General features: G+C 42.7%; 51 protein-coding genes (2 of these 51 running past the window's edge). 27 read left to right on the top strand and 24 right to left on the bottom strand.

Going from position 1 to position 57,671, the window contains the following annotated elements:
• The 3 genes from TW85_RS04565 to TW85_RS04555 all read left to right on the top strand — a co-directional run.
• Window positions 1-393, top strand: the 3' portion of a protein-coding gene (locus tag TW85_RS04565; RefSeq protein WP_052701852.1) for an alpha/beta hydrolase. It extends 606 nt beyond the left edge of the window; only the last 393 of its 999 coding nucleotides appear in the window; its start codon lies beyond the left edge, outside the window; its stop codon occupies window positions 391-393.
• Window positions 394-549: 156 nt separating this feature from the next.
• Window positions 550-1,668, top strand: a complete 1,119-nt coding sequence (locus tag TW85_RS04560; RefSeq protein WP_071210259.1) for a substrate-binding domain-containing protein — start codon at window positions 550-552, stop codon at window positions 1,666-1,668.
• Window positions 1,669-1,688: 20 nt separating this feature from the next.
• A complete protein-coding gene (locus TW85_RS04555; protein WP_046015848.1) occupies window positions 1,689-3,530 on the top strand; it encodes a LuxQ periplasmic sensor domain-containing protein in 1,842 nt (613 codons plus the stop codon).
• Here TW85_RS04555 and TW85_RS04550 read toward each other — a convergent pair.
• From TW85_RS04550 to TW85_RS04540, 3 genes are all read right to left on the bottom strand, one after another.
• Entirely contained in the window at window positions 3,527-4,360 is an 834-nt protein-coding gene (locus TW85_RS04550; RefSeq protein ID WP_046015847.1) for an SDR family NAD(P)-dependent oxidoreductase, read from the bottom strand. The two genes, TW85_RS04555 and TW85_RS04550, sit on opposite strands and share 4 nt — an antisense overlap.
• A gap of 121 nt (window positions 4,361-4,481) precedes the next feature.
• Window positions 4,482-5,321, bottom strand: a complete 840-nt coding sequence (gene fghA, locus TW85_RS04545) for an S-formylglutathione hydrolase (RefSeq protein ID WP_046015846.1) — start codon at window positions 5,319-5,321, stop codon at window positions 4,482-4,484.
• Window positions 5,322-5,387: 66 nt separating this feature from the next.
• Entirely contained in the window at window positions 5,388-6,503 is a 1,116-nt protein-coding gene (locus tag TW85_RS04540) for an S-(hydroxymethyl)glutathione dehydrogenase/class III alcohol dehydrogenase (protein ID WP_046015845.1), read from the bottom strand.
• Window positions 6,504-6,672: 169 nt separating this feature from the next.
• Between TW85_RS04540 and TW85_RS04535 the strand changes: the two genes are divergently transcribed.
• The gene (locus tag TW85_RS04535; protein WP_046015844.1) at window positions 6,673-7,578 is read left to right on the top strand and encodes a LysR family transcriptional regulator; all 906 of its coding nucleotides are present in this window, start codon (window positions 6,673-6,675) and stop codon (window positions 7,576-7,578) included.
• Window positions 7,579-7,645: 67 nt separating this feature from the next.
• Window positions 7,646-7,906: a DUF3820 family protein gene (locus TW85_RS04530; RefSeq protein WP_046015843.1), complete on the top strand. Its 261-nt coding sequence runs from the start codon at window positions 7,646-7,648 to the stop codon at window positions 7,904-7,906.
• Window positions 7,907-7,919: 13 nt separating this feature from the next.
• Here TW85_RS04530 and TW85_RS04525 read toward each other — a convergent pair whose 3' ends face one another.
• On the bottom strand, window positions 7,920-8,567 hold the full coding sequence (locus tag TW85_RS04525; RefSeq protein ID WP_046015842.1) for a hypothetical protein: 648 nt from the start codon (window positions 8,565-8,567) through the stop codon (window positions 7,920-7,922).
• Between the two features lie 232 nt (window positions 8,568-8,799).
• On the opposite strand from TW85_RS04525, the gene TW85_RS04520 reads away from it, so the two are divergent.
• A complete protein-coding gene (locus TW85_RS04520) occupies window positions 8,800-9,693 on the top strand; it encodes a response regulator (RefSeq protein WP_046015841.1) in 894 nt (297 codons plus the stop codon).
• 26 nt (window positions 9,694-9,719) lie between these two features.
• On the opposite strand, the gene TW85_RS04515 is transcribed toward TW85_RS04520, so the two are convergent.
• Together TW85_RS04515 and TW85_RS04510 are read right to left on the bottom strand one after the other, a co-directional pair.
• Entirely contained in the window at window positions 9,720-10,016 is a 297-nt protein-coding gene (locus TW85_RS04515) for a GNAT family N-acetyltransferase (RefSeq protein ID WP_269447905.1), read from the bottom strand.
• A gap of 193 nt (window positions 10,017-10,209) precedes the next feature.
• Window positions 10,210-10,689 carry a peptidylprolyl isomerase gene (locus TW85_RS04510; protein ID WP_046015839.1) on the bottom strand — a complete coding sequence of 160 codons (480 nt, stop codon included), beginning with the start codon at window positions 10,687-10,689 and terminating at the stop codon, window positions 10,210-10,212.
• A gap of 178 nt (window positions 10,690-10,867) precedes the next feature.
• On the opposite strand from TW85_RS04510, the gene TW85_RS26630 reads away from it, so the two are divergent.
• The gene (locus TW85_RS26630) at window positions 10,868-11,290 is read left to right on the top strand and encodes a YebG family protein (RefSeq protein WP_046015838.1); all 423 of its coding nucleotides are present in this window, start codon (window positions 10,868-10,870) and stop codon (window positions 11,288-11,290) included.
• Window positions 11,291-11,392: 102 nt separating this feature from the next.
• On the opposite strand, the gene TW85_RS04500 is transcribed toward TW85_RS26630, so the two are convergent.
• A complete protein-coding gene (locus tag TW85_RS04500; protein WP_046015837.1) occupies window positions 11,393-12,085 on the bottom strand; it encodes a cytochrome b/b6 domain-containing protein in 693 nt (230 codons plus the stop codon).
• Window positions 12,086-12,277: 192 nt separating this feature from the next.
• On the opposite strand from TW85_RS04500, the gene TW85_RS04495 reads away from it, so the two are divergent.
• The 3 genes from TW85_RS04495 to pepQ all read left to right on the top strand — a co-directional run bounded on the left by TW85_RS04495 (window position 12,278) and on the right by pepQ (window position 15,977).
• Window positions 12,278-13,159 (top strand): DMT family transporter, encoded by an 882-nt coding sequence (locus tag TW85_RS04495; protein WP_046015836.1) that lies wholly within the window; start codon window positions 12,278-12,280, stop codon window positions 13,157-13,159.
• A gap of 375 nt (window positions 13,160-13,534) precedes the next feature.
• Complete coding sequence (locus tag TW85_RS04490) at window positions 13,535-14,524, top strand: SRPBCC family protein (RefSeq protein ID WP_046015835.1); 990 nt, start codon at window positions 13,535-13,537, stop codon at window positions 14,522-14,524.
• A gap of 154 nt (window positions 14,525-14,678) precedes the next feature.
• On the top strand, window positions 14,679-15,977 hold the full coding sequence (gene pepQ / locus TW85_RS04485) for a Xaa-Pro dipeptidase (RefSeq protein ID WP_046015834.1): 1,299 nt from the start codon (window positions 14,679-14,681) through the stop codon (window positions 15,975-15,977).
• Window positions 15,978-16,091: 114 nt separating this feature from the next.
• Here the strand turns inward: pepQ and TW85_RS04480 are convergent, their stop codons facing one another.
• From TW85_RS04480 to TW85_RS04465, 4 genes are all read right to left on the bottom strand, one after another.
• Window positions 16,092-16,994, bottom strand: coding sequence for a LysR substrate-binding domain-containing protein (locus tag TW85_RS04480; RefSeq protein WP_046015932.1), 903 nt, complete (start codon window positions 16,992-16,994; stop codon window positions 16,092-16,094).
• 228 nt (window positions 16,995-17,222) lie between these two features.
• On the bottom strand, window positions 17,223-18,719 hold the full coding sequence (locus TW85_RS04475; protein WP_046015833.1) for a CoA-acylating methylmalonate-semialdehyde dehydrogenase: 1,497 nt from the start codon (window positions 18,717-18,719) through the stop codon (window positions 17,223-17,225).
• 132 nt (window positions 18,720-18,851) lie between these two features.
• Complete coding sequence (locus TW85_RS04470; protein ID WP_046015832.1) at window positions 18,852-20,012, bottom strand: iron-containing alcohol dehydrogenase; 1,161 nt, start codon at window positions 20,010-20,012, stop codon at window positions 18,852-18,854.
• 114 nt (window positions 20,013-20,126) lie between these two features.
• A complete protein-coding gene (locus TW85_RS04465) occupies window positions 20,127-21,710 on the bottom strand; it encodes a BCCT family transporter (protein ID WP_046015831.1) in 1,584 nt (527 codons plus the stop codon).
• A gap of 564 nt (window positions 21,711-22,274) precedes the next feature.
• Here TW85_RS04465 and TW85_RS04460 point away from each other — a divergent pair.
• The 3 genes from TW85_RS04460 to TW85_RS04450 all read left to right on the top strand — a co-directional run bounded on the left by TW85_RS04460 (window position 22,275) and on the right by TW85_RS04450 (window position 30,750).
• Window positions 22,275-24,788 carry a CoA transferase gene (locus TW85_RS04460; RefSeq protein ID WP_046015830.1) on the top strand — a complete coding sequence of 838 codons (2,514 nt, stop codon included), beginning with the start codon at window positions 22,275-22,277 and terminating at the stop codon, window positions 24,786-24,788.
• A 365-nt stretch (window positions 24,789-25,153) separates the two neighbouring features.
• Complete coding sequence (locus TW85_RS04455) at window positions 25,154-27,109, top strand: methyl-accepting chemotaxis protein (protein ID WP_046015829.1); 1,956 nt, start codon at window positions 25,154-25,156, stop codon at window positions 27,107-27,109.
• Window positions 27,110-27,531: 422 nt separating this feature from the next.
• Complete coding sequence (locus tag TW85_RS04450) at window positions 27,532-30,750, top strand: EAL domain-containing protein (protein WP_157196883.1); 3,219 nt, start codon at window positions 27,532-27,534, stop codon at window positions 30,748-30,750.
• A gap of 114 nt (window positions 30,751-30,864) precedes the next feature.
• Here TW85_RS04450 and TW85_RS25315 read toward each other — a convergent pair whose 3' ends face one another.
• Together TW85_RS25315 and TW85_RS04440 are read right to left on the bottom strand one after the other, a co-directional pair.
• Entirely contained in the window at window positions 30,865-31,443 is a 579-nt protein-coding gene (locus TW85_RS25315) for a HutD family protein (RefSeq protein ID WP_052701844.1), read from the bottom strand.
• Window positions 31,444-31,468: 25 nt separating this feature from the next.
• On the bottom strand, window positions 31,469-32,845 hold the full coding sequence (locus tag TW85_RS04440; RefSeq protein WP_046015828.1) for a formimidoylglutamate deiminase: 1,377 nt from the start codon (window positions 32,843-32,845) through the stop codon (window positions 31,469-31,471).
• A gap of 161 nt (window positions 32,846-33,006) precedes the next feature.
• Here TW85_RS04440 and hutC point away from each other — a divergent pair, with 161 nt between their 5' ends.
• From hutC to hutG, 5 genes are all read left to right on the top strand, one after another.
• Window positions 33,007-33,762 (top strand): histidine utilization repressor, encoded by a 756-nt coding sequence (gene hutC, locus TW85_RS04435; RefSeq protein WP_046015827.1) that lies wholly within the window; start codon window positions 33,007-33,009, stop codon window positions 33,760-33,762.
• Between the two features lie 193 nt (window positions 33,763-33,955).
• Window positions 33,956-35,650 (top strand): urocanate hydratase, encoded by a 1,695-nt coding sequence (gene hutU, locus TW85_RS04430; RefSeq protein WP_046015826.1) that lies wholly within the window; start codon window positions 33,956-33,958, stop codon window positions 35,648-35,650.
• 24 nt (window positions 35,651-35,674) lie between these two features.
• Window positions 35,675-37,228, top strand: a complete 1,554-nt coding sequence (gene hutH, locus TW85_RS04425) for a histidine ammonia-lyase (RefSeq protein WP_046015825.1) — start codon at window positions 35,675-35,677, stop codon at window positions 37,226-37,228.
• Between the two features lie 140 nt (window positions 37,229-37,368).
• Window positions 37,369-38,592, top strand: a complete 1,224-nt coding sequence (hutI, locus tag TW85_RS04420) for an imidazolonepropionase (RefSeq protein ID WP_046015824.1) — start codon at window positions 37,369-37,371, stop codon at window positions 38,590-38,592.
• Entirely contained in the window at window positions 38,585-39,394 is an 810-nt protein-coding gene (gene hutG / locus TW85_RS04415; protein WP_046015823.1) for an N-formylglutamate deformylase, read from the top strand. The genes hutI and hutG overlap by 8 nt, the downstream gene beginning before the upstream one ends.
• Before the next feature lie 178 nt (window positions 39,395-39,572).
• On the opposite strand, the gene TW85_RS04410 is transcribed toward hutG, so the two are convergent.
• The 5 genes from TW85_RS04410 to TW85_RS04390 form a co-directional block, all read right to left on the bottom strand.
• The gene (locus tag TW85_RS04410) at window positions 39,573-40,616 is read right to left on the bottom strand and encodes a hypothetical protein (protein ID WP_046015822.1); all 1,044 of its coding nucleotides are present in this window, start codon (window positions 40,614-40,616) and stop codon (window positions 39,573-39,575) included.
• A 90-nt stretch (window positions 40,617-40,706) separates the two neighbouring features.
• On the bottom strand, window positions 40,707-41,342 hold the full coding sequence (locus TW85_RS04405) for a DUF1007 family protein (protein WP_046015821.1): 636 nt from the start codon (window positions 41,340-41,342) through the stop codon (window positions 40,707-40,709).
• A gap of 56 nt (window positions 41,343-41,398) precedes the next feature.
• Window positions 41,399-42,517, bottom strand: coding sequence for a zinc ABC transporter substrate-binding protein (locus tag TW85_RS04400; RefSeq protein WP_046015820.1), 1,119 nt, complete (start codon window positions 42,515-42,517; stop codon window positions 41,399-41,401).
• Entirely contained in the window at window positions 42,514-43,425 is a 912-nt protein-coding gene (locus tag TW85_RS04395; protein WP_046015819.1) for a metal ABC transporter permease, read from the bottom strand. Before TW85_RS04395 ends, TW85_RS04400 begins: the two co-directional genes overlap by 4 nt.
• The gene (locus tag TW85_RS04390) at window positions 43,418-44,161 is read right to left on the bottom strand and encodes an ATP-binding cassette domain-containing protein (RefSeq protein ID WP_046015818.1); all 744 of its coding nucleotides are present in this window, start codon (window positions 44,159-44,161) and stop codon (window positions 43,418-43,420) included. Before TW85_RS04390 ends, TW85_RS04395 begins: the two co-directional genes overlap by 8 nt.
• Window positions 44,162-44,410: 249 nt before the next feature.
• On the opposite strand from TW85_RS04390, the gene folE2 reads away from it, so the two are divergent.
• Both folE2 and TW85_RS04380 read left to right on the top strand, forming a co-directional pair.
• Entirely contained in the window at window positions 44,411-45,361 is a 951-nt protein-coding gene (folE2, locus tag TW85_RS04385) for a GTP cyclohydrolase FolE2 (RefSeq protein WP_046015817.1), read from the top strand.
• A 201-nt stretch (window positions 45,362-45,562) separates the two neighbouring features.
• Entirely contained in the window at window positions 45,563-46,066 is a 504-nt protein-coding gene (locus TW85_RS04380; protein ID WP_238326157.1) for a transcriptional repressor, read from the top strand.
• 131 nt (window positions 46,067-46,197) lie between these two features.
• On the opposite strand, the gene TW85_RS04375 is transcribed toward TW85_RS04380, so the two are convergent.
• The 4 genes from TW85_RS04375 to nagB form a co-directional block, all read right to left on the bottom strand.
• Window positions 46,198-47,415, bottom strand: coding sequence for an MFS transporter (locus tag TW85_RS04375; protein ID WP_046015816.1), 1,218 nt, complete (start codon window positions 47,413-47,415; stop codon window positions 46,198-46,200).
• A gap of 174 nt (window positions 47,416-47,589) precedes the next feature.
• On the bottom strand, window positions 47,590-48,753 hold the full coding sequence (gene nagA / locus TW85_RS04370; protein WP_046015815.1) for an N-acetylglucosamine-6-phosphate deacetylase: 1,164 nt from the start codon (window positions 48,751-48,753) through the stop codon (window positions 47,590-47,592).
• On the bottom strand, window positions 48,750-49,634 hold the full coding sequence (locus tag TW85_RS04365; RefSeq protein ID WP_046015814.1) for a BadF/BadG/BcrA/BcrD ATPase family protein: 885 nt from the start codon (window positions 49,632-49,634) through the stop codon (window positions 48,750-48,752). Before TW85_RS04365 ends, nagA begins: the two co-directional genes overlap by 4 nt.
• Window positions 49,627-50,469 carry a glucosamine-6-phosphate deaminase gene (gene nagB / locus TW85_RS04360; protein WP_046015813.1) on the bottom strand — a complete coding sequence of 281 codons (843 nt, stop codon included), beginning with the start codon at window positions 50,467-50,469 and terminating at the stop codon, window positions 49,627-49,629. The genes TW85_RS04365 and nagB overlap by 8 nt, the downstream gene beginning before the upstream one ends.
• A gap of 192 nt (window positions 50,470-50,661) precedes the next feature.
• On the opposite strand from nagB, the gene TW85_RS04355 reads away from it, so the two are divergent.
• The 5 genes from TW85_RS04355 (at window position 50,662) to TW85_RS04335 (ending at window position 55,808) form a co-directional block, all read left to right on the top strand.
• The gene (locus TW85_RS04355; RefSeq protein WP_046015928.1) at window positions 50,662-51,933 is read left to right on the top strand and encodes an ABC transporter substrate-binding protein; all 1,272 of its coding nucleotides are present in this window, start codon (window positions 50,662-50,664) and stop codon (window positions 51,931-51,933) included.
• A 69-nt stretch (window positions 51,934-52,002) separates the two neighbouring features.
• On the top strand, window positions 52,003-52,956 hold the full coding sequence (locus tag TW85_RS04350; RefSeq protein WP_046015812.1) for a sugar ABC transporter permease: 954 nt from the start codon (window positions 52,003-52,005) through the stop codon (window positions 52,954-52,956).
• A 10-nt stretch (window positions 52,957-52,966) separates the two neighbouring features.
• The gene (locus tag TW85_RS04345) at window positions 52,967-53,824 is read left to right on the top strand and encodes a carbohydrate ABC transporter permease (protein WP_046015811.1); all 858 of its coding nucleotides are present in this window, start codon (window positions 52,967-52,969) and stop codon (window positions 53,822-53,824) included.
• 43 nt (window positions 53,825-53,867) lie between these two features.
• Window positions 53,868-54,971 (top strand): sn-glycerol-3-phosphate ABC transporter ATP-binding protein UgpC, encoded by a 1,104-nt coding sequence (gene ugpC / locus TW85_RS04340; RefSeq protein WP_046015810.1) that lies wholly within the window; start codon window positions 53,868-53,870, stop codon window positions 54,969-54,971.
• Between the two features lie 81 nt (window positions 54,972-55,052).
• Complete coding sequence (locus tag TW85_RS04335; RefSeq protein WP_009833970.1) at window positions 55,053-55,808, top strand: GntR family transcriptional regulator; 756 nt, start codon at window positions 55,053-55,055, stop codon at window positions 55,806-55,808.
• Window positions 55,809-55,931: 123 nt separating this feature from the next.
• Here the strand turns inward: TW85_RS04335 and TW85_RS04330 are convergent, their stop codons facing one another.
• Window positions 55,932-56,168, bottom strand: a complete 237-nt coding sequence (locus TW85_RS04330) for a type II toxin-antitoxin system prevent-host-death family antitoxin (RefSeq protein ID WP_046015809.1) — start codon at window positions 56,166-56,168, stop codon at window positions 55,932-55,934.
• Window positions 56,169-56,345: 177 nt separating this feature from the next.
• Here TW85_RS04330 and TW85_RS04325 point away from each other — a divergent pair, with 177 nt between their 5' ends.
• Window positions 56,346-56,618: a type II toxin-antitoxin system RelB/DinJ family antitoxin gene (locus tag TW85_RS04325; protein WP_046015808.1), complete on the top strand. Its 273-nt coding sequence runs from the start codon at window positions 56,346-56,348 to the stop codon at window positions 56,616-56,618.
• Window positions 56,618-56,890: a type II toxin-antitoxin system YafQ family toxin gene (locus tag TW85_RS04320; RefSeq protein ID WP_046015807.1), complete on the top strand. Its 273-nt coding sequence runs from the start codon at window positions 56,618-56,620 to the stop codon at window positions 56,888-56,890. Before TW85_RS04325 ends, TW85_RS04320 begins: the two co-directional genes overlap by 1 nt.
• Before the next feature lie 129 nt (window positions 56,891-57,019).
• Here the strand turns inward: TW85_RS04320 and TW85_RS04315 are convergent, their stop codons facing one another.
• On the bottom strand, window positions 57,020-57,671 hold the 3' portion of the coding sequence (locus tag TW85_RS04315; RefSeq protein ID WP_046015806.1) for a DUF5677 domain-containing protein. 197 nt of this gene lie beyond the right edge of the window; 652 of the gene's 849 nt are visible here — the last part of the coding sequence; the start codon falls outside the window, past its right edge; the stop codon is at window positions 57,020-57,022.

The raw sequence follows: 57,671 nt of genomic DNA, 5'->3' as shown, positions 1-57,671 counted from the left end.
CAAACCTTACATGAAAGCCTAGCTGGCGAATGGGGCTACAGGTTGGATTGGAAGCCTAGCCAAGGCTCCCCACTATCCTTTAATTGGGTGCAGAAAATCATTCAAGAACAAGCACTTTGCTTACAAACCCAGTGTGATATTCCAACTTTATTGTGCCGCTCTTCAAAAAGCACTTATAAGAGCCCTAATGTGGCAGAAATTAAGCAAGGAGATGGCGTGTTAGATGTTGAGAACATGGAAGCAAAAGCAAAACGTATTTTTACAGAACTAGACATAGCGATTATAGACAAGGGTTTTCATGACATTTATTTATCACCACTTGATGTTCGATTAACTTATTTAGACAAAATTAAACACTGGTTAACTTCCAATTTCATTAATTTTGAAAAATAAGCTGAGTTGTAAATAAACTCAAGCAAGCACCTTTATTTCCAGTTAAACTAAAGTTATCTGATTGTTTTGTATTATTTAATTTATAGGCATAATGGGTTTTACTTTTTTACTCTCTAGCCACTACTAAACATTCATTATTGTTACGGGGACCCTATAATGCATTGCTTAAAGTATTTTTTTACCCTAGCTAGCTTAATGTTATTCAGCCAGCTAAGTATGGCTAATGAGCGAGACTTTTGGCTAGTTGATGAATTTATCGAGATGAACCCTGCACAAGAGCCAATTAGCCAATCCTTCTCTGAATTAGTCCGAAAACCCGCTATTCCTCTGAGTGTTCCCCCACTGAAACCAGTCAAAATTGCCGTGGTTTATCCTGCAAATCAAATATCTGATTACTGGTTGAGAAGCATACGATCTTTCGAAGCTCGCTTAAAAGAGCTCGACATTCCGTATGAAATACAATCTTTCTTAACTCAAACAACCAATAACAACTCCCTTAATGAGCAAGCTAAAGAGATCTTAACCGCCGTAAATTCAGGCGCAGACTACCTAATCCTTACCCTGTATAAGAAGCAGCACAAATCCATCATAGAACGCCTTATCTCTGATAAGAAAACAAAAGTTATTTTACAAAATATCACCACACCCATTAAGGATTGGGACAACCAGCAACCTTTCTTATATGTTGGCTTTGACCATGTAAAGGGCACACAACTTCTTTCTAATTGGTACCAAGATCAAAAGTTAAATAGCAATGAGTATGGCTTACTCCATTTCCCGAAAGGCTATATTAGCCAAGTAAGAGGTGACAGTTTCGAGCAATATACAGGGGTAAATTCTGACTACAAGTTAGTTAGCAGTTACTATACAGATTCTACTAGGAAAAATGCTTACTCTAACGCAATAAACCTACTTGAAGAGCACAACAACCTTGGCTTTATTTATGCGAGCTCTACCGACATCGCTCTAGGTGTCAGTGATGCAATTTCGGAAAAAGGATTACAAAATAAAGTATTGGTGAATGGCTGGGGTGGCGGAAGCGCTGAGTTAGCAGCCATAGAAAAAGGTAAATTAGACGTAACTGTCATGCGTATGAACGACGATAATGGCGTTGCCATGGCAGAAGCCATTAAGCTAGATTTAGGCGGTAATGAAGAAAAGGTGCCTGTGATTTACAGTGGTGATTATGTTGTTGTTACAAAAGAGTCTAGTCCTGCTAAAATTCAATCACTCAAACAACAAGCGTTTCGCTATTCAGGCGTCGATGACAAATAGGCAACATTAGGAAGAAACTAATGAACAAGGTTCGTTCTCTCTACAAGGTACCTTTATTTGTTGCTATTTCAACTATCATGTTGATTTTGTTTATGGCGGCGGCTGCCATTCAAGTTCGTTCTGTTTCTCGTATTGCCGATACGATAATTGATAAGGAAGTTTCAAGCTTCACCCGTCAAACTCACACCAGTTTACAACTCTTCTTCGATAACGTCTTACAGCGTAACCAGCTTTTATTGCAAAGCTCTGCAGTTAACTTTCAGCTATTAAAATCATTAGAAGACAATGATTCATTAGCTATCATGCAAAACCTCAACTCTCTTTATAACTCAGAACCCAATTCCGGTATGGAACTACTGTTTATTATCAGTCCTACCAATCAGGTTCTTTATGATGCCAGCTCCCCTTTCTTTAGTGATGAGCAGAGCCTAAATGAGTTAAGCCAAACACCCACCAACATGTATAAATGGCGACTTGTTCCAATGAACATGGCTAGCAAACAACAGGTCATTTTATTTAAAAAAGAAGCTTTAATTTCGCCTAAGAGTGGAAAAATTTTAGGCTATTTAGCAGGCGGTATCGTATTAAGTGGCCGTATTGCCATGCTTAACCAAGCTAGAAGCTATGTGGATATCGACAGTGTTGCCCTAAGGTACAATAATGAAATTCTTGCAGAGAGCACCAAAGGTAGCTTGATCATCCGTGATCATGTCAATGCCTTATTGACGCCTAAAGCTCAGACAGAAGAAGAGCTTGCAGAATTGAAACCACAACTTAGCAAGTATAAAAATCACTTTGTTGGTCGTTACCCTATTATCATAGCCAACCTAGAATCTGAGTTAGAGTTTATTACCCTTTTATCAAGCTCTTCCTTTGACACCTTAAATACAGAATATAAGTATCAAGCGAGTTTTCTCTTAATCGCCCTCTTCACCTTTGCCATTGTTGCCTCGCTGATTGTGATTGGTATAGCAATCAGGCCTTTAATGCAGATTATTGCCGCCGCTCGACAAGCCATTGATAAAAATGAAGCCATGCAAACACAGACAAGTGTGATTAAAGAATATGATGAGCTAGGAGGCACATTAAGTCAGTTGATTGAATCCTCCAGCACTCAAAAGCACGAACTGAACCACCTAAACAAACAACTAAAACAAAACGTAAAAGAGTTAGAGCAATCTAATAAAGAGTTAGACAATATTACTTATATTGCCTCCCATGACCTCAAGTCACCTCTAAGAGGGATTAGCCTGCTAACCCAATGGTTAAGCCATGAGTTAGGCAATAAATTACGCCCAGAAGCCAGTGATAAGATTCAGCTTTTAAGTCAAAGAGTAAATAGCATGGAAGCCATCTTAGAGCGCATGCTAGGTTATTCTAAAGTAGGTAAAAAAGGCCACGAACTCGCCCCTGTTGATAGCAAAAAACTCTGCCAAAGCGTTTTCTCGAATGCGCAACATGATAAAGAAAACAGTTTAACTTTAAATGGTGACTTCCCTATTTTCACCACCTACCGTACGCCATTTGAGCAAGTTATGCGCCACTTGATTGATAATGCGCTCAAGCATAACCCTTCACCTAAGGCACAGGTCAGTATCGAAGTCGAAGAACAAGAAGGCTATTACCATTTCAAGATTTCAGACAATGGCCCTGGCATATCAGCACCATTACAAGAGGCAATACAGTCTAACGAAACGCTGAACGATACCCCGCAATTATTGAATATAGGTATTGGCTTAAATATGGCGAAAAAAATCACTCGCCTTTATGAGGGTAAGCTCACCATTATCTTAAGCAATGAAAGAGGCACCTCTATTCTCTTTACTTGGCCAGCAAGGCCTTCGGCACTTAATATAAATTAACTACCACCTTTTATTAGCACAGCATCTAACCAAGCAATAGGGAAAATACGCTTTAAAAACGCCATCAAGTAGGTAGGAAAAGTCACAAAGTACCTAGCTTTTGGCTTATCCGATTCAAGTGCATGAATTAGTTTTTTAACCACAGCGTCCGATGGTAAGGTGAAGCTAGAATTAGACTTTGAGGCACTTAACCGGCTCATAGCCGCTTCATAACCTTCCTTGTGTCGGCTCGCTTTAATATCAACATTATCTTTTAGTGCAATTAAAGCATTCGCTCGAAAAGCGGTTTCAATTGGGCCAGGTTCAATGAGCGAAACCTTTACTTGTGTGCCTTTCAACTCCAATCTCAAAGTATCCGTTAGCCCTTCTAAGGCAAATTTAGACGCGTTATAAGCCCCTCTAAATGGCATAGCAACCAAGCCTAATACAGAACTGTTTTGTACAATGCGTCCCTCCCCTTGCTCTAACATATGCTTTACTGCCAAGCCTGTTAGGGTATGTGTACCAAAGACATTCGTTTCAAACTGCAAGCGCAGTGCGTGAGTTGTTAAGTCTTCCACTGCACCTGGTTGTCCATAAGCGCCATTATTAAAAACGGCATCTAATTTACCACCAGCAATCTCAAGCGTTTTTTCAAACCCCGATTCAATTGAAGTATCGTCAGACAAGTCCAGCTTAATCACATGTTTTAAACCTAATGATTCAAGCGTATTAATATCTTTAAACTGACGGCAGGAGGCTATGACTAACCAACCTCTATCTTGCAAAGTTTGAGCGGCGCACAAACCAATCCCTGTCGAACACCCCGTAATTAAAATTGATTTTTGCATGACATGCCTTAGTAAAAAAATTGGCCATAGCTTACCTGAATACCTTCTCTAAATGCCAAAACAAAAAAGCCCTATCAAGTCATGATAGGGCTTTAAGCGACAAACCAGTGTAATTACAAAACTAGCTTAATGCTTTAGCATGATGTTCAAGATGATCATCAATAAAGCTCGCTATAAAAAAGTAGCTGTGATCATAACCCACTTGATGACGCATCGTCAGAGGATGGTTATTCACATCACAGGCAAGCTCTAGAGCATCCGGTTTTAATTGCTCAGCAAGGAAGTCATCAGCATCACCTTGGTCTACCAAGATGGCTAGTTTCTCTTCTGCTTGGCTAATCAAAAGACTCGCATCCCATTCTTCCCAAAGCTTTTCATCGTGTCCTAAATACCCAGTAAGAGCCTTTTTCCCCCAAGGGCATTGAGTCGGATTACTAATAGGTGCAAAAGCAGAAACCGATTGGTAAGCACCCGGATTCTTCAAAGCGCAAACTAAAGCACCATGCCCACCCATAGAGTGACCACTGATTGATTTCTTATCCGTTACCGGGAAGTTTGCTTGAATAACCTGAGGTAGCTCAGACACCACATAATCATACATATGATAAGTCTGGTCATAAGGCGCTTGAGTAGCATTAAGGTAAAAACCTGCGGCACTGCCAAAGTCATAGCTTTCATGTTCACCAGGGTAATCACTGCCCCTTGGGCTAGTATCGGGACACACTATGGCTAAGCCTAATTTAGCAGCAAGACGCTGAGCGCCGGATTTTTGCATGAAGTTTTCATCATTACAGGTAAGGCCAGATAACCAATAAAGCACAGGTACCTTACTTGTCTCAGCTTGAGGCGGTAAATAAATGGCAAAAATCATATCACCTTTAACCGACTCACTTTGATGGCGATAACGTTTTATCCAACCACCATAAGATTTTGTACTAGAGAGCAGTTCTGGTTGACTCATGTTATTTTCCTTTAGTAAAAATGATCCATAAAAAGCAAAGCCCTACAAAAAAGTAGGGCTTAGATGTTATTTATCAAATAAAATAACAGAACGAATACTCTTACCTTCATGCATCAAATCAAATGCATGGTTAATGTCTTCAAGACCCATAGTGTGAGTAATGAAAGGATCGATTTCTATTTCGCCATTCATGTATTGCTCTACATAACCTGGCAATTGACTACGACCTTTCACACCACCAAAAGCAGAACCTTTCCATACTCGACCTGTTACCAGCTGGAATGGGCGGGTAGAGATTTCTTCCCCTGCACCAGCAACACCAATAACAATCGATTCACCCCAGCCTTTATGGCAGCATTCAAGCGCTTGACGCATCACTTGTACATTACCGATACACTCAAAAGAGTAATCCACACCACCATCCGTCATATCAACAATCACCTGCTGAATTGGATCAGAGAAGTCTTTTGGATTAACAAAATCAGTTGCACCGAATTGCTTCGCCATTTCAAATTTTGATTCATTGGTGTCAATCGCAATGATACGAGAAGCATTCGCCATACGCGCACCTTGAATAACAGATAGACCGATACCACCAAGACCAAATACAGCCACCGTTGAACCCGGCTCAACCTTAGCTGTATTCAAAACTGCACCAATACCTGTCGTGATACCACAACCTAACAGACACACTTTCTCAAGAGGCGCATCCACATGGATTTTTGCCAAAGAAATTTCTGGCACAACGCTGTACTCAGAGAAAGTTGATGTACCCATGTAGTGATAAAGTGTTTTGCCGCCAATACTAAAACGGCTAGTGCCATCAGGCATCAGACCTTTACCTTGTGTCTCACGTACTGCCTGACACAAGTTAGTCTTACCAGACAAGCAGAACTTACACTTACCACATTCAGCTGTGTAAAGCGGGATAACATGATCACCAGGCTTAAGTGTTGTTACGCCTGCACCAACCTCTTCTACAATACCCGCACCTTCGTGGCCTAATACACTAGGGAAAATACCTTCTGGATCAGCACCAGACAGAGTAAAAGCATCTGTATGACAAACACCCGTTGCTACCATACGGACGAGCACTTCACCCGCTTTTGGTCCTTGAACATCGATTTCATCAATAACAAGTGGTTGGCCTGCTTGCCATGCAATTGCAGCACGAGATTTCATGTAAACTCCAAAAAGTTATCTATTTAATTAAATAAGTCACAAAAGCCAGCACACAGGCTGAGTACTTTTGTCATTGCTTAATACAGAGTGTAGCCCTATTTAATTAATAAGATAATGACACAAGAAGTAAGTTATTATTGCTGTACAGCAACAATCGAAAGAGATGATTATGAAACATTGGGATGGAATAGAAGCTTTTGTCGAAGTCGTACGTCAAGGCAGCTTCTCTGCAGCGGCCGAAAAACTGCACGTATCAGCGTCACATATTAGCCGCTTAGTTTCTCAATTAGAGAAGCGTCTTGATTCAACGCTCTTATTTCGTACGACCCGAAGTATTCGACTGAGTGAAGCAGGCTCTCTCTATTACCAACAATGTAGCCAATTACTCGACTCTATTGATAGTGCCGAAGAGATGGTAACGAGTTTAAACCAATCGCCTGTTGGGCATCTTCGTATCAGTTGCGCCACTACCTTTGGCGAACGTTTTATTGCCCCCAGGGTAAATGATTTTTTACTCACCCATCCAAAAATTCAATTAGATTTGCACCTAACAAATCGTGAGGTAGACCTGATTGATGAAGGCTATGACCTTGCAATTCGTTTAGGCACATTAAAAAGCTCCAGCTTACTCGCCAGACGCCTATGTGATCGAGTGGAACATGTATGCGCCTCGGCTCATTACATCGCCCGTTACGGCATGCCTCATACCTTACCTGAATTGAGTAAACACCAATGTTTACAAGGTTCTAAAGACGTATGGACCTTTATGCAGGATAAACAAAAGCGAGAAGTCAAAATCAACGCCAATTGGCGCAGCAACTCAGGTCCAGCATTGCTAGATGCTACGCTCAAAGGTTTAGGAATCGCTCAACTGCCCGATTATTATGTCGCGTCATACATTGCCAGTGGTGAACTCATCCCGATATTAAGCCAGTATCAATACCCTTATACAGGCGTATGGCTGGTTTACCCCAAAGCTCGCCAGCAATCTCCTAAGTTAAAGCTACTCTGTGATCATTTAATCGACTCCTTCCGTACAGGAGCTAACGAATCGCCAATAACAATGAATGGATGAAAGATTACTTCATCTGCTAGAATCCAGCCCATTAGACAGTGCAGAATAAAGTAAGGTAGAAAAAACAATGATTTCAGAAACAGATTTGATACGCATCGCGCGCGAAACCATGCCTTTTGGCAAGTATCAAGGTAAGCTGATTATTGATGTACCAGAAGAATATTTAATCTGGCTTAAGAATAAAGGTTGGCCAGAAGGCAAACTAGGTAACTGGCTAGAACTCGCTTTAGAAGTAAAAGTTAACGGTCTTGAATCTCTCGTTGAACCACTCAGAGAAAAACCTAAGACACCCAAGAAAAAGCCACCAGCACAATTTAAATTTGATTAACGAGCCAGTCGCTTTATTGCATTGTCGTATTTGTGCGACCTTGATAGCCCATCGTTTTATCAATAGACCCCAAGCTTTCAGTTTGGGGTAAATCATCTGCTTCAGCAAACTCAACAAACCTTTGTTCGATAAAATCCTTTTCGACAATTGTCTGTCTCAATCTCTGCTCAAGCACCTTGGTTTTAGCTTCTAAGCGAACTTTATGATTTTTAAGTTCAGTCATCATTTTTTGTTCTTCGCTTGGTTGCTGAGATACCTCCTTTAGAGGCGCACTCATGCTTTTAGCCAGTTCTGGGGATTGTTTCATCACAGCTTGCAGTTGCTTAACTATCTTAGCATTCTGATTGTTTGCGTCATTCAAACGGTTTTGAAGCTGGTTAATTTCCTGATCTTGCAGCTTCATTTTTTGCATCATAATCTTAGTCTGGCCACGATACTTAGCAAAAGATTCTTCGGTCGCGACTAGGTTAGCACCACTTTTACTACCAAGATCTGCAGCATCTTGAAGGTACTGAATTTCTTTATCATTATCTTCTATATTAACGTCCAATATCTTATTTGCAGTTTTTAAACCGTTAATAATATATAGGCAGTACAAAACCAGACCACAGCTTAAAATAACAGCCGCTTCAAGGATTAAGATTAAAATAGTGTCTGTCAAAAATCTCTCCTCGTTAAGGTCTAAGATATTACAAAAGAAAACATAAGGATAAAATGCCCAAATGATGTAAGCAATAGAGTACACTTAAATAGAGCAGAAAGTACAATTGAGCTGACATAAAGCGCCTAAACTCCACTCGAAATGCACTTTATGATAGAAAAAACCAAGTTATAATAAGATTTCTAGATAGATATATACCCATTCAATTTCTTAATTTTCTTAGGTAATTATATTGAAAGTACTAATCATTGATGACAGTAGAGCCGTTCAACTCATCATTCGAAGAGCACTTGAAAAAGGCAATATAGAAAACCTAGAAACTAAGCTTGCCAGCTCAGGCATTCAAGCATTAGCCATTTTAGAAGACTGGCATCCAGACCTTGTTCTATCTGATTTACATATGCCCAAAATGTCAGGTATAGAATTATTAACCGAAATAAATAGGCAAATGCTTAAATTAAATGTCGGCTTAATTACCACAGAAACGGATGACTCACGCTTAAGAAAGGTAAAACAATGTGGGGTTAAGTTTATTATCAATAAACCCTTTAATGACACTGAGCTGCTTCAAAAAATTAAATTGTTTTTACCAACAGATAAACCGCTACTGGCTACACCTGAAATGCCGGTACAAAAAACCAATATCAAACTGGATAAGAACACCTTAAATCTACCTGAAGAAACTGAATTAGAAGATGCTTTAGCAGAAGTCTTTTTTAGGGATGTAAGAGTAACAACAAAAAACTTTGAGAAATATGAATCTCAACAATACCCCTACCTTCTTGGCATGATGACACCTTTAGGCAAAGACCAAGTGAAAGCCATTTGCATACTAAAGCAGCCTGCTATTAAGCAGATCAGCACAGTATTTTCGAGCTTACACCCAGGAGCATTAAACAGTCAGCAGGATAGAGCATTACTCTGCGATCATTTTTTTCGTGTGTTAGATAAGTTTATTATGCCAAGTGGCAGCATAGAGTCCTTAGTGTTTAAAAAATCTAATCTCATCACTAAACCTTTCGCTAAAATTGATGGTTTTTATCGCACCAAAAAGGAAAAGAAAAAAGATTATCTTATCGAGATTAAGGGTTTTGAATCCTTCGTTGTTACCTTAATAGCGGCCTAAGCGGTAAGTGTTAACAAACTTTCATTTCATCTCTTTTTTAAAAACTTCTCCACATACCAACAAGTCGCCGTAATTTGATAATCTTGCGCTTTAGCCCAGCTTAAACCGGCTCTGACCAATTGTTCAGCAATGCCTTTCCCTCTTAATGCTGGAGGAACAAAAGTGCTTTTAAAATCAATAACCTGCTTTAGGTTTGCCGGATCATCTAAAAACACATACTCAAGTAGTGCTATTTCGCCATCTTGCTCAATTCGAAAACATTGAGCTTGTTCGTCATGTTGCATAAATATCGCCTTTTTAATGGGCTGTGAGTAAGTGGACACTTTATCCACAAACGCCTCTAAATCATAGCTTTTGCTTTAAGGCGCTAAGATTAAGTCACCTCTTCTCAGTCTGCTCTTTTAAAGTATATGAAGGAAAAACGTCAATCTAGGTGTCACTTTGCGTTTATTAATGGGTTCCCTAGACATAAAAAAAGCCTCAAAAGAGGCTTATTTGGTCTGGATACGCATCAACTTAGTGATGATGTCCGCCTACACCGTGTGCATGACCGTGAGCAATTTCGTCTTCTGTTGCATCGCGCACATCAACCACCTCAACAGAAAAAGTAAGATCTTTACCTGCTAACGGATGATTTAAATCTACAGTCGCATGCTTAAGACCCGCTTTAACCACGGTTACTTGGCGTTGTCCTTTATCTGTTTGAACAATTGCAGTCATACCTGCTTTCCAACGCTTCGCACCTTGTAAGTGTTTGATTGGCACTTGTTGCTGATGATCTTCTTTACGCTCACCATAAGCATCTGCCGCGGCAATTGTTACTTCAAACTCATCACCAGCAGCTTTGCCTTCCATCGCTGTCTGTAGACCAGGGATAATATTGCTGTGCCCATGTAGGTAAGCCAGAGGGTCATTACCTGCAGATGTTTCAATTAGCGCATCGCCTTCACGTAGTGTGTAGTGAAATTGCACTACTGTATTGTCCTTGATAGACATTGTTTTTCCTCAATCATGTTCTGTTGCACCATTATCGTCCCTTTTCTCTAGGGAAGCCATAATTAGAGCCTCTCTTTTATTCGAACACTGACAAACAAGCTTTATTTTCAAATTGAGCTAGACAAATCAAAAAATAATACTGTATATTTGTACAGTATTATTTTATCTGAGGTGAATCATGCCTGTAATTATTAAATATGTTGTTGAACGTGATGGAATAGAAAAAATGACTTTTGCATCCAAAGCTGAAGCAGACGCTTACGATAAACTGTTAGATACTGCAGATGATATCTCTCAACTCCTAACAGATAGCCGACTTATCGAAAAAGATAGTCAAATTGATGCCCTGTCCATGTATCTTGCTCAAAATAAAGAGCAGCTTTTACAATCACTTGGTAGCAAGCGTAAAGCTAAAACAAGTACAAAACCGAGCCAAACACATGAAAGCCAGATCCCTCTTGAAGCGGCGTCCAATTCTCAAGATTTGGAAGATCTCGTGATTGAAAAGGATGATGATCAGGTTGATGAACTCGTCTTAGATATGGACCAAGACGACAATATCGAAGATTTAATCGATGAAGAACTAATTGATGCGGCTTAAATGCATGTCTCTACAAAAAGCATGCCTCAGCCAATTAGCTTTACACTAATTGGCTGTCTTACCATACTTTCTAACTTATTCGTTCTATAAAGTAATGGCCTTCTAGATTGGCAATTGCCATAACCAGTACAAATAAATAAGACTCAGACTTAGCATGATAACAAGGCGTTTTCTTACCGTCTTTCTCACTGCTTTTGTTTCTTGATCAAAACCAGACTGGTCTGCATAAGGCTCTGATGAAATTGGCTTTTTACCATTAAACATGGCTTTGATTAAACGCTCTTTTAACGCTAACTCATGGACCAAAACTGCAAGCAAATGACAGGCGACTAAAGCCAGTAAGATATCGGCTAATTCAGCATGCCAATCGGCTAACCACTCCTGTAAATCCTCACTGACCCATTCATACATGGGGCCATACCAAAACACTTCATCAGAGTTAACCAGCCCTGATACTATTTGAAGCACCAAGCTTATAAGCAGTACTAGCACCATAATGCCACCCAAAGGGTTATGACCCAAATAATGGGGAGCTTGTCCTTTTACAAGCTGCTTGGCGTAATAATAGATATTTTTTGGTGCTGTTAAGAACATAGAAAATCGAGCGAGCTTTGCTCCCCAGAAACCATAGAGGAGTCGTGTTATCAGCGCAGCGGATAGTAAGTAGCCCATATAAAAATGCCATTGCATATAATCTTCTTCTGATTTACCCGTCACGACCAAACCGGTGAACAGTAAAACCATAAGCCAATGGTTCAGTCTAATATAAAGATCCCAAACTTTAATCTCTTTCATGATTGATTATCATCTCACCTTAAGAAACTCGTTCTAAATTCTCATTCCTGTGAGGAATCCGAACTATTCTATTTATTCCTTTTACTTTTCTTTCCTGTCTCATTAAGTTAGCAGGCATCGGCGCTGCGTATTTGAGCACGCCCTGCAATTTAAGTTCAAGCTTCTAATCAACTCTATTAAGGAAACAGCTTTATGTGGATAGCGTTTACCCTGCTCGCCGCTTGGTTTCAATCGATGCGAACCGCCTACCAGAATTCCTTATCGAAGCAAGAAGGCACCTTACATGCTACCTTAGCAAGATCCTTATTCGGCCTTCCTTTTGTACTTGTTTATGGCGGTTTTTGCTATTTTCTCTTTGGCCCTTTAACCACTGAGATTAGCCAAACTTTTTACCTAATTGCAGGCCTTGGTGCGCTAGCTCAGATCCTAGCAACCTATTTAATGCTGTATCTTTTCAAACAAGCCAGCTTTACCAGTGGTACCTTGTTTGCCAAAACAGAAGCTTTATTAGCAGCCCTACTTGCTGCGGCCTTTTTAGGCGATAAACTTTCTTGGGGCGCTTGGTTGGCCATCGCTATAGGCGTTATTGGTATCGGAGTTTTAAGCTTTAAACATAGTCATAAGAAAATGCAGCTATTAGATAAAGCCAGTCTATTAGGGCTCGCCTCAGGTTTTTGTTTTGCCCTTACTTCTGTCAGTGCAGGTTATGCCAGTAGCATGCTAGAAGGCCCAGTCTTTACCCGTGCCGCCTTAACCTTAGCCTATGTACTCGCTCTGCAATCAGTCTTATTGTGGGGGATTCAAATTTACCAAACTAAAAGTCTCTTTATTCCTTTTAAAAAAGCCTTTCTACTCAGTAACAAGGTGGGTTGTTTAAGTGCCCTAGGTTCGATTGGCTGGTTTACCGCATTCTCCTTAATCAATCCTGCGCTGGTGAAAACCTTGGGACAAATTGAGGTAATAGGCACACTTTATTATTCGAAATACCGTTTTAAGGAAGCCTTATCAAAACAAGAGTGGATAGGCGGCAGCTTAATTATTCTGAGCGTTATTATCGTTGCACTCTTAGGCTAGGGAGCTTACGAATCAGTCCTTCGCCACAGCCTGCGGATAAAAGCGGCTAGGCTCCCAAGGGAGCGCCCTTTAAATACATATCCTTATCAAGATACAGAAGTGGGAGAGCTTATAGATAGCCTCCCCATTTGCCATCAAGTTAGCCTTTTTACTCAGAATAGCGTAACGTAAAAAGGTGAACAGCAACTCAGTTAATACAAAACCTGTTCAATTCTTAGGCAACCGCCTTTGCTGGTAACGCTTCGACACAAATTTGCCCCTATCAAACAACATTAGAGTAAGGCCCCATATACTAAACTTTTATACAGACTAATAGATAACAGTTGTACACCAAAGAAAGTTAAGTTTTTATCTTAGCAATTAGAGGAAACAGGCATGTTACTAATTTGGATAATAGCTATTATTACCGCCCTAGTTTTGATCTATATGATTACCGTAAAAGGGCATTACCAAGTTGAGCGCACCGTACTTATCAAAGCGCCAATTAACAAAGTGTACGATCGTATTCGCAGTGTCAAAAGCTGGCATCAATGGAGCCCTTGGCTACATCATGACCAAGACCCTAGCCTAAAATATCAAGGCAAGTTGGGGGAAGTCGGTTCAAGCCTGATCTGGCATGGTCCTTATATAGGCCATGGTACTTTAACCTTAGTATCCCAAGTCACTCCCTATTCACTCATTTTTGAACTCAAACAAAAGCGCTATATCTCAACTCTCACCAGTATCGAGTTCCAACTTGAAGAAACCGAATCTGGCACCCAACTTCATTGGTCAATGACGACAAGATTGCCTTATCTATTTAGCTTTTTCCTTAGCAAAAGACAGACACAATTTAACAAGGATTATGATATTGCCCTTGCTCGTTTATCAGGGCAGCTCAGTCATATGAATGAGCCTAAATTTGAGTTTTTAGGGATTCAACCCTTACCTCCTATCGAAGCCGTAACCCGTCCTTTTTCTGGCTCAACACCTGAAATTTTCGAACAAATGGAAATTGGCTACAGCGAACTCCATTCCCAACTTGGTCCAAACAATTGCCCTAATGGTGCGATTTTCGCTCAATATGATCAGGCAGAACCAGAACACAACTTTTTTTGTGGAAAAATTGGTATCCCTATTCAGAATCTCGATATTTGTGAATGTCACCCTGAATTGGTTCGAAACTATGGGGATTTCTTTTCGCTACGTTTTACCGGGTCTTACGAGCAACTCTCTTATGCTTGGCATGTGGCGATCAAACACAGCCGTATTCATCACTATAAATGGGACAAAAGCCGACCTCATTTTGAAGTGTTTCAAACAGGACCACATAATAACAGCGACCCTAGCCATTTTATTACCGAGTTATACTTACCAATAAAATAAGAAAAAGGTCGCAAATAGATAAAGGCCACTAGATTTCTTTTCCCAACCCTTCGCTTGTTGACTCAAACAAGGTACATTGGCAGCTCATTGACGAATGAGTCTGTTCAATGCAATAGCAAAACTATTGTTAACATCAGTTATGTAGGGAAATTCCATGCCTAAGCTTTATTCTCAACACCTAGAGATACTTGTCACTCGTTATCGTAAAGTCATGAAAACCTTCGACCTTGACTCAATTATTATCAGTAGTGGTCACAAAACCTACTACTTCCAAGATGACTATAGTCATACTTTCCACCCCTTTTCTGGGGCACAACAATGGTTACCATTTAGTTTATGCAGTGATGTTTACATCCTCATAAACGAACAAGATAAGCCCTTATTATTTTGGCCAAAAAGGGATGATTTTTGGCATTCTGATAACAGCTTACCTGAAGGTGATTGGTCCGATTTATGGCAAACTATAGAAGCGAGAGTGGATTACGACATTCTGGCACATCTTGGTAAAAAGCACGCTTGGGTTGGCCCAAAACCAGACCATATAAATCTAGCGTTTTCACAACAAGCCGAGCTTGAAGCAGCGATTAACTATCAAAAAGCCTATAAAACAGACTTTGAAATAGACGCAATTTATCAAGCTAACTTAACTGCCGCAGCCGGTCACAAAGCAGCAGAAAAGGCTTTCATTCAGGGTAAGAGTGAATTAGCGATTTATCACGAATATTTGAATGCTAGCAACCAAGGCTCTGTGAATGAACCTTATCCAGGTATTGTCGCCCTTAATCAAAATGCAGCCATACTGCATTATGATGTGAAATCTCATCAAAGCATTGAGAAAAGCAATACCCTTCTAATCGATGCGGGTGCTAACCAATCTGGTTATGCTAGTGATATCACTCGTACTTTCACCCAAGACACAGGGTTATTTAAAGCCATGCTAGATAGTATGGAAAGCCTACAACTTAGCTTATGCGAGCATGCCGTTGCAGGCGTTGACTTTAATGACCTACACCAAGAGTGTGTTATAGGTGTGGCGAAGATTTTACATGAGCACAAGCTTTGTCGCTTAAGCGTGGAAGAGCAGTTAGAAAAACGTATTCCGCAGGTCTTCTTCCCCCATGGTTTAGGGCATTTACTTGGTTTGCAAGTGCATGATTTAGGCGGCCATCAGGTAGATGAGTCAGGTAAGATTAAATCACCCGCTAAACAGGCTCCTTTCTTACGCTTAACCCGTGTATTGGAAGAAAATATGGTGATAACCATAGAGCCAGGCCTCTACTTTATTCCTATGTTGCTGGAAAAAATGATTGCTGAGGTTGAAGACCATGGTTGTGATCTTGAACTGATCGAAAGCCTGAAACCTTTCGGTGGCATTCGTATAGAAGATAATCTAGTCATAGGTAAAACAAGTACACGCAACTTAAGTCGCGAAGCCTTTGCCAGCCTTGACTAAACGCTAGACTAGGCTTTATTAGCAATAATTAAACCTAGCTATGTAATACATAAGATTAAAAACACCCCATGTACCTATGCAATACATGGGGTGTTTTTTTATTGAATCTAAAGACTAGAGTTCCGGGTAAAACTGGGCTTGTGACTCTTGTAAAATCCACTGACTAAAGATTTCAGCACTTGGATGTAAATATTGATGTATAGATGAAGTGAGAAAGAAAGCTTCCGAGGTTTCTATTTTCTCTTCGAAAGGCGCGATCAATTTGCCACTGGCAATCATATCAGCAACAAGTGAGGTTCTGCCTAAAGCGATACCTTGGCCCAATACTGCCATTTCTAATGCAGAGATTAAGGTATCAAACTGAATACCATCACTGGCATCACCATAATAAGCACCAGTTTGGTCTAACCAATAGCCCCAACCTTCTTCATATCCAATGACATGCAATAGGGTTTTCTCTGCTAATAAATCAATTGGGGCAGGTTCGTCATCGACTTTAATAAAGTCTGGGCTACACACAGGGAAAAGCTCATCCCAAGTCAATCTGTCTGACTTAAGTCCGGGCCAAACACCATGTCCATAACGTATATCTAGATCAGTATCTTTATTTTTTTCATCTAGCCAAATATTACTGGTAAAGCGAATTTTAATATCTGGGTATTGTTCATAAAAACGAGACAATCTTGGGGCTAGCCAGGTAGTAAAAAACACAAGATTAACTCGCACAGTTAACTGGCGACTTTGACCTTTACCGAATAACTCATCGGTTGCGGCAGCTAAACGGCCAATGGCTTCATGTACCGCTGGCATATAAGCAAGACCAGCGTCAGTCAAAGCTAGCCCTCTGGGCAAGCGTTTAAATAAACTGGTACCAAGTTGAGATTCTAATCCTTTCACCTGCTGACTAATTGCAGCTTGGGTTAGGTTTAACTCATGGGCAGCCTGAGTAAAATTCAGGTGTCGTGCGGATGCTTCGAATGAACGTAGCCAATTCAGTGGCGGTAATCTTTTTTTCATGTTTTTAAACTCAACATAGTTACCAGTAACACATTTCAAAATCCGACAAACATCCTTTTATGCCTCAAGTCCGTCTGTCAAAATCTCCCTATCATATTGATACTAGTATATTTTAATTTTTATTGTCGATATTATTTTGTCATAAAAACAAAAGCCACAACTCTTGTTTCAAGAGTCATGGCTTAGAAAGCTAATTAGCAAAATTAGCTTCAATGCTTAATAAAAAGCTTATTTCATTGTTGGCATAGAGAACTCAACACCTTCTCTAATACCAGCAGAAGGCCAACGCTGTGTCACTGTCTTACGTTTAGTGTAAAAACGAACGGCATCAGGACCATAAGCATGTAGATCACCAAACAAAGAACGCTTCCAACCACCAAAACTATGGTAAGCAACAGGTACAGGTAGCGGTACGTTAATACCCACCATGCCCACTTGGATATTATCAGAGAAGTAACGTGCTGCTTCACCATCACGGGTAAAGATACAAGTACCATTACCGTATTCATGAGCGTCAATTAAATCCATCGCCGCTTGCATGCTATCAACACGGACAACTTGTAATACAGGGCCAAAAATCTCTTCTTGATAGCTTTGCATCTCAGGAGTGACATTGTCGATCAAAGTACCGCCAACAAAGAAACCGTTTTCATAACCAGCCACTTGAGGATCACGACCATCAACGACTAATTTAGCACCTTGCTCTTGTGCACTATTGATATAACCAACAACCTTCTCTTTATGAGCTTGAGTGATCACAGGACCAAAGTCGTTGTTAGCATCAGAGAAAGCGCCCACTTTTAGGCCTTTCATCGCCGCTTGCATCTTCTCAACCAAGGCATCTGCAGCAGCATCACCTACGGCAACAGCAACAGAAAGCGCCATACAACGTTCACCAGAAGAGCCAAATGCTGCACCAACAAGTTGGTTAACTGCGTTATCCATGTCTGCATCAGGCATTACTATTGCGTGGTTTTTAGCGCCACCTAGTGCTTGGCAACGTTTACCATTGGCATTAGCTGTTGCATAAATGTATTCAGCAATCGGTGTAGAGCCAACAAAGCTTACCGCTTTAATACGATCATCATGCAACAAGGTATCAACTGCTTCTTTATCACCATTTACTACGTTCATAACGCCATCTGGCAAGCCAGCTTCTTGTAGCAATTGCGCGATAAACAGAGTCGAACTTGGATCACGCTCAGACGGCTTAAGAATAAAGCAGTTACCGCAAACCAGCGCCATAGGGAACATCCATAATGGCACCATAGCTGGGAAGTTGAATGGGGTGATACCCGCAACGACACCTAGCGGTTGGAACTCACTCCAAGAATCTATGTTAGGGCCCACATTTTTACTGTGTTCACCTTTTAGTAATTCTGGTGCGCCACAAGCGTATTCAACGTTTTCAATACCACGTTGCAATTCACCAGCTGCATCATGGCTGATCTTGCCATGCTCTTCACCTATCATTTTGCAGATAGTCTCAGCGTGCTCTTCTAGTAGGGCCTTGAACTTAAACATGATGCGCGCACGTTTAATCGGTGGCGTATTGCGCCAAGCTGGAAAAGCCGCTTCTGCTGTTGCGATAGCTTCTTCTACTGTTGCTTTAGAAGCAAGGTCAACCTGCTTGCTAACTTCACCAGTAGATGGGTTATATACTGCTTGCTGGCGAGTACCTTCTACAAAAAGGTTACCATTAATCAACTGACCAACTGTGTTCATTGCTTTTTCCTCAAACCAAAATGTCGGTGTAATTTTTGTTTTCACACCTTGTTAGAATAAAAAACACCCTATGCCGAGGGTTTGGCATAGGGCCAATAGCATTAACTTTTAAAACTTATATCGCCTAAAGGCTTACCACCAAAGTTGCTTATAAAGCTCAATCACTTCATCTGCACTTGGCACTCTTGGGTTATTGTTTGGTGAGCCAGAAGCCAGCGCTTGTTCTGCCATAGTCTCTAATAGACCCATGAACTCTTCCCTATCGATACCAAATTGCTCTGGTGTTGGCACTTGAAGCTCATCATTTAACGCTCTTAGCTCAGCTAACAACTTTTTATTTGCTGTCACATCATCATCTTGCTCAGTCGCAACACCCATAGCACGAGAACATTGTGCATAACGTTCAACCGCAGCAGGAATCGAGTACTCTGTCACAGTTGGTAGTAGCATGGCATTAGATAATCCATGAGGAACATGGAAAGCAGCACCAATTGGGCGACTCATACCATGAACAAGCGCAACCGAAGCATTCGAGAAAGCAACACCGGCAAGAGTCGAGCCTAACATTATTTCTTCACGGGCCTTTTTATCACTACCATCATGATAAACACGACGTAAGTTAGGCGCGATTAAACGCATCGCCTCAAGCGCTTGCGAGTCACTGTATAAGCTGGCTTTTTTACTCACATAAGCTTCCATCGCGTGAGTAAGCGCATCTATACCTGTATCCGCTGTGATACGAGCAGGTAAAGATAGCGTTAATGTGTAATCAACTAAGGCAGCAACAGGCATAAAACCTATGCCCATACAGAGCATTTTCTCGTCTGTTTTCTCATCAGTAATGATGGTGACTTTAGTCACTTCAGAACCCGTACCTGCTGTCGTCGGAATCGCTACGATAGGTAATCCAGATTCAGTCACTACACGTGGAAACTTATAGTTACGCATCTCGCCACCAAACTTACCCAGAATACTCATCGCTTTAGCGCTATCAATTGGGCTACCACCACCGAGAGCAATAATACTGTCGTAGTCACCCTCTTGGATGCGCTTAACACCTGCTTGAATAGAAGCAACTGTTGGCTCAGGTACAGTGTCATCGAAGATGTCAGCTTGCATATCTTGTTTAGCCAAAACAGCCTGAATTTTTTCAGCATAGCCTAATTGCACCATCATCTTATCTGTGATGATTAAAGGATGACGACAGCCTAAACTTGCCAAAATATTTGGCGTAGCATGACTCGCATTTTCGCCAACTTGTAACATGCGCGGAAGAATAATTTGAGTAGACATATCGTCTCCTTAACAATTAAAACCTTATGGACCACTAATATGATTAACGTATTTCTTTATTCGCTAGCCTTTGCCTTCATCAGGGTCAGGCTAGCTCAACCTAGCTAAGCGTCGTTATTCAGCGCTTTTAGCACGAGGTGTATATTTCAGTTCTTTGCCTGGAAGTGCTTCTGCTCTCAATGACTTTATCAAGCCGTAAGTGGCCAAAATCACGATAAAGGAGAAAGGCAATGCCGCCACAATAGAGGCAGTTTGCAAAGCTTTTAAACCACCGGCATAAAGTAGAACCGCTGCAACAGCACCAATAGCAAAGCCCCAGAAGACACGATATTTAGCTGGTGGTTGCTCATCACCCATAGAGATCAGAGTACAAATTACCAAGGTGGCAGAGTCAGCAGATGTGACAAAATAGGTAATCAACATCAGAGTACAAATGCCCGAAATCGCCAGCGTAATAAAGCTGCCCGCATCCATTGCTTCAATGGTGGTAAATAGAGCCATAGTTGTATCTGCGTTTACCGCTTCTGTGATACCACCTGCGCCAAACAACTCGATGAACATAGCGGTATTACCAAAGATGGTGATCCAAAATGCAGCCAGTGCAGTTGGTGCAACCAAAACACCTAGTACGAATTCACGAATAGTACGACCTTTAGAGATACGTGCGATGAAGACACCACAGAAAGGCGCCCAAGCAATCCACCATCCCCAATAGAAGATAGTCCACCAACCTTGCCATTGACCTTCTGGATCAGGATCTACCCATAAACCTAGTTCAACCGCGTGGAAAAGGTAATCACCCACATTAGTAAAGAAAGCACCCAGTACATAGGCGGTAGGGCCAAAGATGATAAATAACACAAGCACCAAGATAGTAAGGTGCATGTTCAGTTCGCTTAAAATACGAATCCCTTTATTCAAACCTGTCAAAACAGATGCAGTAGCAATAATAGAAAGCACAGCAATCAGGATGATTTGATTCGACGTTGAGATATCAATGCCCACTAGATAAGAAAGGCCAGCATTCATCTGCTGCGCACCTAGACCTAGAGACGTTGCAATACCAAATACTGTACCGAAAACGGCAAGTAAATCCGCCGCGTGACCAATCGGACCATAGATACGATCACCAAAAATTGGGTACAAGCTTGAACGAATAGAAAGCGGTAAACCTTTACGATAAGAGAAGTAAGCTAAGATCAAACCGATAACAGCAAACAAGCCCCAACCATGTAATCCCCAGTGGAAAATAGAGATACGCATTGCCACTTGTGCCGCTTCAACCGTTTGTTGCTGCGCTTCATTAATAAGTGGGTTGCTTTGGAAATGGTAAATAGGCTCAGCGATACTCCAGAATAGAATACCGATACCAATACCAGCACCAAATAACATGGAGAACCAAGCAAAATTAGTAAACTCAGGTCTGTCTGTATCCTTACCTAGGCGGATATCCCCATATCGGCTGAAAGTCAGCCATACCGCAAAGAATAAGAAGAAACTAATCAGACCGATATAGTACCAAGCAAGTTCAGAAGCAATAAAACCCTTAGCGGCAGAGTAGATTGAGCTCGCATTTTCAGGATCTATAACGGTGAAAAGTACAAATGCCATTACAAGAATAGCTGAGCCGACTGCAATTATTGGGTGAGCACCCGCAAACAATCCAGCCTTAGGTAATACATATGATTTAGTATTCATAGGGTTTGACCCCCATTTTTGCGAGCGAGTCCCTGCGTTAACCTGATATCCATCATCAGCTCCCAATATGACTGGGATAGGATGAGATTGGTTTTACTCTTATTATTCATAATTCAATTCTCACTTCTTGTTCTTATTGTGATCTTTTAAGACAACTCCCTCACCTAAACCTAAGCGGCTTTTTCGACAGTGAAGTCATGCTGTAAATTGATTCGGAAGTCATTGTTATGAATCCTCACTAAACTGAGAAGCAATAAAAAAACATGCTAAGACCCCAAAAAATTTATGGCTCGATTTTTAATCAGTAACTTACGCCCTCTATTAGTAGAAAAATTCACCTAGCCATAAAAAAAATGATATCTCAGGTCATTTTTTTATTGCTGGTTCGCTAATTAATTCACTCCTAACATGCCCTTCAACGATGCTCTGGGCACGCCCATCTCTGCAATTGGCATCGTAAAACCTAAATACGACCGGCATCACCGGTATAACAAAAACAAATGATTCCAGCCCCAACACACGAACTTGGACGTGCTGGAACTAGGTTAATTAGGAAAAGTTGATATGAACAAAAATAATCAATTGCCTTTGGCGGGTGTTCGAGTTGCTGACTTCGGACAACAAATTGCTGGGCCTGCTGTCGCCATGGTATTAGCGGATTTAGGTGCGACTGTCGTTCGCATCGATCCACCACAAGGACCTAGCTGGCAACATCCAGCTAACGCCATTTTAAATCGTAACAAGTCTTGCTTACGCCTAGACCTCAAAACAGAAGAAGGCCTTGAGCAAGCACTAAATTTGATTGCTAACGTTGATGTAGTGATTGAAAGTTTCCGCCCTGACGTTATGAAAAAGCTAGGTGTAGACTTCGCCGCACTACGTCAACAAAGACCAGATTTAATTACCCTTTCTATTCCAGGTTTTGCCAGCAATGACGAACTACGTCGTGACTGGAAAGCCACTGAAGCCGTGGTTGCTGCAACCTCAGGTGCCTACACAGATATGGGCTTCAACCGTGTTCTTATGGGGGTTAACCCAAGCTTTTCACCTTTACCACTAGGCTCTTCTTACGCAACATCCCTTGCTGCAAGCTCTGTTGTACTCGCACTTTTTGAACGTGAAAAAACGGGCCGTGGTGATCAAATCGAAGTACCAGTGGCAGCCGCGCTGATGGAAGGTCTATCTTACAATTCTTACGTGATAGACCAGCTACCAGAACGCTACAAAACTATGCGTGAATTAGAGATAGAGCACCGTAAAGAAAACAACATCGAAATGGATCTTAGCTATGAAGATCTACAAGAATATTTAGACCCTTTCTACCGTACTTACGTCTGTGCTGATGGCCGTATGTTCTACTGTGTTTGCCCGTCTCACCGCAATCACGCCAAACGTGCACTACAAGCATTAGGAATCTATGACGAGTTAATGGCTGAAGGCCTACCTGACGTTAAAGATCTGCATATGCCATTAGCAGAATGGGAAGGCGAAACCTCTATTGGGGTCTATCCACTTCCTAAAAAATGGGCAGATATTATTTCTGAGAAGATGAAAAAAGCCTTCTTGCAGAAAACCTCTGACGAATGGGGTGTTATCTTTGGTGAAGGGCAGATCCCTGGCGCACCACACCGCACCACAAAAGAGTGGGTAAACAGCGAATACTCAAACGAATCCGGTCTTATTGTTGAAGTAAATGATCCAGAGTTCGGCACCATGAAACAACCAGGCCCTATTGCTTGGTTAGAAAACGAAGCCGAAGCCATGCTGACACCAAGACCAAGAAAAGACGTCTCTTATACAGACGCACTTGCAGAACTAACACAGTGCGCACAAGAACACGAATCAACTCGTCCACAAGGGCAAGACATTCAAGCAGCAACAGGTGAAGGCTGGCTAAAAGACCTGCGTATTCTGGATTTAACTAACGTCATCGCAGGCCCGCACTCTACAGCTTTCTTAGCACGTTTTGGTGCCACTATCACCAAACTTGACCCAGTTACTCCTTTGTATGATCCATTAATCGGTACACTTTTCACCTTCCAAACAGGGGTTGGTAAACAAAGTGCTTTAGTTGATATCACAACGGATGAAGGCAGAAACATCTTCGAACAGTTAGTTAAAAATGTCGATATGGTGGTAATTAACGCACCTGAACGCCAAATGATACCGCTAGGTTTAGACCAAGACACTCTGCTAGCTATTAATCCAGACGTTCTTTTCTGCCGTCTTGATTGTTTTGGTGCTCCACGCACAGGAAGCAAAAAGAATTACATTGGCTATGATGACATCATTCAAGCAAACAGTGGCATTATGAGTCGCTTCGGTCGCCCTGAAACACCGGAAGAACACGCTCATCTAGGTACACTGGATGTAAACTGTGGTTTTGCTGCTGCGCTAGGTATGGCTGTTTCTCTTTTCCATAAACAAAGAACAGGTAAAGTCAGTCGCTCAAGAACATCTCTTTCTGCTGTGACTAACTTGGCACAAATTCCATTTGCTTTTGATTATGAAGGTCGTGGTGAATTTGATGAGCCATCAGGTCGTGAAGCACTCGGTAACAATGCTTTATCTCATTTCTACCAAACCAGTGATGGCTGGATTTTCCTTGATTCAAACCAAGGTGAAATAGAGAGGCTTAACCAAATTGAAGGACTAGAAGGCATTATCCAAAGCCAAGATAAAGCTGACTTCATCAAACAAAGCCTAGTAAAAGCACCAACCTCTTACTGGGTCGATGTTTTCATCAAAGCAGACATTGCCGCTGCTGAGCCTATGGCGATCGAAAACTTAAGAGAAGACAATAGCCGCGTAGCAGACAATAAAGTAGGAACAGATAAAGGAAGCTTTGCTTTTTCTATCTACCCAGATCACCCAAGTGGTCATTGCATCACTCAAATTGATCAGTACTCAATCCGTCCGACTGAGTCAAAAATCTTGGCGGCAACACCGACTGAGGCTTTTGGTCATTCAACCAGAGAAGTATTGACTGATTTAGGTTATAAGGCAGACGAAATTGAATCTATGTTGGAACGCAAAATTGCAGGTTTAGGTTGGGGTAAAGAATTCTTACCAAGCTAATATAGTATAGATCTCAAAAAAGGTTAGGCTCTTTAATTAGACCTAACCTTTTTTTATATTTGAAGAAAATACATTAGCTTACAAGTTTAAGAAAAATTTAAGCTAAGTTGGACTATTATTCTTTATAACACAGAGAATATTGTTACATTTTGGTGCATTTTTCAGCAAAGAAACTGAATCTCGCACTAAGCCAATGAAATCAATCAATAACAGAGTTTCTGGCATATTTTTTTGTTACTAAAACCTGTAACTAAAAAACAATTAGTTACTTAATTAAGATTTGTTTTGCAATGGTTAACTAATATAGTCACTTTGAAATTACCCATTAAAAAACAATTACATTTTCACCTGTCCCTGGAGACCCAATGACTATTAAAACGCGATTTTTAATTGCCCTCATTGCCAGTGTTTTATTACCTGTTACCATTATTTCTGCGCTTGTAATTAATAATGTCAGAGATAATGCACTTGAAAGCTTTCAAAACAATAGCCAAGCCGAAATTGCTCATATTGATAAAGCGTTTAGCTTATACCTTAATGGCCTAGCAGAAGACGCCAGCTATCTCGCTAACAGTGAAACCATACGTAACCTTGATACCAGTGTGGCTACTTATATGGGTAAACCATCTAAGATGATGACACCAGATCAAAACTCAGAGGTGGAACAAGCCGCTTATCAAATGATGAAAGAGTTTGGTGAATCTCATCCTGATCTTGCTTATGTTTATTTAGGCATGGACCATGGTGGTTATATCCAATGGCCAAAAGGCAATAACAGTAACGACTACGACCCTAGAGTCAGACCTTGGTATACAGAATCTGTTAATTCAACTATACCCGTTCGCGTACCAGCTTATGCAGACCTTCAAACTAATACGCCTTTACAGGACTACCTAGTTAGATTCGAAGGCAAAAACGGTGCTTTTGGTGCTATTGGTGTGGACGTAACTCTTGGCAAACTAACTGACATGGTCAAGTCCGTTAAGTTTGGTCAAGAAGGCTATGTCATGCTGATTGAAGACACAGGTAAGGTACTTGCTGACCCTTCAAATCCAGAGAACAACTTTAAAGAGCTGACTGAAGTTAGCGCTTCCCATAAAACCCTTGCTGACAATGCATACGGCCTTTCTCATGTTGAGTTTGAAGGCGAAACTTGGTTTGCCAATAAATATGAGTCACCTGCTTTAGGCTGGAAGTTTATTGGTCTGGTACCAGCAAGCGAAGTGTATGCAAGTGCCAACAGCCTAACCCAATACATTATTATGATTGCCATCGTGATGGCGATTATCTTTACCCTAATTGGTTATGCCATTGTTGCCGTTGTTGCTAAACCTATGGCCATCATTACTAATGGCTTAGAAGATATTGCTTCTGGTGAAGGGGATCTTACCCGTCGTCTTGATATTGAATCTCAGGATGAGTCTGGCCACATGGCTAATGCCTTTAACCGCTTTGTTGAGTCCATCAGCATCTTGGTTGGCAAGATTAAGAACTCAAGCCAAGGGGTTAAAGATATTGCACAACAATCTCGTGACCTTTCAACTCAATTGCATGATGTGGTGACACATCAAGTAAGTGCAACAGATATGGTATCGACCGCCTTTAACGAGATGGTAGCTACCGCAAACGAAGTTGCAACTAACTGTACTCAAGCTGCAGCAGCTGCGGATACTAGCCAAAAGCATGTTCAAGAAGGTAATCAGCTTATCCAGAAAACTGTAGATTCAGTGGGTCACTTAGAAACCGCTTTGAACGAATCTAACTCTGCGATGACAGTACTCTCTGAAGAGTCGCAAAACATTACCACTATTTTGGATACTATTCGTGGCATTGCAGAGCAGACTAACTTACTTGCTCTTAACGCCGCCATTGAGGCAGCGCGCGCCGGTGAACAAGGTCGTGGTTTTGCGGTAGTAGCCGATGAAGTAAGAACCTTAGCGGGTCGTACAGCAGAATCAACCGAAGAGATTGATCGTTTATTAAGTCGTCTTCGAGGCCAAACAGAAAATGTAGCAGGCAAACTTTCTGCCAGTATTAATCACGCGTCTCAAACCGTTGAATCGACTCAAAAAACCAACACTGTGTTTGAAGCCATCATGGAATCTGTCGTTACCATACGCGATATGACAACTCAGATTGCAGCATCGGCAGAAGAACAACACCTTGTAGGTGAAGAGATCAACCGTAATATCATTGATATTCATGACGGTGCGACCAATGCTAAAGGCCTATCTGAGAATGTTGAAGAGACAGCAGAGCAGCTAACCGTATTGGCAACAGATCTTGAGAAACTTGTTAGTGAGTTTAAATCTAACCACTAACTAAGTATGACAATTAAGATAAAAATTAAGCCCACTTGAAATTTTTCTCGTGGGCTTTTTATTGAATATAACTCAGTTAACTCTATATCCCCGCCCCATCACATCCGTAAAAACCGGCAAAAAAGCGTTTAATTCAAGCCTCCCATTGTTCTCCAGTTTTGTAACAAGACGTGAACGAAATAGCATGCATTTTCACCACTATTTAGAGAAAGTCAGACCTAAATCACAGACTATGTAACTTTAGGTTAATTTATAGTAATTGAATGTATATGATTTTTGCCTAAACTCGCAAAATACAGTATCTTTGTTGGTTAATTAAAGGCTCAAGGCCTCTAATTTAAAGCATTTCAACTTATGTTTAGGAAGGTAAATAGCTCACTCCTCCTAGTATTTGGCGACACATTAACTAAGAGAATTTCATTTTGCATCTAATAAGTAGATATTTTAAATATTTTACGGTTTGCCTAATATTACTCTTAAGCTTTTCTACCCATGCGAATACCCAAGCTAAAAATATTCTCATTATTTTATCTTACTCTACAGATTTCCCTTCGTATCCCAGTATTACTAAAGCCTTTAGCCAATCTTTAAGCCAGCATAATCTCAGCTACGAATATTTAAACAGTAAGAACAATTGGTCTCACGATTATCAGGCTTTAATGGGAGACTTCTTATCTAAAAAACAAGCGCTCTCAAATGAAAAAATCGACCTTATCATTAGTGTCGATGACAATGCCTTAGACTTTGTGAGAAAGAACCACACCAGCCTATATCAAGATATTCCTGTTGTTTTTATGGGAGTAAATGATGTTAGCAAGCTCAATTGGGCAAAAGATCACACCTTCTTTACGGGCTTTTACGAAGCGCCTTCATTTAAAGAAAACCTACTTTATGCTCAAGGTTTATTCCCTGATAGCAATACCATACACCTGATTAACGATGCTTCGACCAGTAGTCGAGCCAATACAAAGCAACTCATAAGAGCAGCTAACTCACTTAACCTTGAAAAGCATTTAAACCTGATATCACTTGAAGATCTAAACTGGAAACAATTCGAACAAAGCCTCGCCTTATTACCTGAAAACGAACCCATCGTTTTAGTCTCAGTCTTTGTTGATAAGAATGGCGAGAGAAAGAGCTATTTTCAGGGCTTAAATAGCATTATTGATAACAGTGATTCACCCATTATTACCTTTTGGTCCCATGGACTTGGTAAGGGAGTATTAGGTGGCCATATGATTAATCCGGCCAAACATGCCCAGGCTGCTGCCGATTATGCAAAAGCCATCTTAAAGGGTAACAGCCTGTCCTTACTCCCTATTATTTATACCAGCCCCAATAGCAACGAATTTGATTTAAAACAGCTCGATAAACACCAGATTGAACTATCAAAATTACCTGCCGACACTAGCTTTACCAACCCAACAAAATCTGTACTTAATAATCTTTGGGTCATTATCTTACTTATCAGCATTATTGTGATTTGCCTCATTGGTGCCGTCACCTATCTTACTTTACAGGTGCGTCGACGAGCTCAAGCAGAAGCCGATTTACTACAGGAAAAAGCCCTACTAGCTGGCATCATCAATACCATCCCAGATCATATTGTTTATAAAGATAAAGACTATCGTTACCAGGTTTCCAACTCAGCATTTGAGAACTTCGTCCAACTTTCAAAGAGTAAGTTAATCGGCCATACAGACCATGACCTATTTGAAAACAAGATTATCTCCTTGTTCCACCCTATGGATAGCAAGGTAGTACAGACAGGTAAGGAATTACGCTGCACCGAATACATAGCGCTAGAACAAGGTGACAGCGCCATTTTAGATATTATCAAAACCCCTTTTTACAATAATAAAGGCGTACTCACTGGCATTATCAGCATTGCTAGGGATATTTCTCAATCCTATAAGCAACAGGAAGAAAACAGGCTATTAGCGACCTTTTTTAAACAGTCCTCTGAAGGCATGGTCATTGTTAGCAAACGAGGCCGGATTTTAACGGTTAACCCAGCACTCATTAGCATGACAGGCTTTAGTGCAGAACAACTGATAGGCAGCAGCTTTCGTAAAGTGCTAGCAAACTCTTCCTATAAAGCCTATCGCAATATGAGCATCGACTTGAAGAATGTTGGTAAGTGGCAAGGTGAAATGGAATACATCACCTTAACTCAGCAATCTCAGCCTGGCTGGGTCATAGCGACCAGCGTATTAGACGAAATGGGGCAAATCAGTCACTTTGTTGCCTCTTTCTCTGACATCAGCAAACTAAAACGCTCACAGAATAAGCTCCAACATCTTGCTCATCATGACTCTTTAACTGGTTTGCCAAACAGAACCTTCTTAACGCAAAAGTTATCCGGCATGATAAGTCATGCTCGCAAACAAGAAAAACAGCTCGCCGTTGCCTTTTTAGATCTGGATAGATTCAAGAATATCAACGACACCTTAGGTCATATGTTTGGCGACAAGCTACTAAGGGTTATTGCTAGGCGTATGTATAACCAACTAGAAGAAAATGAAGTTGTCGCTCGAATTGGTGGCGATGAATTTATCTTAATCCTAGACCCAAGTGATGGCTTGGAAGCCCTAGGGGCCAGACTAGATCTGCTCAATCAAAAGATCCAAGAAATGGTTTATCTAGATGGCAAAGAAATCATGACCTGCGCCAGCATTGGTGTCAGCCTTTATCCACAAGATGGCACCAGCTCAGAGCTATTATTCCAGCATGCAGACACCGCCCTATACAGCGCCAAAGAAGCGGGCCGTGCTATGCATAAGTTTTATGCCAGTGCTTTGACAATACAAGCACAAGAAAGACTGACAATTGAGAGTCACCTAGCTAAGGCTCTCGAATATAAAGAAATGACCTTGGCTTACCAGCCAATCTATGATTTTAGACAACAGAAGTTTGTGAAGGTAGAAGCCCTTCTACGTTGGCACACACCTAAGCTTGGGCAGGTTTCACCAGACAAGTTCATTCCTATCGCAGAAGAAACTGGCGGCATTCTCAACATAGGTAACTGGGTATTAGAAACGGCCTGTCGCACCATGGTGCAATGGCAGCAAAGAAGTTGTCAGATACAAAGAATTGCGGTCAATGTCTCGCGTATTCAAATCGCACGTCAAAACATGTTTGAGACAGTCAAAGAGATTCTGCAACAAACTAAATGTAAGCCCCAATGGATTGAAATTGAGGTTACGGAAAGTGCCATCATGAACTTATCAAAAGACGGACTTAAGCAGTTAACCCAGCTCAAAGAGTTTGGCGTGTCTATTTCAATTGATGATTTTGGCACAGGACAGTCTTCTTTATCATCACTAAAAACCTTACCTGTCAGCACGTTAAAAATTGATAAATCCTTTGTGCAAGATATGCCAGAGAATAACAATGATGTGGAAATCGCACGCCTAATTCTACAAATGTCCAAGGTCTTAAATGTGAGATCTGTGGCGGAAGGGGTAGAAACAGCAGAACAAGCGCAGGTGCTTAAAAACATGGGCTGTGATCTTTGCCAAGGTTACTTATTCAGTAAGCCGCTCACCGAAGAAGCGTTAGCCGCTTTTATTAATCATCCCAGTTGGTTACAGGAAAAAGCGATTCAAGCGGTGTCTGAAAACCTAGATTACTCTTACTGATATTTGTATCTTTTCTCTAAATAGAAGGCCCTTAATGGGCTTTCTATTTATCTTTCCCTCATCGCAATGCTTTAATCGCAATAGTCTAATCACAATAGCCATCAGCAAGGAATATCAAAGATCGCTAATTTCGATCAGCACACCTTCGCCTTTGCGCAAGTGGTAACGCGTGTTCTTATCCATAATCAAGAAGCTATCCTTAGGCATAATCAAATCTTTCACCCCTTGATCGACTGAAATATTCGATACCTGATTCGCATAAAAATAAGTTTGTTGGCTAGGCTTACTCAAAGCATCACATGGGGCATATAAAGCCTGAACAAGTGCTTTGGTATCAGAGCGTCGCACCATGATGTTTAAGTCTTCAATAGGCCCATCGAGCAACTCTGAGGTAGTCATATCACCACCATAAAAAGTCGCTATATCCAAATCGTGCAATAAATCATCATGGGTCACATGGCCTTGCTCTGATTGATGCTCTAAACGCATTCCCTTCCCAGCTATCAAAACTAGATGACGCTCTAAGCCTGAGAAGTCCGAAAATACACCCGAGTCAGAGACAGCCGCCTGACTAATACGAAATTTCACGCCTTTCTCATCTTCAAGCTTAAGCAGCTCTAAAGTTTCACCCTTGCCATTTTTCCAAGGCATACGGTGAAATTGCGCCTGAGTAATCAATGTTTCTTGAGACATAAATGAGTTCCTATTTAACGCCTATTTAGTTAAAAAGTCGTTTTAACAAGGCGGTAAATTCAAGGTTTGATTGGGCTTCAGCCTGATGTTTAAAATCATTGATGACCTGATTACCTGCCACATACACATGGCGAATCAGGTTCTCATTAGTGGCGAATAACCAGCGATTAAGCAGGTCTTCATTCTTACTTGCTGCGATAAAAGGATGGCGATTATCCAACACCATAAAGTCGGCTCTATTGCCTATTTCTAGCCCTAAATTTACCTGACAAGCTTGATTACCCCCTTGTCTAGCCGCCTGAAACAGGTAATCCCCCACATGGTGCTCACCCTCTTTATAAAGTCGATTACGCTGCTCGTCTCTAAAGCGTTGGCTATATTCCAATGTTCTCAGCTCTTCTACTAAAGAGAGGCTAACATGGCTATCTGAACCTATACCCCAACGTCCACCTTGAGCGATATAGTCCACCCCAGGGAAAATACCATCACCTAAATTCGCTTCTGTTGTTGGGCATAAGCCAGCTACCGCGCCTGATTTTGCGATGGCTGTGACTTCATTTTGATCAAGATGAGTCGCATGAACTAAACACCAACGCTCATCCAAACCTATCTCATTAGCAAGCCACTGCACAGGGCGTTGACCACTAAAAGCAACACTGTCTCGTACTTCTTTTTGCTGCTCAGCAATATGAATATGGATAGGCATTGTCTTATTAGAAGCTTGACCCAATTCGGCCATCACCTCTTGAATTTGCCCTTGAGTCACGGCACGAAGAGAATGAAAGCAAACCCCCATCTTATGCAATTTATGGCCAGCTAGAGAGTCTTGGCTTGCTTGATGTAAAGCCAAATACTGCTCTGTACTATTAATAAAACGCGCTTGACCTTCATTTGGCGCTTGGCCACCAAAACCAGAATGACTATAAAGTACTGGTAATAGGGTGACACCAAGCCCTGCTTGATCACCCGCCTGAGCTAGCTGTAACCCCATTTCATTTAGCTGATGATAGGTCTGCCCTTTTGGGTCATGGTGCAGATAATTAAACTCTGCCACCTGGGTGTAACCTGCTTTCAACATATCAATATAAAGTTGAGTCGCAATAATGCGTACATCATCAGGGGTGAGTTTATGTACCATCTTATACATAAGGTCACGCCAGCTCCAAAAACTGTCATTGGGGTTCAAGCTCACTTCTGCCATACCCGCCATAGCGCGCTGAAAAGCATGGGAATGAAGGTTTGCTAGGCTAGGTAAAGTGGGGCCAGAAAGCAGAGTCGCACCTTCTGGGCTCGCATCACTACTTAGACTATGAATCAGACCATTTTCTACTTCAATTCGGACATTTGTTTTCCAACCTTGGGGAAATAAAGCCTGTTCGGCAAAGTAGACTTGGCGTGTCATCAGGGTCTCCAGCATCAATTTATGAGTAGTTTTCAGTGTAGCGGAAACAAACTTGTCTATACAAGTATAATTTTACCCTATACCAGTTTTTAAATATCTGGGTATAATTCAAGCTAACATATTCATTCGCACAGCTTTTACGCAATTACTAAGGTTTAAACATGGTCGATACCGCCACCAGCATGATGGACAGCTTATCTAAGACAATCGAAGATTCGCCCGCACCTATTTATGCCAGAGTTAAGCAGGCTATCTGCCAAAAGATTAATAGCGGCGAATGGCAGGCTGACCAAAGGGTTCCCTCTGAATCAGAAATGGTAAAAGCGCTGAGTGTTAGCCGCATGACAGTGAACCGTGCCCTGCGTGAACTCACGGACGAAGGCATACTGGTAAGGCAACAAGGTGTCGGCACCTTTGTGGCACAAAAAAAGGCTCATTCAGCACTATTTGAAGTGCATAACATTGCCGATGAAATCGCTGCCCGTGGGCACACACATAAGGCGCAACTCATTGAAATAACACGCGCAAAAGCCAATATGGAAGAGGCAATGAACCTAGGTGTACGCACTAATCACAGTATTTTTCGCGCCACTATTTTGCACTTTGAGAATGAACTTCCTATCCAGATAGAAGAAAGGGTCGTTAACGCCAGTTTAGCGCCAGACTATGATAAACAAGACTTCCAACTGAATACGGCTTACGACTACCTAATGAAAGTAGCCCCAATGACAGAAGGTGAGCACCTAGTTGAAGCTGTCATAGCAACCCCATCTGAGTGTGAGTTATTAGGTATCAATGCCAGTGAACCTTGCTTGCAAATTAAGCGTCGCACTTGGTCAAAAGATAAACTTGTCACCACAGCCAGGCTTTTATCTCCTGGCTCCCGTTTCCAATTATTCGGTCATTTTGGTCGCTAAGCGTATTTTAAGCGATTAAATTTCTCTTACTAATCAGACATTTGAATCCCTTATATTAAGCAACAAAAGACAAGCAAGATTATTCAGTCTTGCTTTTTTTTCGCTTTTTTTTAAGAGAAGGTATTGCGCTCTCTAGGCTTTGCTCTTATTGTTTATAACAACTTGTATAGACATGTATGTAGGTGAGATAACAATGACTGAACAAAATCGCTTTCGTGCTGGCACTGTTAAAGCAGCAACAGGAACAGAACTAACCGCTAAATCTTGGCTAACTGAAGCGCCTATGCGCATGCTAATGAACAACCTAGATCCTGAGGTTGCTGAAAACCCAGAAGAACTGGTTGTTTACGGCGGCATTGGCCGTGCAGCTCGCAACTGGGAGTGCTATGACAAAATTGTTGAGTCACTTACCGATCTAGAAGAAGATCAAACCTTACTTGTACAGTCAGGTAAGCCTGTCGGTGTTTTCCAAACACATAAAAATGCCCCTAGAGTGCTAATTGCAAACTCAAACCTAGTACCACACTGGGCAAACTGGGAGCATTTCAACGAGCTAGATGCCAAAGGTTTGGCTATGTATGGCCAAATGACAGCTGGCTCTTGGATCTATATTGGTAGCCAAGGCATAGTCCAAGGGACTTACGAGACGTTTGTTGAAGCGGGTCGTCAACACTACAATGGCGAACTTGCAGGCCGTTGGGTTCTGACCGCAGGTCTTGGTGGCATGGGTGGCGCTCAGCCATTGGCCGCAACCCTAGCAGGCGCTTGCTCTCTTAATATCGAATGCCAACAAAGCCGTATCGACTTCCGTCTAAACACTCGTTACCTAGATGAGCAAGCAACAGATCTAGACGACGCACTTGCTCGCATCAAAAAATACACAGACTTAGGCGAAGCTCGCTCTATTGGTTTATGTGCCAATGCGGCTGATGTACTGCCTGAACTTGTTCGTCGTGGTGTTCGCCCTGACATGGTGACAGACCAAACCTCAGCCCATGACCCACTAAACGGTTACCTGCCACAAAACATGAACTGGGAAACTTACCGTGAACAAGCGGTTAGCGCACCAGAAGCAACCGTAAAAGCGGCGAAAGTCTCTATGGCTGAACACGTTAAAGCCATGCTTGCTTTCCAAGAAATGGGCATTCCTACTTTTGACTATGGTAACAACATCCGCCAAATGGCTTTGGAAGAAGGGGTAGATAATGCCTTTGATTTCCCTGGTTTTGTTCCTGCTTATATTCGCCCTCTTTTCTGTCGTGGTGTTGGTCCTTTCCGTTGGGCAGCACTGTCTGGTAACCCAGAAGACATCTATAAGACAGATGCTAAGGTAAAAGAATTAATTGCTGATGATGCTCATCTTCATAACTGGTTAGACATGGCCCGCGAGCGTATTCAGTTCCAAGGCTTACCAGCACGTATTTGTTGGGTAGGTCTTGGTCAAAGAGCAAAACTCGGGCTAGCCTTTAATGAAATGGTACGCTCTGGTGAATTATCAGCACCGGTTGTTATCGGTCGTGATCACCTAGATTCTGGCTCAGTTGCCAGCCCTAACCGTGAAACTGAAGCCATGCAGGATGGTTCAGATGCCGTATCTGATTGGCCACTATTGAATGCTCTATTAAACACAGCATCTGGTGCAACTTGGGTTTCTTTACACCATGGTGGTGGCGTAGGCATGGGCTTCTCACAACACTCAGGCATGGTAATCGTGGCGGACGGTAGTGATGATGCAGCAGAACGTATTGCTCGTGTACTCACCAATGATCCGGGTACAGGTGTTATGCGCCACGCAGATGCAGGCTACGATATCGCCATCAACTGCGCCAAAGAACAAGGCTTGAACCTACCTATGGTTGAAGCAACACAAACAAATAAAACAAAATAATAAACCTTGCGGAGAAGCAAATTCATGTTTGAATTTACCCTAATTCCAGGAAAGATCACCCTGGCAGACCTACGCCAGATCAGCCGTCGCCACGTCAAGATTACCCTTGACCAAAGCGCTGTTGCAGACATTCACGCCAGCACTCAGGTTGTAAATGATGTAATCGCTGAAGACCGCACTGTTTATGGTATCAACACTGGATTTGGTCTATTGGCCAATACCCGTATTGCCGCCGAGGACTTAGAAGAACTACAACGCAGTATTGTCCTATCCCATGCCGCTGGCATTGGCGAGCTAATGGACGATGCGACGGTTAAAATGATCATGGCGCTTAAGGTGAATAGCCTAGCGCGTGGTTTCTCTGGTATTCGTTTATCTGTGATTGAAGCCCTTATCACCCTGATCAACAAAGAAGTTTATCCATGCATTCCACAAAAAGGTTCTGTGGGCGCATCGGGTGACTTAGCGCCTTTGGCTCATATGAGCGCAGTATTATTAGGTGAAGGCCAAGCTCGCTATAAAGGTGAAGTCTTGTCAGGCCAAGCTGCCCTTGCTATTGCAGGTCTAGAGCCAATTACCTTGGCACCAAAAGAAGGTCTAGCATTGCTTAATGGTACTCAAGCATCGACAGCCTTTGCATTAGAAGGTTTGTTCCATGCAGAAGACCTATACGCGTCTGCCATTGTGTGTGGTTCCCTGTCTGTTGAAGCGGCCCTAGGTAGCCGTCGTCCATTCGACGATAGAATCCATCAAGTACGTGGCCACCAAACACAAATTGATGCTGCTGCGGCTTATCGTCATTTACTGACTGATCGCAGTGATTTGGGCGAGTCTCATGTTGGTTGTGAGAAAGTACAAGACCCTTATTCACTTCGTTGCCAGCCACAAGTAATGGGAGCCTGCCTAGACCAGATCCGTAATTCAGCAAACACACTTTTGGTTGAAGCTAACTCAGTATCCGATAACCCATTAGTCTTTGCAGCTGAAGGCGACATCATTTCTGGTGGTAACTTCCACGCAGAACCTGTGGCATTTGCAGCGGATAACCTAGCCCTAGCAATTTCTGAAATCGGCAGTTTGTCAGAACGTCGTATGGCACTTCTGATCGACAGCAGCTTGAGTAAGCTCCCCCCTTTCCTTGTTGATAATGGCGGTGTTAACTCTGGCTTTATGATTGCCCAAGTCACCGCAGCAGCGCTTGCCAGTGAAAACAAAACCTTTGCTCATCCAGGTTCTGTAGATAGTTTGCCGACATCCGCTAACCAAGAAGACCATGTTTCTATGGCAACCTTTGCGGCACGTCGCCTAAAAGATATGTCAGAAAATACCCGTGGTATCTTGGCCGTTGAAATTCTGTCTGCAGCACAAGGCCTAGACTTCCGTGCACCGCTTAAGTCCACTGAATTACTTGAGCAGGCGAAAGCCGAGCTAAGAGCCCGTGTGCCTTTTTATGATAAAGACAGATACTTTGCGGCTGACATTGAAAAAGCCAATGACCTACTAGCAGAAGCGGTACACAATAGCTTGATGCCAGCAGGCCTACTACCAAGCTGTGGCCCGACACCTGCAAATGCCTAGGCTATGCATAAACAGTGTCATTAGGGCAAAGTAATACCCAGCCCAGCTAGCAAAAAAATAGGCCAGACTTTTAAAGTACTGGCCTATCTTTTTATAACAGGCCTCAACATTAGGCCTAACAATAACAACAAGGGGTTGTCATGACTCAGGCATTCAAATTCGATTCTCTTTGGCATGGTTTTCACCTTACCACCATGCATCAAGGCCAGTATCACAACATAGAAGACGCTGCGATTGGCGTCGTCGGTGAACACATAGCTTGGATAGGAAAGCATGCCGACCTCACAGATTACAGCAGTGATGAGAGCCATGATCTCGGTGGTGGTTGGGTCACACCCGGCCTCATAGACTGTCATACCCATCTTGTCTTTGGCGGTAATCGCGCTAATGAATTCGAGCAAAGACTAAACGGTGTCAGCTACCAAGAAATCGCAGCCCAAGGTGGTGGTATCGCCTCTTCGGTAAAATCTACCCGAGAAGAAAGCCACCAAGAATTATTTGAAAGTGGCAAACGCCGTCTTATTTCCCTATTAAAAGATGGTGTCACTAGCCTAGAAATTAAGTCAGGTTATGGCCTTTCCCTAGAACATGAAGTGAAGATGCTGGAAGTCGCTAAAGAACTTGCAGAAGCCTTCCCCGTTGATATCAAAACCACCTGTCTAGCGGCCCATGCGTTACCACCAGAATATAAAGGCCGCAGTGATGATTACATAGAGCACTTATGCTCAGAGGTCCTGCCTAAAATCGCAGAATTAGGCATAGCCGATGCGGTTGATGCATTTTGTGAAGGCATAGGCTTTAGTCCAGCTCAGGTTGAGAAATACTTCAAAGTTGCTCAAGCGTTAGGCTTGCCAGTAAAACTCCATGCGGAGCAACTCTCTTCCCTAGGTGGCACCACATTGGCAGCGCGTTATCAGGCATTATCTGCGGATCATCTAGAGTTTATTACTGAAGATGATGTGGCCGCCATGGCAGAATCAGGCACAGTCGCTGTGATTTTACCCGGCGCTTATTTCACCCTCAAAGAAACACAAAAGCCACCTATCGATTTATTGCGCCGCTACAAAGTTCCTATGGCAATCGCCACAGATGCAAACCCAGGTACCTCTCCAGCCCTGTCTTTACGTCTTATGATGAATATGTCCTGCACCCTGTTTGGCCTCACGCCAGAAGAAGCCCTAGCCGGCACAACCATACATGCGGCTAATGCGCTTGGTTTAGCAGAAAGTCATGGCGAACTGGCTGTGGGCAAACTGGCTGACTTTGTTTGCTGGGATGTGGAAAGTCCGGGGGAGCTAAGTTATTGGTTAGGTGGTAACCTGATGAAATCTCGCATTAAATCTGGAGCCCTTGCTAATGTCTAAGATTGCTAACCCCTTTAACTTTCATCAAGGCGAAAGCCCTATCTTGGTGAGCATGCCTCACTCTGGCCTTGCCCTGTTAGATCATATGCAAGAGACCTTAAGCGAAGCAGCTAAACCTTTACCTGATACTGACTGGTATATCCCTGAGCTTTACGACTTTCTGGCCGAATTAGATGTCACTGTGATCAGTGCAAACTACTCACGCTATGTGGTGGACCTAAACCGTCCAGTGGATGACAAACCTTTATACAGCACTAAAACAACAGGCCTTTTTCCTGATATTTTATTTGCTGACGAACCCGTCTTTTTACAAGGTAAAAACCACTCAGATAGTTTAAAGGCGCAAATCAAAGAGGATATCTGGCAAGCCTATCACGGTAAAATTGCTAAAGAGCTTGAACGCATAAAAGCCAAGTTTGGTTATGCTATTTTGTTTGATGCACACAGTATCGCAGCACAAGTGCCCATGCTATTTGAAGGCACCTTGCCTGACTTTAACTTTGGTAATAATGATGGTGCCGCTTGCGATGCAAGGCTTTTGACTCAGTTAGATGAGATCATTGCTGAAACAGACTATAGCCATGTCGCTAATGGTCGCTTTAAAGGAGGCTATATTACTCGCTCCTTTGGTCAGCCAGAACAAGGGATTCACGCAATTCAATTGGAACTATCTCAAGCAACCTATCTAGATGATGCACTTTTCAAAGAGGGTATTTATCAACTGGATGAAGAGAAAAAAAAGAAAGTCAGCCCACAACTTAAACGCCTCATAGAAGCCTTAATTGCTGTGGGCCAACCCTAGAGCAAAGAATATTGGAAACCTTTCAAGAGAGGGATTCAAAAGAGCTCAGGCTTTTGAACTTTTTCTTGAAGGCCACCCCAATAAAAAGGGAACGCTCTCATTAGCAGGTCCTGCTAAAACTTTTAAACGGGCTTAACCTCCATCAAAGCGAGATTAAACCTATAAAACTAACCAAGCCTTACAACACTGGGGAGAATAAGAGACTTGTCCCCTGCATCATGATGACTCCCATAACACAAATAAAACTCGCTGCCCCAAGCTTTAAAATGAGCTCTCGCCAATGAGAACCTTTGCTTGCAGGCTTTAAAAAGCGACGCAACAAAGCACCGCCCTTAATAGACACAAATGCTAAGAAAGAGATGGCCGCGCCAGTCCCCATGCCCATAGCAATAGCCCCTATCATCCCTAACCAATAAATCCCTAATGATTTAGCAAAAATCAGCACAAGTAAGGCGCCACTACAAGGGCGAATACCTATGCTCAAGACAATACCAAGATAGTCTTTAAGGTTTTTTGCCTGATCAATATCATCAGGGCTTGCATGATGTTTATGGCCGCAACCACAGGCATGCTCATGGCTATGACTATGCTCGTGGCTATGATCGTGATCCTGGCTATGGCTGTGACTATGCTCATGGCTATGCTCGTCATGACTATGGTCATGACTGTGATCATGTTCATGACTGTGTTCATAGCTATGGGCTTTAGCTTTAGCGTTCGCTTTTTGCTTGAGAAAGTCTCGAATACTTTTCCAAGCCAGATGCAAACCCAATAAAATCATGGCCACAAAACTCGCATCTATCAGATAACTCGCCTTGCTATTTACTTCTCGCATGCTTGTCTCTAAGACAAATAGCAATGCACTTACTAAAACGATCGCCACCAACGCCTGCAACAAGGCAGCACTGATAGAGAGTATTAAACTGGTTTTCACTTTCGTCGGGTGAGTACTTAAATAACTCACCATAATCACCTTGCCATGCCCAGGCCCTATGGCATGTAAAAAGCCATAACTGATACTGGCTGCAGACACATAAAACACAGCTTTTAATGGGTGTTCATGGGCCAAGCTAAGTAGCTGGCTAATACTGCGTGTTAGGTCTCTTTGCCAAGCTTGTAACTCAATAAATACATAGGGCATTAAAGGCCATACATAGAGATAAAAGCCACTGGCTAAAAGCAGTCCTAAACAGGCTAAAACATAAGGATAAAAGCGGGTCATACCATCACCCTTTTAGGCTGTCCTTTACCTACCCAATGGGTAAACATTTCACTCATCCTTTTCGTAGCACGATTTATAATCATCATGAATTTATTGGCACGCAATCTGACTTTCTTGTGCAAAAACCGCCCCTAGCGTTAGGTCAGGGCTAGCATCTATCGGCATAGCCCAAGCTTGGCTGATTTGCTCCATACTTGGCTCAGATTCCACTACCAGTCTTTTACACACACTGCTTAGAGCATCACTAAGCTGTAGGTCATTAGCGCTAGGCCAAGACATCTCAATGAAATAACTTGGATCAAACACCTGAATCCCCAATTCGCCTTGATCTAGCAACAAAGGTTCGTCAAAACCCAGATAAAAACTAAACACGACATCTATGCCATCTAGGGTGACTCGCTCTAAACTGGCATCTAAATTAGCTAAAACCTCTTTATTCCAACTCACTTGGGTAAAGAAAGAATCACGCTTTAAATTATCAATCAGTCCTTTGGCGACCTGCTCAAGGCTGGTGACCTGTTCCTGCTTTTCTAAGTTTTTACCTTCTAAAAGATAAACCGATGTCATGGGATCAAAGCGCCAAACCATATTGATGCCGTAGACCTTTTTATCTTCGCCATCAACATAGGTTTGAACATCTATCCAAGCGTGAGGGTGGGCGTGTGCATATAAGGACATTAAGCCAAATACCAGAGGTAAAAAAACTAACTTAATTACTGATGACATACGCCTACCCTTTTGTTTTACGCTGAATTATTTCTTTCCCTTGTTATGGCTCAGCATTAATTGCTAAGCGCTTTAACTAGGGTACTTATATTATGTTCCATCATTTTAATATAAGTTCCCGCAGCTTGGTTAGGGCTAGACAAAGCATCGGCATAAAGCTCACCACCAATCTTGGCACCCGTTTCACGGGCAATCTGCTCAATTAGGCGAGAGTTAGAAACTTTCTCAACAAATACCGCTTGAATGTCATCCTTGCGAATTTGCTTGATGATTTTCACCACGTCAGCTGCAGAGGCTTCTGCTTCTGTGCTCATACCTTGAGGGGCAGTAAAGTTAAAACCATACTCACGGGCCAGATAACCAAAAGCATCGTGTGAGGTAATCACATTGCGCTTATTCTCAGGCACTTGGCTCATTTTTTGAGCTAGGTCTTTCTCAAGGGCCTTAAGCTCCTTCACATAGTCCTTAGCATTTTGGTTGAATTCAGCCGCATGTTCAGGTGCCAGCTTAACGAGTGCTGCGCGAATATTCTCAACATACACAAGTACGTTAGTCACACTGTGCCAAGCATGTGGATCGAATTCCCCATGGTGATGATGGTGCTCATCGGCGTGGTGCTCTTCTTCATCGTCATGATGTTCTTCTTCATCATGGTGACCATCTTCGTCATGATGACCTTTTTCATCGTGATGACCTTCTTCATCATGATGCTCATCTTCATCGTGATGACCTTTTTCATCATGATGCTCGTCTTCATCGTGATGACCTTCTTCATCATGATGCTCGTCTTCGTCGTGATGGCCTTCTTCTTCGTGGTGCTCATCTTCTTCACCAAGGTGAATCAGATTTACTCCGTCAGTCGCCGCAATTTTGACACCTTTAAAACCAGCTGATTGCTCTAGTCGTTCCATCCAGCCTTCAAATCCTAGGCCATTTACAACCAATAAATCCGCCTCAGCCACAGCTTGAGCATCCATTGGCGAAGGTTGATAAACATGGGCATCACCATTAGCTTCAACCAAGTTAGTGAGACTAATATGCTCACCACCGACTTCTTGCACTAGGTCATTTAAGACACTAAAGCTGGTCACCACTTTAAGTTCAGCGGCCAAACCTAATGTCGGGATAGACAAGAGAGCAGACGCGAAAACATTTACCAGATATCTGGATTTCATGAGCACAGATCCTTATTAATAGAGGGTTGGGCCGGCCTTGCTAACACAGAGCAAAACAAGCCATTTAACGGGCTAAATAAAATTGAAAAGAGATAACAGATCACCAAAACAAGCACTATGCTTGGGCTAGTCGGCAAACCAAAATGGAAAGAAAGCAATAAGCCCGCCCAGCATGAAAGCGCACTCATTCCAATCGAAAGTAAAATAATCGGCTCTAAACGACGGGCCCAAAAACGAGCAATACAAGCAGGCAATATCATTAATCCCACCGCCATTAAGGTGCCAAGTGCGTGGAAACCAGCAACTAAATTGGCAACCACTAAAAACATGAAGGCTAGGTGAGCCCAATTACCGCTTTTACCAAAACTGGCTAAATAATCCGGATCTAACGAGCCAAGCACCAAGGGTCGATAAATAATCGCCAATACCACAAGGCTCACCACACAAGTCAGCTGTAATAGAATCAAAGCCACATTATCAAGGGCCAATGCGGTACCAAATAACACATGCAAAAGGTCGATGTTACTGCCCTTAGCCGAGATCAAAATCACACCTAATGCCAGAGAACCTAGATAGAAGGCGGCTAACGTACTGTCTTCACTTGAGTTAGTTTTAAGGGCTGTGGCACTGGATAACATGGCCACTAAAAGTCCCGCCATAAGACCACCCAGAGTCATGGCGATCACGGACAAACCACACAACAAATAAGCTATTGCGGCGCCTGGCAATATGGCGTGCGCCATGGCATCACCGGTCAAACTCAAGCGACGTAACATCAAAAACACACCAATAGGCGCGGACCCAATAGATAAGGTCACACATCCTAATAACGCTCTAGCCATAAATTGATAATCTGTAAAAGGTGCAACTAACAATGTATTCAGGTTGAATGGAAACAGGTCAAGCATGATCTAAAAGGTCCAACCTCGAATCTGTCGTCACTTCTAATGGTACTTGCTCTATCGCATTGTCATTCGATGCGTCTAACAGGGACTTACTATTACCCTGCAATAGACCACTCGGATGGAATAACAAACACTGATCAAAATGCTGTTTCACCAATTCAAGATCATGAATAGCAGCTACTATAGTTGCCCCTTGTTCTTGGCAATATTTAAGTTGTTCTAGCAAAACAGAAATGGTGGCTTCATCCACGCCGTTAAAAGGCTCATCAAGCAATAACAATTTACTGGGTTGCAGCAACATGCGAGCAAACAAAGCCCTTTGCATCTGACCGCCAGATAGCTCACTCAGATGCACCTTGGTCATATCGCTCAAGCCCACTCTTTCAATGGCCTCATGTACTTCTTTGTCATAGTTTCGCATTGAGCGCCACCAGCCTGTCTGTGTCCAAAGGCCAGTGCTTACGAATTCTTTTAGATCAATCGGAAAGCCTTTTTCAATTCGCGCCTGTTGCGGTAAATAAGCAATATCATGGGAACGCACTACATCTAATTTCACACTACCACTTAGGGGTTTTACTAAACCCATAATGGTTTTAAGCAGGGTAGATTTACCCGAACCATTTAAGCCCACCAAGGCCAGCACATCTGAGTGCTGTACTTCTACATTGATATCAGTCGCTAATGGGCTTTGAGCTTGATAACCAATGCTCAAGCCCTCCAAAGTGATCATGGCAGACATAATTTATAACAACCCAACATTTAAAAGGATGAGAACTAGGCTCAATAAAGCGAGCGGAACAAAGCGCGCAACAAAGCCAAGAGAGTAAAAAGGCATAATTTAATCATTCTAATTATTTACGTTATGATATAACATATCATTTAAGGTTTTATAAAGTAAACAATTAAAGTGACGCCCTTGCAGTAAGTCGCGACCAAAACAGCCATGCAAAGGCCTCAAAGTGAATAGATAGAATATTTAGGAGATACCTTGATCGATCAACTGCCTGATGTTGCACACACTCAAGTTAACAGTCAGCAACCCAAAATAAATTGGGTTGGCATGGACGACATTTATCTGCCTATTAGCTTAGAAGAAGCCGGAAAACAGCTACCTAGCCAAGCATGTGCCAGCATAGCGGTTGATCTACCCGGTGGAGAAAATGCAGCTAAGGGCATTCATATGTCACGCCTTTACTTTCTACTGAATGAACTCGCCCAACAGCCACTCAAACCAGAAACGCTGAAACATTGTTTAGAGCAAGTACTGGCAAGCCACAGTGATTTGGACTCAAGTGTCGTTAGAATAGAACTTGCCTTTGACCTATTATGGCAACGCCCAGCACTGGTTAGTGGGAGCCCAGCGGGATGGCGTGCTTACCCTATGGTATTAAGCGCACAACTGAGTAAAGACTCGGGCTTTAGCTTGTCGTTACAAGCTGAGTTCCAATACTCGTCAACTTGCCCTTGTTCTGCCGCCCTTGTTAGAGAGACTTTGTCCAACCAGTTTAGCCAAAACTTTGCGGACCAAGAGTCTATTCCGACTCAAGAAGTTGCCCAATGGCTTAAGCAAAATGGCACCCTAGCGACACCTCATAGCCAACGCAGTTTAGCGCTTATCACCTTGCCACTTAACGAAGCAGCAGGTGCCTTCAATCTTGTAGCCTTGATCGAAGAAGTTGAAACTATTATCGCCACACCTGTGCAAACCAGTGTAAAACGAGCAGATGAACTTGCCTTCGCCGAACTCAATGGCAGCAATCTGATTTTTGTTGAAGATATCAGCCGCAAACTCGGCAAGGCATTAAGAGAAAAATATGAAGCGGTAGAAATTCAAGTAAGACACTTGGAAAGCCTACACGCCCATAACGCCTTTGCTCAGGTTTTACCTGATGTGAGCCAATCAGGTCTTAGGCCGCAATTTAAACAGGGTCCAAAATAAGAGGTTTCTCTAAGCAATACCTAAAAAGCCAGAGAATAGATAAGCAACCACTAAGCAATCGCTAAAAAACAGATAACGAATAGATAAACAAAAGTTATCAGGGCTCAGGTACAATGGGCCCGTTTTTTAGTAGAGGTCATTTAACCAAGGCCGTTTAACAGTGCTATCTAAAAGAAGTTGTCTAAAAGAGGAAGGGTTAACGTGAGCGTGACACATTCAGACTATAAGGACATAGTGGCAAGTGCAGCCAACCGCTGTAAAGATTCAGGCGGACGCCTAACCGTAAAAAGGGAAGAGATTTTAAAAGTCCTACTTGCCAGCAAAATACCTTTATCAGCCTACGAAGTGTTAGACCTTTATAAAGAGCAAACCCAAGAATCCATGCCGCCTATGTCGGTTTATCGCATTCTTGAGTTCCTAGAACAGCAAGAGCTTATTCACAGGCTTGGCTCACAAAATAAATTTATTGCCTGTTCCCATATAAAACAAGACTGCGCCCACCAAGTCTCTCAGTTTCTCATTTGTCGTAACTGCCAAAGCGTGAAAGAAGTCAGCATAGCCCAAGCCCTAGTAAAAGAGCTTAATGAGCAAGTCAAAGAAGCTGATTATCAACTGCTCAGCCCCCAGCTTGAATTAGACTGTATTTGCAGTACTTGTCTTAAGGAAGAAAGGCTAAAAGAAGAAAACCTCAAGCAGAAAGGCTGAAGAAGAAAGGCTGAAGAAGAAAGGCCAAAAAGAATAAAAACCTAAAAATAAAAAAGAGAGTGCTGAAAGCGAATAGCGCCCAACACTTTCTTACTTCTCTCAAATTATTTACCCTTATCTCATTCTCTATACTAGCTCGCCAGCATAGCCCGCACTCGCGCCACAGGCCTTTCATCAATCAAAACATGGATCACAGCGGTTAATAAGGCGATGCCAGCGGCCATCCACCAAACCACATCGTAAGAGCCGGTCGCATCATAAAGATAACCACCCAACCAAACACCACTGAATGAGCCTAACTGATGGCTCAAGAAGACGATGCCATATAACATGCCCATATATTTAAGACCAAACATCTGCGCCACCAAACCAGAAGTGGGCGGTACCGTCGCCAACCATAAAAGCCCAGTCACAATCGAGAAGGCATACACATTCATAGCCGTCATAGGCAGCAACATGAAGGCGGCAATGGATATTGCACGCAAAGCATAAATATAGGTCAGCAACATTTTCTTAGAATATTTGCCCGACCAAGAACCAGATAACAAACAGCCAAAGATATTAAATAAACCAATCAAGGCCAGACTTGCCACAGCGATGCTTTCGTCAAACCCTTGGTCGGTTAAAAAGGCAGGCATATGTACCGTGATAAACGCGAGCTGGAAACCACAGACAAAAAAGCCAATCACTAACCACCAATAATGGGCATGTTGGCTCGCCTCTTTTAAGGCTTCAGACATAGTTTGTTTGTCTTGATCATCCGTACTTTGCGCTGATGTTTTAATACCCTTAAAGGTAAAGGCCAAAAGCACCATCATGAAGGCCGAAGCTGCCATTAGTAGAAGCGCCGTGCTCCAGCCATACGCTTCGATAAAACCTTGTGCCACAGGAATCACTAACAGTTGTCCAGCAGATCCAGCTGCACTACCTAAACCTAAGGCGAAAGCACGTTTTTCAGGGCTCACCATTCGCGCCATAGCCGGTAATACCACACCAAAGCCAGTGGCTGCGATCCCCATCCCCATCAAGAGACCAGCCCCTAGATTAAGCCCAAAGACACCATCGGCATTAGCGGTGACATACAAGCCCAAAGCATAAACAAGGGCACCAATCACCACAGCTTTTACCGTGCCATATTTATCCGCAAAGGCACCGGCAATTGGCTGAAACAGCCCCCAACAGAGGTTTTGCAGAGCAAGAGAGAAGGCAAACACTTCTCGGCCATATTGAAATTCGGTAGAAATCGGGGCCATAAAAAAGCCCATGGAAGAACGCAAACCAAAGTTAAGCGCTAATAAGATGCAAGCAAATGCAATGGCAAAGCTAATGAGTTTTACTGGGGTCGACATAACTTATCCTGAGTTTATCTATACCTTGCCAGCCATTGCTTAAGGGCAAATATCTGGCTTATCTTTTAGAGTTCAGTTTCTAATCACTCTAATTTCTAGAGACTCTACTTTCTAATGCTTCTTTTTTCTAACAGCATGGCTAAAGGGTACAGATAAACTTAAGGATAAAAGTCGTCAAACTTGAACGGTTTCTGCTTGGTAAGCTATCTCCCCATCAATCCAAGTTTGCTGTACAAAAAGGTCATCATCTAGCGCCACAAGACTAGCACGATATCCAACTTGAATGCGGCCAAATTCTTCATCTAACCCTAAAAATTCAGCCGGCCTTAGGGATGCCATTTGCAAGGCACTGGCTTCATCAAGACCGATCAGTTTTACCGCATTACGTACCGCGCTAGCCATATCAAGATCAGACCCTGCTAGGGTGCCGTCTTCTGTCGTTACTTTACCCTGATGACGTATCACCTTTTTACCTAATAACGCCATTTCGCTGGCTTCATAACCCACACTTTGAATCGCATCTGTGACCAGCATGACTCGCTCGCTACCTTTAGCCGCAAGCGCTACTTTCATCACAGCAGGATGCACATGGTGACCATCGGCAATCAAACCACACCAGGTATCATGACCTGTTTGCAGGGCAGCACCTACAACACCCGGCTCACGAGACGTTAGCCCACTCATAGCATTGAATAAATGGGTAAAACCACGGGCACCGTTATTGACCGCTGCCATAGCTTCTTCATAGGTTGCCGCCGAATGACCAATACAAACAATGGCATCTTGGGCCACCAGCCAACTCACAAAGTCCGCAGGTACTTGCTCTGGTGCTAAGGTCACCATTAACTTACCCGATTCAGGCAGACTCAATAATGATGCGACCTTGTCTTCTGTAGGCGAGCGCAGCTTACCTTCGTCATGCACACCTTTTCGTACAGGATTCAAATAAGGGCCTTCATAATGTATACCCAGAATACCCGGCATCTCGCTTTCTATCGCTTGATTAATCACCTTATGGGCAGCAGACATGATACTAAAATCATCTGAGATTAAAGTCGGCATCATGGCCACTGTGCCATATTGGGCGTGCACCTGAATCATAGTATTTAGAGAAACCAAACTCGGCTCATGATTAAACAAGGCACCGCCACCACCATTAACATGCACATCAATAAAGCCCGGTACTAACTTATCTACCTCAATACCATCAACGTCAATGCCATCATCGTAACTTGCTCTTGGAGAAATGCGTTTAATTCTTTGCCCTTCAATTTCAACCACTTGATGCTTTAACCAGCGCTCCCCATCAAACAGCTTATTTACTAAGAATCGTGTCATACTGCACTCCTCCCTATCTTATGCCTTGCCATATAAATGGCACCATCCATTGCATCACCTTCCGCTTCGACCAAATAATTCAGGTACTGCTTAGGTAAATAAGCTTTTAAAGCAGCAGACACACCGCCTGTTAACACGACTTTTTCAGCCCCTTTCGCCAACAAACAATCAAGATAACGACTGGCCCAAAGGCTATGCTCTTGCACTATGGCTAAGGCAACCTCATCGCCATTGGCCGCATGTCTAAACACTAATGGCGCATACACCCCATATTCTCTGGGTAAGGGTTGGCGATTAAGGAACAAAACATATTGAGAAGCATCATCTGAAAACATTTGGTTAATTTCTTGCGTCAATGAAGACTCTCTACCAATGCCATCCAAGGCCGCTAATGAGGCTTCCAATGCCGACAAACCAATACGTGCGCCACTGCCCTGATCAGACACAGGAAAGCCCCAGCCACCTATGACATCAAATTCACCATCATGATAATTAAGCCCACAGCTGCCCGTACCAAAAATCAGCAGGGCGCCATTCTTTCCTGAGAATGCGCCTAAACAAGCAGTATGGGCATCACTTAACAGGTAAACCGCCGCAAAAGGATGAGCCTGAGACAAAACAATATCTTGCTCTAATGCTTGATTCGCTCCCGCTAAACCTAGGCCCAGATGCACTCTCGAATAATCGGATTCTTGCAACTCCCCTTGATCGCAGGCCTGTTGGCAAGCATCCATAATATTTTGCCATGCGGCCTGAATCCCAATTCTTGGGTTAGCAGAACCCGACACGCCTTCTCCTAGAAAGCAGCCATCACTATTTACCAAGCGCGCACGACAATGAGTGCCGCCCCCATCAACGCCTAAATACAAACTGCTATTCATGTGTTTTTCCCAATTCAGATTGTGCTAGCCTGTCTTTCGTTAAAGTACTCTTTGCTAACAGGTCTTGCTGCTTCTCACTCCATTGATAATATTCTTTCAGACTTAATTCAGCCGCAGCCGCTTCATCAATGATGACAGTCACATTGGTATGCTGCTGCAAAGCACTGGCTGGCACCATGGCAGAGAGAGGACCTTCTACCATTGCCTTTATCGCATTGGCTTTATTCTCACCCGTTGCCAATAAGAGTATGTCTTTCGCTTCTAGAATCGTGCCGATTCCCATGGTTAAAGCAAGATAAGGCTGAAATTCACCCTCAGCAAAAAAGCGTTTATTCGCCTCGACTGTCGATTGCGATAAGGTTTTTACCCGAGTACGAGAAGCGAGGCTGGAGCTAGGTTCATTAAAACCAATATGACCATTGATACCAATCCCCAATATTTGCAGGTCAATTCCCCCTGCTGCTGCAATCTGTGCTTCATAGTCAGCCGCGCTTTTCACAAGCTCAGACTTGGTAGCCAGATTGGCTGCTGGCACCTGAGTATTGTCTGGCTGTATATCAAGCTGCTCAAACAAATGATGATTCATAAAATAACGATAACTCTGATTATGCTCAGCACTAATGCCTATGTACTCATCAAGGTTAAAGCTTTTCACCTGTTTAAAACTTAACTCAGCCTTTTGGTAACGGTTTATTAACTCTTTATATAAGGCCAAAGGTGTCGACCCTGTCGCCAAACCCAACACACTATTTGCCTTTATTGATATCTGTTGAGCCAGACGATCAGCAGCATACTGGGCTACTTTTTTGGCATTAGGCAAAATAATAATTCGCATACCTATCTCCAATTAATTTAGATACCAATATAAGTCCATTTTAAACAAAAGGCCAAATTTTTTTCATTTTTATCGGTTATTTATTTGCCAACAAGCACAATTGGTGCTAATTTTTACCCGAAGTTAGATACCAAACATATACCAATAAAAACAAAAAACTCAGGTTTAAACCTAAAAATTGGAGCGTTAGCCATGTTAAAAGCTAGACCCGTTACCCTACTAAAACAGAGCGCCATAAGCCTAACTTTGGTTGCAGCCACTATCACAAGCGTACAGGCAAGTGGCAGCTTGTCGATTGAAAGTTGGCGTAGTGATGATGCCAATATTTGGAGCGATGTGATCCTTCCGGCTTTTAACCAATCACACCCAGATATCAAGGTTCACTTTGCACCAACACCTCCAGCAGAGTACAACTCAGCACTACAAGCAAAACTGCAAGCAGGCACAGCGGGTGATCTGATTACCTGTCGCCCATTCGATACTTCATTAAGCCTTTATCAAAATGGTCATCTTGAAAACCTAGCAGGTCTTGATGGTTTAAATGCCTTCTCTGATGTATCAAAAAGTGCTTGGGTAACAGATGATGGTAAAGAGCAATTCTGCTTACCACTTGCCTCCGTTATTCACGGCTTTATCTATAACAAAGCCATCTTTAAAGAGCTCGACCTAAAAGTGCCCGCTACTCAAGATGAGTTTTATAAGGTGCTAGATACCATTAAATCTGAAAGCCGCTATATCCCACTTTCTATGGGGACCGCAGACCAATGGGAAGCAGCAACCATGGGCTTTCAAAATGTCGGCCCTAACTTCTGGAAAGGGGAAGATGGACGTAAAGCCTTAATATCAGGCGAAGGCAAGTTAACGGATAAGGCGTATCTTGAAACTTGGCAAGAGCTGGCTAAATGGAAAGATTACCTAGGCCGTGGTTATCAGGCTCAAAAGTATTCTGACTCGCAAAACCTCTTTACCCTAGAACGTGCTGCTATCTACCCAGCCGGTTCTTGGGATATCCAAACCTTTAACGATCAGGCTGAATTCGAATTTGGTGCTTTCCCACCTCCAGTCGCAAAAGCAGGCGATGCTTGTTACATCAGTGACCACACGGATATTGGTATTGGTATCAATGCCAATTCAGATAATAAAGAAGCCGCCAAAGCCCTATTAAACTGGATGGCATCAGCAGAGTTTGCCAACTTGTTTGCCAATGCAGTGCCTGGCTTCTTCCCATTATCTAACCACAAGGTTGCGATCAATGATCCGGTTGCCCAAGAGTTTGTCAGCTGGAGAGACCAGTGTAATTCGACCATACGTAACTCTTACCAGATTCTATCTCGTGGTACACCAAACCTTGAGAATGCCCTATGGAATGTCAGCGCTCAGGTGATTAATGGCACCATGAGCCCAGAGGCGGCAGCGAAAAAAGCACAGGATGGCTTGCAAGCATGGTACGCACCACAGCAATAAGATCGACTCAGTAATACAATAACAATGACGGAAAACCGCTAAGGTTTTCCGTCAATATGAGACAGGCGTATGACCTTACCGAAATCAAAATCTATCCCAGAGTCGGCCGTAGAAAAAAAACCTATCCCTTGGCATATTGTTTTTTTTCTAGGGCCTGCCCTTCTGATATACCTAACTTTTAGCGTATATCCCTTACTAGACACCCTTATTCTCAGTCTTTATGACGAGCAAAAAGGGCAAAGTAGTTTTGTTGGATTGCAAAACTTTATCACGCTTATCAGTGACGATAATTGGTCATCCGCGTTTTGGAATGCCCTGGCTAACAACTTCCAATTCTTTATCATACATATGTTGGTACAGAACCCGATTGGTCTGTTATTAGCGGTTTTATTAAGCTCGCCTAAGTTACGGTTTTCAGGCAGCTATCGCACCTTTATCTTTATGCCAACCATGCTGTCTGTGGTCATCATCGGCTTTGTTTGGCAGCTATTATTAAGCCCAATTTGGGGGATTTCTGAGAACTTCCTCTATCACCTTGGTTTAGACCATTATTTTGATGCTTGGTTAGGTAAAGAAAGCTCAGCCCTTATTACCTTAAGCTTCATCTCTGTTTGGCAATTTGTCGGCATCCCTATGATGCTTATTTATGCCACCTTATTAAACATTCCAGACGACATAGTGGATGCCAGCGTAGTGGATGGAGCTAACCCAATGCAGACCTTCTGGTACATCAAACTGCCATTGATTTTGCCGACTATCGCTATGGTGTCCATTTTGACATTTGTCGCCAACTTCAACGCATTTGAGCTCATTTATGCGGTAAAAGGCGCATTAGCTGGCCCTAACTTCTCGACAGATTTGATGGGAACCTTCTTCTATCGCACCTTCTTTGGCTTCCAATTACAAGAAGGCAGCGCCACCATGGGTGCCGCTGTAGCGACCTTGATGTTCCTCATTATTTTGGTTGGCATCATGCTCTTCCTTTTCTTTGTTCAACGTCGCATTCAGCGCTTCCAATTTTAAGGTGACCATGATGATCTCAGCATTTAAAAACTTTAATTTGGGGCGTTCGGTCCCTAAGAGTGTCGCCATTCATGGGGTCTTGATGGCCTACACTGTGATTGCCCTGTTTCCTATCTTGGTGGTGATAATTAACGCCTTTAAGGAGCGTCGTGCCATCTTCCGTGACCCACTGGCTATGCCGACTATGGACAGCTTCACCTTAGTTGGCTTTGAGCAGGTATTACTGCGTTCAGACTTTGGTCTTTATTCATGGAATAGCCTAGTGGTTACCCTGCTTGCGGTTGGCCTAGTGCTTTTACTAGGCGCCATGGCAGCTTGGGCATTAACCGAATATAAGTTTCGCACTAACCTCTTGATTACCTTTTTGTTTGCCATGGGCATTATGATCCCGATTCGATTAGGTACCGTGAGTATTTTACGCCTCATGGTGGATCTGAATCTGGTCAATACGCTCACCGCGCTGGTACTCGTCTATATTGCCCAAGGTTTGCCCTTGGCGGTTTATATACTGTCCGAATTTATTCGCACCATACCCAAAGAGCTAAAAGAAGCAGCCCGTTGCGATGCGGTAAGTGAATACAAGATCTTCTTCTGCATCATCTTGCCTTTGCTAAAACCTGCCATGGCAACGGTGGCCGTGTTTACCATGATTCCCATTTGGAACGACCTTTGGTTCCCACTCATTCTGGCACCGGGGGAAGAGACACGCACCATCACCCTAGGGGTACAGCAGTTTGTAGGCCAATACGTGACAGATTGGAACTCAGTATTATCTGCACTCACCATGGCCATAGTGCCTGTGCTCGTGCTCTATACCATTTTTTCTCGACAGCTAATCCGCGGCTTAACCAGCGGAGCGGTCAAATAACGCAAACTTTTTCATTTTAACTTTGACCGTTGGAGACTAACTCATGGCAAGTGTAAAACTCGATAATATTCAAAAACGATTTGGTGACGTGCAAGTACTACACGGCATAGATCTAGACATTAAAGACGGCGAGTTCGTGGTACTTATAGGCGAATCAGGCTGTGGTAAATCCACCCTATTACGCCTACTTTCTGGCTTGGAAGAAATCACAGAAGGCGACCTGCATATCGATGGGCAAAGGGTGAACCATCAATCCCCAGCCCAACGTGGCATCGCCATGGTATTCCAATCTTATGCGCTTTACCCGCATATGAGTGTGTATAAAAACATGGCCTTTGGCCTCAAGATTGCCGGACAAGACAAACAAGCCGTCAAACTAAAGGTAGAAGAAGCCGCCAAGAAGCTAAAAATAGATCACCTACTAGAACGCCTCCCAAGGGAGCTGTCCGGCGGACAAAGACAAAGGGTTGCCATTGGCCGTGCCATAGTGCGTGATCCTAAGGTATTTTTATTTGATGAACCCCTGTCTAACCTTGATGCCTCATTAAGGGTAAAAACTCGAGTTGAGCTGGGTAAACTGCATCAAGAACTTAACGCCACTATCGTCTATGTCACCCATGATCAGGTCGAAGCCATGACCTTGGGCGATAAAATAGTCGTGATGAATCAAGGACGTATAGAGCAAGCAGGCACACCACTTTCGCTCTATCATCATCCTAAAACTGAGTTTGTCGCAGGCTTTATTGGTTCCCCTAAGATGAACTTTATCTCGGCTCAGGTCACATCAATTGAGTCAGATTCTGTACAACTTATGTTAGAATCCGGCCCGACAATTCGTGCCGCTATCGACGGCCAAACGCTGAAACTCGCCGACAAGGTGAAACTAGGCGTGCGACCAGAACATTTTGTACTAGCCACAGATGAAGAAAATCAATTCCAAGGTAGAGTATCACTGGTTGAAAACCTAGGTGAGCTTGCTTATGTCTATGTGAATACAGGCCAAAATGCTGAATCAGATATTGTCATTAAGCTAGATGGTGATTGCCAATATCAAGCTGGCGATAGCATCCGTTTTGCCGTCGCAGCGACAGATACCTACTTGTTTGATAACGCAGGTATGGCCTTGCCAAGGCTGAACAAAGCATAAGCGTTAAAAAGAAAAATGGTCATCCCTTAGCAAAGTGTTAAGGGCAAACCACTGTTAGTAACCCGTTTAGGAAGTCAGAGTATGAGTCAACATCGCGTAAATTTACTTTTCGGCCTTGGAGATGACTTAAAAAAGACAGGTGTCCCCCTGTATATGCAATTGAAGAAGGTGATTCAATCATCGATTCAAGAAGCTAGAGTACACCCAGGTGATGCGCTCCCTCCTGAACGGGACCTAGCAAAATACCTAGATGTTTCACGTGTAACGGTAAGGCGTGCCATAGATGAGCTAGTCAAAGAAGACGTGCTCACCCAAAGACAAGGGGCAGGCACCTTTGTTAGTGACCGCGTCGAGCAGCCATTAAATCACCTACGTAGCTTTACCGAAATCATGAAAGATCGAGGTAAAAGCATTTCGACCAAATGGATTGATAGATCCCTTGGTATGCCTCAGCCAGAAGAATGCCAAGCACTAAAACTCGATGATAATGAAGAGGTGGTTCGCTTCTACCGCCTTCGTATTGCCGACGGTAAACCTATGGGATTAGAGCTAGCGACCATTCCGAGCCGCTACATACTTAACCCATTTGCGATGGAAGGTTCTTTATACGACTTGCTACAACAGCAAAACTGCCGACCGACCCGCGCATTTCAACGCTTACGCGCCATCAGCATAGATGAACAGCGTGCTCAGCTACTCGAAATCAACCCCCATGATGCTGCCCTTTATATCGAACGAACCGGGGTTAACGCAGAAGGCACACCGGTAGAATTTACCCGCTCTTGGTTCCCGGGTGATTGTTATGACTTCGTCGCAGAAATTCACGCCACAGTTTAGTTTTTACTTCGCTGGAACTTAGAGTCAGACTCGTTTCCATGTTTTGTATGGGAACGAGTAAAGTCTTTACCCCATTCACACACCTCTAAATTCTTTTAAGATGCCAGTTCACTAAGACCTGTTTTAGGATCTTGTTTTGCCAGCACGATACTGCTCGATAGAAGAGTTTAGATGCTCAGCATTTTTAGGAGAACGAAGCAAGTGAACTGTCTCCAAAAGGCTGTTGTAGTAGTCTAAAGACATCACCACGACATCTTCAGAGTCACCCCGCGTAATGACAGTGGTATCTGCATCATTAACGACACCGTCCAAAACCGCTTTAAGACCATTTCTAGCTTCTGTAAAAGGGATGATTTTCATAAAAACCTCAACATATACATTTAATGGAACAAGTGTAGCCCTAACAAACCAACCTATTCAGTAAATTGAACATCTAATAACACAAGGAATAGCATACCTTTCATACTTGGCCTTGCAGTATGTATTTTGCTACACTTTGTTTTACTATGTATTACATTTACAGCAAATAGGTGATTTATGAAAACTGAAATGCTAAGTACACGCATAGACCCAGATACAAAGTTGGCCTTTACCAAGGTCTGTGAAGAGATGGGTCTGAGTACATCACAAGCTTTGAAGTTGTTTGCAAAAGCTGTGATTAATTACGGCGGAATACCTTTTGAATTAAAAGCCAAAACGCCAAATGCGTTAACCGCTGCTGCCATTAATGAATTAGAAGCTGGCAAAGGTCAAACAGCAGAATCTATTGACGAATTACTTAATGATCTCAATATGAGTGAGCCAAAATAATGCTCTCTCTTGAATATGCTTCGCAATTCAAAAAAGACTTCAAAAAGATAACGAAATACCCCATACCTGATGTGATTGAAGTGGGTCATGTCATTAAGCAATTGCAACTAGGTAAGATACTCGCTGAAAAGTACGTGGATCACGCGCTTTCTGGGAACTGGCAAGGCTATCGAGATTGTCATATCAAACCCTATTTGGTTTTAATCTATAAAGTAGATAGCTCTTCCCTAAAGCTTGCCCGCATTGGGACTCATAGCGAGCTATTCAGATAGCGGGAAACACTCAAAGCAAGAATTTATTCTATCTCGTTCCCATGCTCTGAGGCTGTGGGAACGCATAAAAGGTGCTTCGATAGAGCTCCCAGAATAAGGTGTCGGCTACGCGACACCTATTCCTATTTGTTAAATTTTATCCGGATTATCGTTGAAACCAGCAAATAATAATTCCTGTGAAAGCTTTATTATCTTGCTTTGAGAAGTACAATACATATCAACGTATTCATTTTTATTTACACCTTGTATGGAGTGTATATCCATCAGTATTGCATTAAGCATATACGTAAAATATGCCATTTGGCCAATTACATGATGTAACGTCTGGAATGAGCATGAAGATGCCCGACCAAACAAAGAAGAAACAAACGGCCCCTCTTCTAAATCACCAAATGGATAAGCGAGTGACCCAATAACAACGCTAACACTTGCCCCATGTATACAGTCAGAGTAATACTCTTCATCGGCCCTCCTTAAAGAGCGAAGAAAATCATGATTTGATGCCGATAGCGAAAGATACTTACTATCTAGCTTAGTGATTTTTTTAAGAATTGATTTCTTTTTGCTAAAAAGCTCATAATGAGCCTGCTTTGAATCCTCAGTATTTTTCCATGCATCATAATCTTCAGCTGATGAAAACAAAATTAACGTTTGATATATTCTTTCATCAAGGGTTCTTACTAAAGACCTGGCTTGCGTATCAAATCCATTGATGCATAAATCCTTTATAGATAGCACTGTATTGATAATATTTGTCAAATGAGCGCTAAACCACATATCA

It is taken from the genome of Marinomonas sp. S3726, from assembly GCF_000967665.1.
GTDB lineage: Bacteria > Pseudomonadota > Gammaproteobacteria > Pseudomonadales > Marinomonadaceae > Marinomonas.
This window is presented reverse-complemented; position numbering and strand designations above follow the sequence as displayed.

Coding starts and splice junctions, on each gene's coding strand:
- TW85_RS04460 (WP_046015830.1), top strand. CDS start 22,275: ATGAACAAAAATAATCAATTGCCTTTGGCGGGTGTTCGAGTTGCTGAC.
- TW85_RS04345 (WP_046015811.1), top strand. CDS start 52,967: ATGATCTCAGCATTTAAAAACTTTAATTTGGGGCGTTCGGTCCCTAAG.
- hutC (WP_046015827.1), top strand. CDS start 33,007: ATGGTCGATACCGCCACCAGCATGATGGACAGCTTATCTAAGACAATC.
- TW85_RS04490 (WP_046015835.1), top strand. CDS start 13,535: ATGTTACTAATTTGGATAATAGCTATTATTACCGCCCTAGTTTTGATC.
- TW85_RS04500 (WP_046015837.1), bottom strand. CDS start 12,085: ATGAAAGAGATTAAAGTTTGGGATCTTTATATTAGACTGAACCATTGG.
- TW85_RS04465 (WP_046015831.1), bottom strand. CDS start 21,710: ATGAATACTAAATCATATGTATTACCTAAGGCTGGATTGTTTGCGGGT.
- TW85_RS04555 (WP_046015848.1), top strand. CDS start 1,689: ATGAACAAGGTTCGTTCTCTCTACAAGGTACCTTTATTTGTTGCTATT.
- TW85_RS04390 (WP_046015818.1), bottom strand. CDS start 44,161: ATGTCTGCCATGATCACTTTGGAGGGCTTGAGCATTGGTTATCAAGCT.
- TW85_RS04405 (WP_046015821.1), bottom strand. CDS start 41,342: ATGTCATCAGTAATTAAGTTAGTTTTTTTACCTCTGGTATTTGGCTTA.
- TW85_RS04510 (WP_046015839.1), bottom strand. CDS start 10,689: ATGTCTATCAAGGACAATACAGTAGTGCAATTTCACTACACACTACGT.
- pepQ (WP_046015834.1), top strand. CDS start 14,679: ATGCCTAAGCTTTATTCTCAACACCTAGAGATACTTGTCACTCGTTAT.
- nagB (WP_046015813.1), bottom strand. CDS start 50,469: ATGCGAATTATTATTTTGCCTAATGCCAAAAAAGTAGCCCAGTATGCT.
- TW85_RS04535 (WP_046015844.1), top strand. CDS start 6,673: ATGAAACATTGGGATGGAATAGAAGCTTTTGTCGAAGTCGTACGTCAA.
- fghA (WP_046015846.1), bottom strand. CDS start 5,321: ATGAGTCAACCAGAACTGCTCTCTAGTACAAAATCTTATGGTGGTTGG.
- TW85_RS04330 (WP_046015809.1), bottom strand. CDS start 56,168: ATGAAAATCATCCCTTTTACAGAAGCTAGAAATGGTCTTAAAGCGGTT.
- TW85_RS04495 (WP_046015836.1), top strand. CDS start 12,278: ATGTGGATAGCGTTTACCCTGCTCGCCGCTTGGTTTCAATCGATGCGA.
- TW85_RS04365 (WP_046015814.1), bottom strand. CDS start 49,634: ATGAATAGCAGTTTGTATTTAGGCGTTGATGGGGGCGGCACTCATTGT.
- TW85_RS04550 (WP_046015847.1), bottom strand. CDS start 4,360: ATGCAAAAATCAATTTTAATTACGGGGTGTTCGACAGGGATTGGTTTG.
- TW85_RS04335 (WP_009833970.1), top strand. CDS start 55,053: ATGAGTCAACATCGCGTAAATTTACTTTTCGGCCTTGGAGATGACTTA.
- TW85_RS04325 (WP_046015808.1), top strand. CDS start 56,346: ATGAAAACTGAAATGCTAAGTACACGCATAGACCCAGATACAAAGTTG.
- TW85_RS04410 (WP_046015822.1), bottom strand. CDS start 40,616: ATGACCCGCTTTTATCCTTATGTTTTAGCCTGTTTAGGACTGCTTTTA.
- hutI (WP_046015824.1), top strand. CDS start 37,369: ATGACTCAGGCATTCAAATTCGATTCTCTTTGGCATGGTTTTCACCTT.
- TW85_RS04375 (WP_046015816.1), bottom strand. CDS start 47,415: ATGTCGACCCCAGTAAAACTCATTAGCTTTGCCATTGCATTTGCTTGC.
- TW85_RS04540 (WP_046015845.1), bottom strand. CDS start 6,503: ATGAAATCTCGTGCTGCAATTGCATGGCAAGCAGGCCAACCACTTGTT.
- TW85_RS04395 (WP_046015819.1), bottom strand. CDS start 43,425: ATGCTTGACCTGTTTCCATTCAACCTGAATACATTGTTAGTTGCACCT.
- TW85_RS04530 (WP_046015843.1), top strand. CDS start 7,646: ATGATTTCAGAAACAGATTTGATACGCATCGCGCGCGAAACCATGCCT.
- hutH (WP_046015825.1), top strand. CDS start 35,675: ATGTTTGAATTTACCCTAATTCCAGGAAAGATCACCCTGGCAGACCTA.
- TW85_RS25315 (WP_052701844.1), bottom strand. CDS start 31,443: ATGTCTCAAGAAACATTGATTACTCAGGCGCAATTTCACCGTATGCCT.
- TW85_RS04480 (WP_046015932.1), bottom strand. CDS start 16,994: ATGAAAAAAAGATTACCGCCACTGAATTGGCTACGTTCATTCGAAGCA.
- TW85_RS26630 (WP_046015838.1), top strand. CDS start 10,868: ATGCCTGTAATTATTAAATATGTTGTTGAACGTGATGGAATAGAAAAA.
- ugpC (WP_046015810.1), top strand. CDS start 53,868: ATGGCAAGTGTAAAACTCGATAATATTCAAAAACGATTTGGTGACGTG.
- TW85_RS04350 (WP_046015812.1), top strand. CDS start 52,003: ATGACCTTACCGAAATCAAAATCTATCCCAGAGTCGGCCGTAGAAAAA.
- TW85_RS04470 (WP_046015832.1), bottom strand. CDS start 20,012: ATGTCTACTCAAATTATTCTTCCGCGCATGTTACAAGTTGGCGAAAAT.
- hutG (WP_046015823.1), top strand. CDS start 38,585: ATGTCTAAGATTGCTAACCCCTTTAACTTTCATCAAGGCGAAAGCCCT.
- nagA (WP_046015815.1), bottom strand. CDS start 48,753: ATGACACGATTCTTAGTAAATAAGCTGTTTGATGGGGAGCGCTGGTTA.
- TW85_RS04560 (WP_071210259.1), top strand. CDS start 550: ATGCATTGCTTAAAGTATTTTTTTACCCTAGCTAGCTTAATGTTATTC.
- TW85_RS04475 (WP_046015833.1), bottom strand. CDS start 18,719: ATGAACACAGTTGGTCAGTTGATTAATGGTAACCTTTTTGTAGAAGGT.
- TW85_RS04440 (WP_046015828.1), bottom strand. CDS start 32,845: ATGACACGCCAAGTCTACTTTGCCGAACAGGCTTTATTTCCCCAAGGT.
- TW85_RS04400 (WP_046015820.1), bottom strand. CDS start 42,517: ATGAAATCCAGATATCTGGTAAATGTTTTCGCGTCTGCTCTCTTGTCT.
- TW85_RS04455 (WP_046015829.1), top strand. CDS start 25,154: ATGACTATTAAAACGCGATTTTTAATTGCCCTCATTGCCAGTGTTTTA.
- TW85_RS04355 (WP_046015928.1), top strand. CDS start 50,662: ATGTTAAAAGCTAGACCCGTTACCCTACTAAAACAGAGCGCCATAAGC.
- TW85_RS04320 (WP_046015807.1), top strand. CDS start 56,618: ATGCTCTCTCTTGAATATGCTTCGCAATTCAAAAAAGACTTCAAAAAG.
- hutU (WP_046015826.1), top strand. CDS start 33,956: ATGACTGAACAAAATCGCTTTCGTGCTGGCACTGTTAAAGCAGCAACA.